The following is a 57,671-nucleotide window of genomic DNA, read 5'->3' as shown; positions in this document are numbered from 1 at the left end:
ACCGTGCTGTTCGACTTCTCCGGGACCCTCTTCCGCATCGAGTCCACCGAACGGTGGCTCCGCTCGGTGCTCGACGCCGCGGGCATCGAGCTCGCCGAACCGGAACTCGCCGCGAAGGCGCGGGAGCTGGAGGCGGCGGGCGCCCTGCCGGGCGGAGCCGCCCCGGTCCGCCTGCCCGAGGAGATGGCCGGGGTGTGGCAGGTCAGGGATCAGAGCGCCGAGCTGCACCGGGCCGCGTACACGGGCCTGTCCCGTCAGGTGACGCTGCCCGACCCGGCGCTGCACGACGCCCTGTACGACCGGCACAGGACGCCGGCGGCCTGGTCGCCGTATCCCGACGCCCACGAGGTGCTGAAGGGGTTGCGCGAGCGCGGGTCCCGGGTCGGCGTCGTCAGCAACATCGGCTGGGATCTGCGCCCGGTGTTCCGCGCGCACGGTCTGGACCGGTACGTCGACGCGTACGTGCTGTCGTACGAACACGGTGTGCAGAAACCGGACCCGCGACTGTTCACGGTCGCGTGCGAGGCGCTGGACGCCGATCCGCGCAGCACGCTGATGGTGGGCGACGACCGCCGGGCGGACGGCGGCGCCGCGGCGCTGGGCTGCGCGGTGCACTTCGTGGATCATCTGCCGGCGGCCGAGCGTCCGGACGGGCTGCGCCCGGTGCTGGACCTCCTGGGCTGACCGCCGCGCGGCGGCGTCCCGCCGGCGACCGCCGACGGGCTCGGCGGTACGGCCCGCACGGTGCCACGGTGCTGTGGCCTGCGCGGTGGTGTGCGGCTGCACGGTGGCGTGCCGCCAGCGGCAGCGGCCTCAAAGCGCCCTCACACGAAAAGCGCGCCTGCTCTGGACGATCCCCCGCGTCGCCCAGAGCAGGCGCCGACCCGGTGCGCTCCGCCGGAGCGACCGGGACGTCCTGAGTATAGTTGGCTGGCAGCCAGTCAACACAGGAGTTACAGGATGTCCCCGCGCAGCGCCTCGGTCAATGAAGAATTGCGGCGTCGTTCCCGGGAGCGACTGCTGCAGGCGGCTGTGGAGCTGGTGGGCGAGCGCGGCTACGAGGCGACCACGCTCGGCGACATCGCGGACCGGGCCGGCTCGGCGCGCGGTCTGGTCTCGTACTACTTCCCCGGCAAGCGGCAGCTGGTGCAGTCGGCGGTGCACCGGCTGATGCACCGCACGCTGGAGGAGGCGCTGGAACGCGAGCCGCGCACGGAGGACGGCCGGGAGCGGATGGCGCGGGCCATCGACGCGATCATGGGGCTGGCCCAGGACCGTACCGTGCTGATGCGCCAGCACATGGCGGGGCTGCTGCAGGCCGAGGGCTTCGTGCAGTGCCCGGAGCAGCAGCGGCTGGCCGAGCTGCTGCGGGAGACCGCGGCCCGGCACGGGGCGCAGGACCTCGACCACGACTATCCGATGCTGCGCTCCCAGTTGATGGGCGCGGTCTACGCGATGGTCCTGCCCAACGTGCCGTTGCCTCTGACGACACTGCGCGCCGAGCTCTTCGCGCGCTACCGGCTCGACTGGGAGCTGGGTGTCCCGCCGGACGCCGAGGCGCCCGGCGGGGGGTGCGGCGCCGATCTGTCGCGGTTCTTCGCGACCGGCCCGCCGTCCGGCGATCAGTCGAAGTAGTCCGGCTGCGTCTGGACGTTGAGCTCACGCAGATGGATCCGCCCGGCCGGATCCGTGCGCCGGTCGCTGAGCTTGAGCACGTCGAAGCCCTTGGCGATGTCGTTCGAGTAGATGTAGCCGTTGTAGTAGTACGCCGACCACGCACCGCCGGTCTGCAGGGTCGTGGTGCTCAGCGGACCGCGCTCGAAGTAGGCGATCTCCCTGGGCTTCGCCGAGTCGGTGAAGTCCCAGACGGAGACACCGCCTTGGTACCAGGCCTGGACCATCAGATCCTTGCCCTTGACCGGGATCAGCGAGCCGTTGTGGGCGACGCAGTTCTCGGTGGCCGCCTGGTAGCGCGGGATCTTGTAGTAGCTGCGGAAGACGAGCTTCCGTTTGTCGCCCTTGCCGGTGATGTCGTAGATGCCGTCGGCGCCGCGGGTGGGGCCGGTCGCCGCGTCGCAGGTGGCCGCGCCGCCGCCACCCAGCTCATCGGTGAAGACGACCTTGTTCGCCTTCTGGTTGAAGGTGGCCGAGTGCCAGAAGGCGAAGTTGACGTTGTCCTGCACCCGGTCGATGACCTTCGGGTGCTCCGGGTCTCTGATGGAGAACAGGATGCCGTCGCCCATGCAGGCGCCGGCCGCCAGGTCCTTCTCCGGCAGCACGGTGATGTCGTGGCAGCCGGTCGTTTTGGAGACTCCGGGGTTGGTCGGACCGCCCGGGTTGCCGCCGCCGTCCGGTCCCTCGCCGGGGAACAGCACGGGGAAGCCGACGACCGCCGCCTTCTCGGGCGCGTTGCGCGGCACCTTGATGACGGAGATGCCGTCGTGCGGGGGCTGGCAGTCGGGGTAGGCGGCGTTGGGCGAGTACGAGGAGACGTAGACGTAGACGTTCTTGCCCTCGGGCACCAGGGTGTGGGTGTGCGAACCGCATGCGGTCTCGACTGCGGCGACGTACTTCGGGTTGCTCTTGTCGCTGATGTCGAAGACCTTCATGCCCTCCCACGAGGACTTCTCGGTGACCGGCTGGGTGGTGCTGTTGCAACTGCTGTCGCTGCGCGAGGAGTCGGTCGACAGGAAGAGCAGGTTGCCGGAGACCGAGACGTCGTTCTGCGAGCCGGGGCAGAGCACCTGGGCCACGGTCTTCGGCGCCTTCGGGTTGCCGATGTCGAAGATGCGGAAGCCGTCGTAGTTGCCGGCGAAGGCGTACCGGCCCTGGAAGGCCAGGTCCGAATTGGTGCCCGGCAGGGCGTCCTTGGGGATGTTCGTCAGGTGCTGGATGTTGTCGGAGTGGACGATCTCGTCCTGCCCGGGTATCTCGCCGGCGGCGATCGCGGCGCTCGCCTGGGTCCGGGCGTCGCGGGTCACCTCCCGCTCGGCGGCGGGGCCGTCCCCCGGGTCGGGGGTCGCGGCCGCCGGGACCGCTGTCAGCAGCGCGGCAAGGAGCCCGGTGCAGGCGGCGGCATTCCACCGTCTGCGTCGTGTTCGAGGATCGTTCGACAGGGTCACTGCATCCTCCCTAGTCACCGTTCGCGCGGGAACGGTTCACGGTGCTCCGAAGTATCGTCTTCATCATGCACATATCAAGGGTCGGCAATGCACTCGTCATCAATGAATCGGTTCGGCGGTGCTGTCGGCGGTGCATGAATTCGGACGAGGGCGGGCCCGCCCTCGACTCGCCTACCCCAGGAGGTCGTTGTGCTCGTCCGCCGCGTGCCCCTCGCGTCAGCCTCGCTGCTCCTCGCCCTGGCTCTCGCCGGCTGTGACTCGGGGACGGACACCGGGTCGGGCACGGTGAGCGGCCCTTCGGTGATCGCGCCGGGCAAGCCGGGCGAGGCGAACCGCACCCTCTCGGCACAGGACGCGGCCGAGCAGCGCGCCGACGACGACACGCCCAACTCCGCCGACGTGTCTTACGCGCGGAAGATGATCGAACACCACGCCCAGGCACTGGAGATGACCGCGCTCGTACCGGACCGCGCCGCATCGGGGGACGTCAAGCGCCTCGCCCGGCGCATCTCCGCGGCACAGGGGCCGGAGATCAAGGCGATGGAGGGCTGGCTCACCACTCATGGCCAAAAGACGACGGGCGGCGGGCACACGCACATGGCGATGCCCGGCATGGCGACCCCGGACCAGCTGACCGCGTTGCGGGCGGCCCGCGGCAAGGCGTTCGACACGCTCTTCCTCACCCTGATGATCACCCACCACGAGGGGGCGCTCACGATGGCCGCGGACGTCAAGGCGCAGGGCAACAACGTCCGGGTCGAGGAGATGGCGGACGACGTGATCGCGCAGCAGACGAGCGAGATCACGCGGATGAACGGTATGCGCTGACGCCTTCCGCCACCCCTACACCCCTACGCCCCTACGCCCCGACGCCCTGACGCCCCGCGAGTGGCCATCACCGCATCGGAAGGGAGCGGAGCGCCCGGACCCGGCGCCGTGCGTGATGTTCGGCGCCGGGGCGGGACGTTCGGCTACCGGCGGGACGTTCGACGGCGGGCATGACGTTCAGCGTCGGGCGTGACGCGGCGTCAGGTATCCGGCGTCCCGTGCCCGGGCGATCAGCCGCAACGATCGGCGCCTGCTGTGGCCCGTCGCGCACATGACCGCGAGGACGGGATCCGCCCCCTCTTCCTGTGCCGCGCGGTACTCCTGGGCCGCCAGCCATCGCCCTTCGAGGCCGCGCGGCCAGACCGGGCGGCCCCGCCGGAGCCCGAAGAGCTCCTCGGCGCAGCGCCCGGCCTCCGTAGGGCGGTCCGCGCCCTCCCCGGTCCCCACGCGGTCCACGGCCTCCATGCCGTCCATGCCGTCCATGCTCGGCGCCGCGTCCGACACGGGTTCGCCGTCGTCTTCGTCGGGCCCGTCGAAGAGAGGCCCCTCGATCCAGTCCGCGAGCAGCGTCAGGTCGACGAGGGAGAGGGCGGGCCGGGCGCGGATGTCCTCGATGGAGACCCGGCCCCCGCTGACGACGGCAAGCAGATCGACTCGTGCTCCGTCGGCGAACGACAGCCGGACATGGGACCAGGAAGTGGCGCCTCCCGCCTCCTGGACCTCCCACGCCGGCCACACGGACACCGTGCCGTCCTCGGCGGAACGATCAGAAAGATTAAGAAACGATGCTTCTAGCACATACGCAACGTAACCGCATGATCACTTTCCATACGAACGGACACGCGTGCGGCGCGACCGCACGCACCCTGTCAGCGGAGCCGTGACGGTGCGATGCTGGAGGCACCAGCGAATCTCCTCCGACCTCCGGGATAAGGAGTTCCGCCGTGCTCCGTGTCGCCGTCGTCGGCTCCGGGCCGAGTGGTGTCTACACCGCCCAGAGTCTCGTCCAGCTGGACCAGGACGTGCTCGTCGACGTCCTGGACCGCCTGCCCTGCCCGTACGGGCTGGTGCGGTACGGCGTCGCCCCGGACCACGAGAAGATCAAGTCCCTGCAGCAGAACCTGCGTGCCGTGCTCGAGCACGAACGGGTCCGTTTCCTCGGCGGCGTCCCGGTGGGAGCGGACGGAGTTGCGGCGGCCCGGCTGCGCGAGCTGTACCACGCGGTCGTGTACTGCGTCGGCGCCGCGACCGACCGGCACCTCGGCATCCCCGGTGAGGAGCTGCCCGGCAGCTGGTCGGCGACGGAGTTCGTCTCCTGGTACAGCGCCCACCCGGACGCCGTGCCCGCACGGTTCCTGCACGGCGTCGACTCGGCCGTGGTGGTGGGGGTCGGGAACGTCGCGGTCGACGTCACCCGGATCCTGGCGCGGGGCGCCGCCGAACTGAGCCCCACCGACATGCCCCAGGCGGCGCTGGCAGCGCTCGCGGCGAGCGAGGTGAGCGAGATCCACATGGTCGGACGGCGCGGCCCGTCGCAGGCCCGGTTCACCACCAAGGAGCTGCGGGAGCTGGGCGCCCTGCCGGACGCCGAGGTCGTCGTCGACGAGGCGGAGCTGGCGCTCGATCCGGCGTACGGGGACCCTTCCGGGCTTCCGGCGGCGCAGCGCCGCAACGTGGAGGTGCTGCGCGGCTGGGCGTCGTCGCCGGCACGCGGCGCCCGACGGCGCATCCGGCTGCGGTTCTTCCTGCGGCCCGTGGAACTGCGCGCCGTCGGTGGCCGGTTGGGCCTGGTGCGGTTCGAGCGGACGGCGCCGGACGGACACGGCGGGGTGACCGGCACCGGCCGGTACGAGGACGTCCCCTCGCAGTTGGCCCTGCGGTCGGTGGGCTATCGGGGCACCCCGCTGGAGGGCCTGCCGTTCGACGCCGGGCACGGCACCGTGCCGCATCTGGCGGGGCGGGTGGTGCGTGACGGTGAGCCGGCGCCGGGCGAGTACGTGGCGGGCTGGATCAAGCGTGGCCCGACCGGTGTCATCGGCACCAACCGGCCGTGCGCGAAGGAGACGGCGACCTCCCTGCTGGCGGACGCCCCCGCCCTCCTGCGACGGGAGCTGCCCGGCGACCCGCTCGCGCTGCTGCGGGCCGCCGGGGCCGAGCCCGTCGAGTGGGCGGGCTGGCTGGCGATCGAAAGGGCCGAGGCCGACCTCGGGGCCTCGCTGGGCCGCGGGGTCGTCAAGCTGCCGGACTGGGCGTCGCTGCGGGCCGCGGCGGCCCCGGCCGCCGTCGGCGTCCAGGACCCGCCGCCCCTGCGGTGAGCGGCCCGCGGTGAGCGTCTCGGGTCACGTCCCCGCGGTGAGCACCTCGGGTCGCGCCCAAGGGGTGGCCGCCCCGGTCACGGCCCGCTCGTCATCGTGTGCGACGGCAGAGCGTGTCAGGAGCTCGTGAGGACGACCAGTCGCTGGGTGGCCCGGGTCATCGCGACATAACGGTCGACCGCTCCCTCGACGCCCGCTCCGAAGGTCTGCGGATCGATCAGGACGACCAGATCGAACTCGAGCCCCTTCGACAGCTCCGGCGTCAGCGACCGCACCCGCGAGGTCGGCCGGAACGTCGGGTCGCCGATGACGCAGGCGATCCCGTCGTCGTGCTCCGCGAGCCAGGTCTGAAGGACCGCTTCCAGCTCCGACACGTCCGCGTGGACGACGGGGACGCCGCTGCTGCGGATGGAGGTCGGGACGTTGGCGTCCGGAAGCGCGGCCCGGATGACCGGTTCGGCCTCCGCCATCACTTCCTCCGGCGTCCGGTAGTTGACGGTCAGGGACGCCACGGTGATCCGGTCGAGCCCGATGCGCTCGAGCCGTTCCTGCCAGGACTCCGTGAACCCGTGCCGGGCCTGGGCACGGTCCCCGACGATGGTGAAACTCCGGGACGGGCAGCGCAGCAGCAGCATCTGCCACTCCGCGTCGGTCAGCTCCTGCGCCTCGTCCACCACGATGTGGGCGAACGGGCCGGCCAGCAGGTCCGGGTCGGCGGTGGCCAGTTCGCTCTCGTCGACCAGGCTGACCTGGGCGTCCTCGCCGCGCAGCATGGTCACCAGGCCTTCGCCGTCGTCACCGTCCGCCCCGGAGTCGGCCACGGCCGCGATCAGGTTGTCGACGACCTGTGTCATGCGCTCGCGCTGGGCGGCGAGGACGGCCTTGTGCCGGACCTTGCGCCGGGCCTCCTTCGGGTCGCCGAGCCGCTGGCGTGCCGCGTCCAGGAGCGGCAGGTCGGACACCGTCCAGGCCTGCGGGTCCGCCCGCTGCAGGCCGCGCACCTCTTCGGGGGTGAGCCAGGGGGCACACATCCGCAGGTAGGCCGGCACCGACCACAGGTCACCGACCAGGTCGGCCGCTTCCAGCAGCGGCCACGCCCGGTTGAGGGCGCCGACCAGTTCGCGGTCGTGCCGCAGCGCCTTGCGGAACAGCTCCGGCGCGACGTCGCCGCCGTGCTTGTCCAGCAGGATCGTGACCAGTTCCTCCCAGATCAGGTCGCGCGCCTCGTTGTGCGGGGTGCCCGGCGACGGCGCGTCGAACGCCTCGGCCCAGTCGTCGGCGCTGAGCCATACGTCGGCATCGGAGACGGTGACCGTCATCCCCTCCGTCGGCGGCGACTCGTAGAAACGGACGGCCGTCTCGATCGCCTTCACCATGTCCGCGGACGACTTCAGCCGGGCCGCCGTGGGGTCGGCCTCGACCGCGGCATCGGCCCCCTCGGTGACGAGGTCGCGCAGGACGCAGGTCTGCACGCCCTCCTCGCCGAGGCTCGGCAGGACGTCGGCCACATAGGCCAGGTAGGGACGGTGCGGGCCGACGAACAGCACTCCGCCCCGACGGTGCCCGAGGCGGGGGTCGGAGTAGAGGAGGTAGGCCGAGCGGTGCAGGGCCACGACGGTCTTCCCGGTGCCCGGACCTCCGTCGACGACGAGCGCCCCCCGCGACCCGGCGCGGATGACGGCGTCCTGGTCGGCCTGGATGGTGGCGAGCACGTCGCGCATCCGGCCCGACCGCCGGCCGCCCAGACTGGCGATGAAGGCGGACTGATCGTCGAGCGCAGCGTGCCCTTCGAGCCCGTCGGCGGTGAACACCTCGTCCCAGTAGTCACTGATCCGACCGCGGGTCCAGCGGTAGCGGCGGCGGCTCACCAGACCCATGGGATCGGCGTGCGTGGCCGCGAAGAACGGCGCGGCCGCCGGGGAACGCCAGTCGATCAGCAGCCGGCGGCCCGTGCTGTCGGTGAGGCCGATGCGTCCGACGTACAGGGGCTCGGGGTCGTCGGCACCGACCATGTGTCCAAGACACAGGTCCAGGCCGAAGCGGTTCAGGGAGCGCAGCCGGCCCGTCAGCCGGTGGATCTCCTGGTCGCGGTCCATCGCCTCCCGGCCGAGGCCGCCGGGGTTGCGGCGCTCGGCGTCGAGACGGGCGGAGAGTTCGGCGATCGTCTGCTCGAGGCTCTCCGCGATCGCCGCGAAGTGCTGCTCGTCGCGGGCGATCAGCTTCGGGTCGGCTTTGGCGGACAGCCGGTCGGGAAGGTCGAACGCGCCGGCGGTCGAGGGGGTCATGTGGTCGACATGCACTTCGTAGATCACTCATTTCCGCAGGTTCGGGCCTCGGCCTGCGATTCTGCGGGACGACGGGGGCCTTGCCGCAAGCCCCCGGGTGCGCTATACGTTGAGAGTGGCAAGGAGTGCCGTTCCTCCGTTGCCCTTCTTTTTTCGCCCATCGTGGTCGGGCGGTTTCTCCGGACTTCTGAGATCGTACGCGTGCCCCGGAGGCGGCCGGACGCACCGGCCGCCCTGGAGACGTCAACTCCGCGCGCAGGAAGCCCCGTTGAGCGTGAAGGAACCCGGTGCGGCACTGTTTCCGGTGTGGTCCGCCTGGTAACCGATCGTGACGCTCGCACCGGCGGCGAGGGTGCCGTTGTAAGCCGCGTTCGTGGCGGTGACCGCTCCGGAGACCGGCGCGTACGTGGCGCCCCAGCCGTTGGTGATGGTCTGGCCGGAGGGCAGCGTGAAGCCGAGCCGCCAGCCGTCGATCGCGCTCGACCCGGTGTTGGTGAGGGTCACGGAGGCGGTCAGACCGGTGCTCCAGGCGCTGGTCGTCGCGGTCACCGCGCAGCCCGTTGGCTGCGGTTGCGGGGTGGGTCCGGCGGTGTCCAGGCCGAAGAAGGTCAGCACGCGGGCGGCCATGCCCCAGGCGTACAGGTTGTGCCCGACCCCCTGCAGACTGACGGCCTCGACCGGGGCCTGGTCACCGGTGCCGCCGTAGCGGGTACGGGTCCAGCCGGAGGCGGGCGAGTCCGTGGCGGCCGGGGTCTGGCTCACGCCCCGGACGTTGGTCCACTGCTTGATCTCCTCGCCGAAGTCGGGGTAGCGCAGCACGTCGTCCGCGGTGCCGTGCCACACCTGCATGCGCGGCCGCGTTCCGGTGTAGCCGGGATAGGCCCCCCGGACGAGGTCGCCCCACTCCTGCGCGGTGTGCACGACGGTGCCGCCGGAGCAGGCGCTGTTCCACTCGGAGCCGTCGGTCGTGGCGAAGCAGCCGAAGGGGACGCCGGAGAAGGCGGACCCGGCGGCGAACACGTCGGGATAGTCGCCGAGCAGGACGTTGGTCATCATCGCCCCGGAGGAGATGCCGGTGGCGTAGACGCGGGCGGTGTCGGCCGCGTACGCGGCGGTCACCCAGTCGATCATCGACTTGATGCCGACGGGGTCGCTGCCGCCGCCGCGCCTGAGCGCCTGCGGCGACGAGACGTCGAAACACTTGCTGCTGCGGGTGACGGACGGGTACACGATCACGAACCCGTACCGGTCCGCCAGTTGGGCGTACTCGGTGCCGGAGTGCATCGCGGGTCCGGATCCTCCGCACCAGTGGACCGCGACGAGTACGGCCGGGTGCGCGGTGACGCCGGCCGGCGCGTAGACGTACATCTGGAGGTTGCTGGGGTTGGCGCCGAACCCGGTGACCTCGGTCAGCGTGGCGGCGGGCACCGGCGCGGCGAGCGGAGGCGCGGCGGAGGCGGCGGGAGCGGTGAGTACGGTGGCCGTGAGCAGGAGCAGGAGGGCGCCTAACAGGGGGCTCAGCGCCCTGCCGAGGGAGTTGACCCGATCGCTCATGTGGCTGTCCCTTTCTGGTAGCGGCTCGGGGACGTCGTGCGGGGTGCTCGACAGGCGAACGGCGAACGGCGAAGGGCGGACAGCGGCAGAAGGCAACGGCAGGCCCGCCGGGACAGGTCGGCCCGGGTCGACAAATCCGGCTGCCGTCCGGAGCGTCGAAGGCCGCGTTCGCCTCGCATAGTGGCACGCGCATGGTCGTCATGGAAGCGCTCCCACCCCACGACCCGCGCACCCTCCGGAGTTGACCGGGGAGCACCCCGACGGCCGGAACGCGTTCTGCGCAAGACATTGACTAGAAAGCGCTTGCCCCCTACGTTCCGTTCAGCAGTGTGACCGAGCCGCTCAGCTGGACCCCACAACGGGCGCACTGTTCGATCAAGTCGTTCAGATGAACGTAAGTCATTCACATACTTGATCCCTCACCGCTTGGAAGAAGGCATCGGGACATGACTTCACCGACAACTTCCGCACCACTTCGCGCCCGAGGGCGCGCACTCACCGGAGGGCTGGCCGCCATCGGCCTCACGGTTGGCATGATCATGACTAGCGGGGCGCTCACCCCCGCGAGCGCAGCCACCTGGCCCACCCCCACCAGCAGCAAGGCGGTGACCGCCACCATTTCGGTCTCCGGCACCAAGGACTACGGGATGCAGCGCCTCTACGGCAGCGGCGACCTCGGCAGCGGCGGGCAGAACGAGGACCAGGACCCGATCCTCGAGCTCAAGCCCGGCGCCGTCCTGAAGAACGTCATCATCGGCGCGCCCGCCGCCGACGGCATCCACTGCCTCGGCAGCTGCACCCTGCAGAACGTCTGGTGGGAGGACGTCGGCGAGGACGCGGCGACCTTCCTCGGCTCCTCGTCGTCCAACGTCTACACCGTCTCCGGCGGCGGGGCGAAGGAGGCCAGCGACAAGGTGTTCCAGTTCAACGGCGCCGGAACGCTGAACGTCTCCAACTTCGCCGTGAAGAACTTCGGGACCTTCGTGCGCAGCTGCGGCAACTGCAAGAGCGGCCAGTACAAGCGCACGATCAATCTGAACACCATCGAGGCGACGTACAAGGGCAACAAGCTCGTCGGCATCAACACCAACTACGGCGACAGCGCCACGCTCAGGAAGATCACCATCGTCGGGGACAGCAGCAAGAAGATCACTCCCTGCCAGAAGTACATCGGCAACAACACCGGCAAGGAGCCGACCACCAACGGCAGCGACGCGGACGGCACGTACTGCAAGTACTCGTCGTCCGACATCACCTACCGGTAGGCCCGTCAGGCCCACGGTTCCCCCACGACCCCCCACGGTGAGACGGCGGCCGTACGGAGCATCCCCGCACGACGCTCCGCACGGCCGCCCCACCTATCGGCCCGGCCCGGACGCCGTGGCGACGATCTCGCGCCGGTACCGCTCGTACGCGGTGCGCAGAACCGGACCCGGCCAGTCGGCGGGCAGCAGATCGGCGGGCAGCACCGGGTCGGCCAGCAGATGCCGCACCACCGCCGCGAGCGCCGTGAACCGGTCGGCGGGCCTTCGCGACCGCTCGACGTGGGCCAGCAGCCCCCGGGCCGTCCGCGCCCACGCACCGAGCGGCCACAGGCTCACGACCAGGTCACGGGCCGGCGTCGAAGGCCGCGTGACGAAGTGCTGCAGAACGGCGTCGGGCTCCGCCGGCCAGGACCGGCTCAGATTCGCCGGCCGCAGCCAGACGCCCTCGCGGAGCTCGGCGAGACGCAGAGCGCTCAGCCGGTTGCGCAGTTCGGCGCGCTCGGCCGGGCCGCGACCGGTCGCGGTGATCACGGCCATCTCCCAGTCGCCGTCCCACGCACGCGTGTGCGGGTGCAGGGCGTCGTCCTGGCGTCGTTGACGCTCCAGCAGCCGCTCGCTCAGACGGTAGACCCCGTCCGTCCGGCGCAGATCGCCGGCCGCGACCATCCGGCTCAGCGCCGCCCGCACCGTCGAGCCGCCGACGCCGAACGGCTCCACCCCGCGCACCAGGTCCTTCGCGGCCAGTTCGGGCGGGTGTGAACCCAGCAGCAGGCTCAGGACCACCGACCGCGCGGACAACGGGGGCAGGTCGACCTCGACCTCACCGGACTGCGCCGACACGTTGCTCCGCATAGGGCCGTACTGTACGTGCGCTCCGGATATTGCACTATTGCTGCGACTGTCGAGGAAGTGCAACATGGTCCGCATGTCCCAGACACTCGCCCAGAGCCAGAGCCAGAGCCAGAGCCACAGAGACGATCGGACGCAGGCGGAGTCGCAGTCGCAGTCGCAGTCGGCGCCTCCGTCGCCCGTCTTGTCCCAGGTGACGCACGAGGTGACGAATCAGCCGCCGCCGCTCGCCCCGTACGACGCCTCCGAGGACGCCGCCCTGCTGGAGGGGCTGCGCCGGGAGGGCGCGGGGTGGGCGGAGGCGGACGTGCGCCGGATCGGTCTGCTGGCCGGCGGCGTCGAGGCGCAGGAGTGGGGCGAGCTGGCCAACCGGCACGAACCCGTGCTGCGCACGCACGACCGGTACGGCCATCGCGTCGACGAGGTCGACTTCCATCCCAGCTGGCACGAGCTGATGCGGGTCGCGGTCGCCGAAGGGCTGGCCGGGGCTCCGTGGGCCGACGACCGGCCCGGCGCCCACGTGGCGCGCACGGCGGGAGGTCTGGCGTGGGGGCACACGGACGCCGGGCACGGCTGCCCCACGTCGATGACGTACGCGGCCGTCCCCGCCCTGCGACGTCGGCCGGATCTCGCCGCCGTGTACGAGCCGCTGCTCACCGGCCGGACGTACGACCCGGGGCTGCGACCGCCTGCCGAGAAGCGCGGGCTGCTCGCCGGCATGGGGATGACCGAGAAGCAGGGCGGCTCCGACGTCCGCACGAACACGACCGCTGCCACCCCGACTGCGGAGCCCGGGCTGTACACCCTGCGCGGGCACAAGTGGTTCACGTCGGCCCCGATGTGCGATCTGTTCCTGGTCCTGGCCCAGGCGCCCGGCGGCCTGTCCTGCTTCCTCGTGCCGCGCGTGCTGCCCGACGGCACGCGCAACGCGTTCCGCGTCCAGCGCCTCAAGGAGAAACTCGGCAACCGCTCCAACGCCTCCTCCGAGCCGGAGTTCGACGGGACCGTGGCCTGGCTGGTCGGGCCGGAGGGACAGGGCGTCAAGACCATCATCGAGATGGTCAACTGCACACGGCTGGACTGCGTGATGATGTCGGCGACGCTGATGCGCAAGACGCTCGTCGAGGCGGGACACCATGTGCGCCACCGCAGCGCGTTCGGGGCACGGCTGCTCGACCAGCCGCTGATGCGCAACGTCCTGGCCGATCTGGCGCTGGAGTCGGAGGCCGCCACCACGCTCACGCTGCGGCTCGCGGGCGCGGCCGACCGCGCGGTGCGCGGAGACGCCGGTGAGCAGGCCTTCCGGCGGATCGCGACCGCCGTCGGCAAGTACTGGGTGACCAAGCGGGGGCCGGCCTTCACCGCGGAGGCCCTGGAATGTCTCGGCGGCAACGGCTACGTGGAGGACTCGGGCATGCCCCGGCACTACCGCGAAGCGCCCCTGCTGTCGATCTGGGAGGGTTCGGGCAATGTCAACGCCCTCGATGTGCTGCGGGCGTTGACCCGTGAGCCGGCGACCGCGGAGGCCCTGTTCGGCGAACTCGCCCTGGCACACGGGGCGGACGCCCGTCTCGACGCGGCCGTGGCACGGCTGCGCACGCGGCTGGGCGAGGCGACGCCGGTCGGCGCCCGCCGGCTGGTCGAGTACATGGCACTCGCCCTGCAGGGCTCCCTCCTCGTCCGGTACGCCCCGCCGGCCGTCGCCGACGCCTTCTGCGCGACCCGGCTGGACGGCGACTGGGGGCACGCCTTCGGCACCCTGCCGGACGGCGCCGATCTCGACGGAATCCTCGAGCGGAGCCTTCCGGCCGGTTCCTGCCGCCTGTGAGTCATCGCTCGATTCCGCTTCGTTGTCGGTGAAGTGGTGCAGACTCGTGATCAGTTGGCACTTATGGCACTTCGTCCGGGGGAGGACAACGTGTTCACGGGGATCGACGAGGTCGACTGGGCCTCACTGCGTCACGCGCACGGCAGTGCCCGGGACGTGCCGGGACTGCTCCGCGGCCTCACCTCCGCGGAGCCGGTCGCGAGGGCGGCCGCCCTGGACCGCATGTACGGCGCGGTGCACCGGGAGGGGCGGGTGTACGACTCGACGCTCGCCTGCGTTCCGTTTCTACTCGCGCTGGCCGCGGACGAGCAGGTACCGGAACGGGGCCTTCTGCTCGACCTGTTGGTGAGCATCGGGGAGGGCACGCCCGCCGAGCCGGCGGTCGCGGCGGCCGATCCGGCCGCCCGGGCGGCCGCGCGCGCGGAAGCGGCCGTCCGGGCTGGGGCGGAGTCGGCGGGCGAGCCGACCCTGAGCGCGGAAGCGGCAGGCGAGGCAGACGCCGGCGCGGAAGCAACCGCCCAAGCGGACGCGGGCGCAGAGGCGGCCGTCCGGGCGGGCACGGGTGCGGAAGCCGTCCAGGCGGGCGCGGGCGCGGAGGCGGCCGTTCGGGCGGGGGCGGAGGTCTTCGTCCGGCTGGCCGCGGACGTCGACCCGAGGGTCCGTCGGGCGGCTGCCACGGCCGTGGTGCGGTTCCTCGACGATCCCCCGCGCGTCCTGGGGCTGTTACGCGAGCGCCTCGCGCTCGAGCGGGACGAGCGGCTGGTCGTCGCCCTGGTCGAGTGCCTGGGTCACTTCGCGCGACGGCATCCGGACAGGGCGGCAGAGGCCCTGGACCTCCTCGTCGCGCGGAGCGGCCCCGACCACGGGCCGGGACCGCGGCTCGCCGCGCTGGGCCAACTCGCCGTCTGCGCGCCCGAACGGCTCCCGGCGGATCTGGTGCCCATGGTTCTGCGCCTGCTCGACGAACGCTCCGCCGACCGACCGTGCCGCCCGGGAGCGGCGGGCGCGGCCGCCGTGCACTCCCTCGTCGACCGGATACGGCGGCTGCGTCCCTCCGACGAGGAGGGGAACCGCCTGCTGCGCACCCTGCACACGGCGCTCGACGACCGGCCGGCCGACCGGATCGCGCTGCTGCACGGCCAGTTGACGGGTGCGGGCCCCGTCGACCGGTGCAACGCCGTGCTGCTGGCCGCCGCGCTGGTGCGTGAGTGGCGCGGCGACCACAGCCGCACGGTGGCCCTGCTCGGCGAGCAGCTGTCGACCCGGGAAGCCGAGGAGGAGCAGGGGCGGCTGCGCGACACGACCGTGGCCGTCCTCGCCGAGCTCTTCGCGCTGGCCGCGCCGGCCGCCGACCGACTCCACGCGCTGGCCGTCGCGCGCCCCGACCGCTGGGTACAGCGATGGCCCCGCGAGGCTCCCCTGCTCGGCCGAGCGCTCCACGCCCTGACCCTGACCGGAGACCCGCGGGCCGTGCCCCTGCTCGCCAAGGTGGTGGCGGGTCCGGTCGTCCCCCGGGACCTCGGAGCGGCGGTCGCCGCGCTCGGCGCCCGGGCGGCTCCTCTCGCGCCGGCCGTGCGGCAGGCGCTCGCCGCCGTGCCCCTGGAGGCGCCCGGCCCGGCGACGCCCCTGCTGTCCACGCTGCGGGCACTGCGCGACACGGAGTCCCTGCCTTCGGTGCTGCGCCTGTTGAACGGCGCCCGTACCGCCGCCGGGGAACGCCTCGTACCGGCCGCGCTCGCCGCCGTGGCCGCGTTCGGCGCGGCCGCCCGCGAGGCCGCCCCCGCGCTGCGCGCCCTGCTGGACGGTGAGCACGCACTCGCGGCGGCGGACGCCCTGTGGGCCGTCGAGGGCGACCCGGCCGCCGTCCTGCCGGTGTTCCTGCGGGAGTTGGCGAGAGGGGACGCCCCGCACCGGGCACACGCCGCACACTCGCTGTCCCTGCTCGGCCCCGGCGCCCGCACGGCGCTGCGTGCACTGCGCCGCACGGTCGAGACGGACGACGGCAGGGCGGGCACGGCCGCCGCGTGCGCCGTCTGCGAGATCACCGGAGAGGCGGACGCCACGGTCGTCACCGCGCTGCGACTCGCCTGGACGGAGCATCCCCGTTCCCGCCCGGCCGTCGCCGCCTGCCTCACGTCCCTCGGCTCCCGAGCCGCCCCCCTGCGGGACCTGGCCGCGACGGAACTCGCCGCTCCCCGCCGTCACACCGTCCGCCCCGGCGGGCACGGCAGCCACGACATCCCCACGGACGAGGAACTGCTGCGACTGTGCCGCGGGGTGGTGGAGAGAACGTAGGAGGGACGGCGGAGCGGCCCGTGCCGCTTCCCTGCGAGGGCGGGGGCGGCGGGCGGGGGGGGCGGGGGAACCGCACGCGCCTTCCCGCCCGCCTCCCCGCCGCGTCGGGCGGTCAGCTCGCCGGACGCCCCCGCAGCGCGTCGAAGCGGGCCCAGTCGACGTCCCACTGGGCGACTCTGCGGCGTTCCATGCGACCGCGCAGGACACGGCCGCCCGCGAAGGGCAGCGTCGCCACGCCGAGGCCGGCCACACCGCCGACGAGGGACGCGCGCAGCCGGGCCTGGGCGGCGCCGACGGGTTCGGTCACCATGCGGCCCCGGGTATCCGTCCAGACCGTCACGGGCGTACCGGCGGCACTGCCCGGGCCGACCCGCACCTGGCCGGTGTGCGCGGAGCCGTCCGGGCCCGTCCAGCCCGCCTTCGCCCACACCCGGTCGCCGCTCGCGGACCCGCTCGCGGCGGGCTTGCCGGGGGCCCGGTCGGTCAGACGGCCCATCAGAGGCCGCCACTCGACGCGCTCGCGCGCGAGGCCGTCCTCGACGGACCCCGCCGTCGCCCACCCCGCAAGGACGCCGGCGAGCACGGTCAGCGCCCACACGCCGAGCACGACCCAGGACTCCACCATGTCGGCGCGGCGCTTGAGCGGGTTGCGCCGCCAGCGCCACAGCCACACCTTCGGACCACGGAACGCCATCGAAGGCATCCTCCTCATGAGCACATGTACATCCCAGCCGCCCTCCCATACGGGGCGGGCGGGCCCGATGCTCAGGGCGAATCCGCATGCCGGCCGTCCCACGGCTTCCGCTCTGCCCGCGGGTGTCCGGGCGGAGGTGGCCGAAAGTCAGCGGCACAGGACCGTCAGGGCCGCAGTGACCTGCGACGACGAGGTTTCCGGAGGTGACTGTCAGTGGCGGGGTGCAGACTGGCCGGTGTCTGGGACGAAGGCGTCGAAGACGCAGCGGAGGTGATCGGCATGACCGAGGTACTGCTCGCCGTGGGCACACGCAAAGGCCTGTTCGTCGGGCGTCGGCGCGGTGGCGCGTGGGAGTTCGACGAAGCCCCCTACTTCAACGCACAGGCGATCTACTCGGTCGCCCTCGACACCCGCGGCGACCGCCCGCGGCTGCTCGCCGGCGGCGACAGTGCGCACTGGGGCCCGTCGGTGTTCCACTCCGACGACCTCGGCCGGACGTGGACGGAACCGGCCGCGCCGGCCGTCAAGTTCCCCCAGGACACCGGGGCCTCGCTGGAACGGGTGTGGCAGCTGCACCCGGCCGCGGCCGAACCGGACGTGGTCTACGCGGGCACCGAGCCGGCGGCGCTCTACCGCTCGGAGGACCGCGGCGAGAGCTTCGAACTGGTCCGCCCGCTGTGGGAACACCCGACGCGCTCCCGGTGGGTGCCGGGCGGTGGCGGGGAAGGCCTGCACACGATCCTCACCGACCGGCGCGACGCGCGATCGGTGACCGTGGCCGTGTCGACGGCCGGCGTGTTCCGCACAGCCGACGCCGGGGCGAACTGGGCCCCCGCCAACTCGGGTGTCTCCGCGGTGTTCCTGCCCGATCCGAACCCGGAGTTCGGCCAGTGCGTGCACAAGGTGGCGAGGGACGCGGCGGACCCGGACCGTCTCTACCTCCAGAACCACTGGGGCGTGTACCGGAGCGACGACGCGGGCGGGCAGTGGACCGACATCGGCCCGGGCCTGCCCTCGACGTTCGGCTTCGCCGTCGCCGCGCACCCCACCCTCGGGGACACGGCGTACGTGTTCCCGATCAACGCCGACGCGGACCGGGTCCCGGCCGACCGCCGCTGCCGGGTCTTCCGCACCGCGGACGCGGGCAGGAGCTGGGAGCCGCTCTCCGCGGGCCTGCCTCAGGGGGACCACTACGGAACCGTCCTGCGGGACGCGCTGTGCACCGACGACGTCGCGGAACGGGCCGGCGTGTACTTCGGCAACCGCAACGGCGAGGTGTTCGCGTCGGCGGACGACGGGGACAGCTGGCAGCAGGTGGCCTCCCACCTGCCTGACGTGCTGTGCGTACGCGCCGCGGTGATCGGATGAGAAGGAGACGATCGCGCCGGTCGTAGACCCCCGTCGTGCAGGGAGTGACGTCCGCGTGGACGGCGACCCGGGCGGCCTCGCAGGCGCCGGGGACGGCGCGGACGGCCATCTCGGCGCCGTAGCCGGTGCCGGCGCCGGTGCAGGCACCCCTGACCAGTGCGGTCCGGCCTTCGCGGTATCACCGTGCCCGCGCCGGACGCTGAGCCGGTTGGGCAAACCCGGGCCCGGTCAGCCCCGGAGGTCGGTGAGGAAGTTCAGGAGCGCCGCGTTCACCTCCGCCGGCCGCTCCTGCTGCGTCCAGTGTCCGCATCCCTCCAGCCTCACCGGCTCGCGCCGCAGATTCGGCATCAAGTCCGGCAGCGCCGCGATGAGTTCGGGCGTCCCCGGGAACGCGGGCACCAGATCCCGGTCCCCGTACACATACAGCGCGGGCACGTTCACGACCGCCCCGTGCCAGGCAGCCGTCAGCTCCCAGTTCCGGTCGAGGTTGCGGTACCAGTTCAGCGCGCCGGTGAAGCCCTTGGAGAAGCTGTCGGTGAGCACGTCCAGGTCGGTTTCGGTGAACCACTCCGGCAGGATCTCGGGATCGGGCATCGTCTCCAGCCATCCCCGCCCAGGCTCGATCAGCGGCTGCTTCCCCTCGCCGGCACCGGGGGCGTCGCCGGAGGCCATGAAGAAGAACTTCCGCAGCGTCGTGCGCGGGTCCTTCGCGAACTCCGCATCCGCAACGCCGGGCTGGTTGAAGTAGTTCCAGTAGAACCTGCCGTCGAACATCCTCTCCATGGCGGCGAGCGGCGGCTCCGTCCCTCGGAACGGCGGCGGCACACTGAGCCCCGCCACCCCCTGAACCACGTCCGGCCTCAGCAGCGCGGTGTGCCAGGCGACCGGTGCGCCCCAGTCGTGGCCGACGACGTACGCCTTCTCCTCACCCAGCGCACGGATCAGCCCGACCACGTCCCCGACCAGGTGGAGGATGCTGTACGCGGTCACGTCGTCGGGGTGGTCACTGCGACCGTATCCACGCTGGTCGGGGGCGACCACACGAAAGCCTGCGGCGCTCAGGGGACCGAACTGGTGATGCCAGGAGTGCCATGACTCCGGGAAGCCGTGCAGGAGGACCACCAGGGGGCCTTCTCCCTCTTCCGCGATGTGCAGCCGGATCCCGTTCACGTCGATCATTCGGTGCTCAACCATGTGCAGCAGCATACGTTCGCCGATTTCGGGGCGGCCGGCGTCCCACGGGGGGACGGGGTGCACAAGGACGACGTGCGGCCGCCCCCGGTGCGGGGGCGGCCGCCGGGCCCGGCCCTTCAACGAGGCCGGGCCCGGCAGACGTTCACCGCGTCAGAGGGTCAAGGGTCAGGGGTCAGGGGTCAGGGGTCAGGGGTCAGGGGTCAGGGATCAGGGATCAGGGGTCAGGGGTCAGGGGTCAGGGGTTACGGCAGCGGCGGGTAGGCGTTCTGCATCAGCTGCCGGAACTGGGCGGAGAACCAGTGGCCGGCCAGCGGCGAGTTCGGCAGCGCCCCCGTGGGGTTGTTGCCGTTGCGGGCGTTACCGCCGTAGGTCGGGTCGCACATGCGGTCGAAGCCCTTGCCCTCGTCGTTGGGGACGGCCGCGCTGTTGCCGTCGGACTCCCCCGGCGGCTTCACCCACACGTAGGCGTCGACGCCTGCTGCCGGAGCCGCGGTGGGCCGCTGCCCGAGTCCCGCGCCGCTCTGGTTGCACCAGTTGCCGGCGTGGAGGCGCCGGTCGATCCGGCTGCCGTTGACGAAGTCGTCCACCGAGGTCGTCGGGCCCGGGCCGGCGGGCCGGGCGGCGCCGCCCCAGCCGTTGCGGGAGGTGTCGATCAGCATGCCGAGGCCGGAGTCGAACCCGGCGGCGACCAGCTTGTCCCGCAGTCCCAGCGCAAACGACTGCTCGTCCACGTACTGGTTCCAGTCGACCCACTTCGACTGGCGCACGGTCTGACCGTTCACCGTGTCGGTGACCTTGAGGTTGGGCTCCTTGACCGGGCTGTAGTTGGCGGTGTTGACGATGAACCCGGCCACGTCGTGCACGCTCGCGCCGTTGGTCGTGGCGACCTTGGCGAACTCCTGCACCGACGGGGCGAGGTTGCTGTCCCAGCCGAGCCAGCCGTGATGGCCGGCGTCGATGTAGTTGTAGACGTTCGCGAGGGCGCCGAGCTTGTCGAGGGCGTAGGAGACGCCCTTCTCGTAGTTGCCGTTGCCCTTCATGGTCACGCAGGCGTCGGTGGTGGTGGGGGTACCGCCGGCGTTGGTGACCAGGTTGGGCAGCGAGTCGGGTTCGATGACCGTGGCGATCCGCAGGCCCGCGTACTTCGGGTCGGCCAGAATCGCGGCGATCGGGTCGATGTACTGACTCTTGTACGTGGCGAGGTCGTTCGGTCCGAGTTCGCCGTTGGAGGCGAGAGCGGCGCAGTCACGGCCCGGCAGGTCGTAGATGACCAGCTGGACGACGATTTCGCCGGAGCCCTTCTGCTTCAACGCCTCGTCCAGGTGGGCGCGCAGGCCCATGCCGCCGGCGACACCGTTGATCGCGGCCATGCGGTCGAGCCAGACGGCGGTGGGCTGGTCGGCGATGCGGCTGCCGCCCGGCTCGGCGGCGGCCTTGGCCGACCACTCGGGATTCACATAGCCCTTGGCCCCGACATAGGGGTTCGCGACGCGGCCGTCCGTGCCACCGCCGTCGTTGCCTCCGGTGCCTCCGCCGGTGTCGCCGCCTCCGGTACCGCCGCCCGTGCCTCCGCCCGTGTCGCCTCCGGTGCCCCCACCCGATCCGCTTCCGTCGTCGACGTTGCAGGTCACGCCGTCGAGACTGAAGGTGGCCGGGATGGCGTTGGTGCCGCTGTAGGCGGCCTGGAAGCCGAAGCTGACGGAACCGCCGGAGCCGAGCGCTCCGTTGTAACTCTCGTTGGCGGCGGTGACGGCGGTCCCGCTTTGGGTGACCTTCGCGTTCCAGCCGTTGCTGATCCTCTGGTTGCCGGCATACGACCACTTCACCGACCAACTCGACTTGGCGGCACCGTTGTTGGTGATTGTCACTGCGGCGGTGAAGCCGGTGTCCCACTGGTTCTGCACCTTGTAGTCCACCGTGCAGGGCACGGAGGCGGCGGCCCCGGCCGGCGCCGTGAGGAGCGCAGCCCCTGAGGCTCCGGTCAACAGCGCCAGCGCGGCGAGCAACGAGATGTTGGTGCGACTCATGAGAATGGGTTCCTTCTGCTTCGGGGATCTCTCCACTGGATGAGCGCGCGCAGGTGATCGCGCGGCTTCGTGCCCCACGACGTAGGCGCAGCGTCGTGGGCGGAGACCGGGAACGGGTCATGGAGCGTCCGGTGTCTCGGTGCCGGCCCGGACGGGGCCGGTCGCGGTCGTCGACGACACGTCGGGACCTGGTCCGCCGAGTGTTCCGCTCAGCAGAGCGGTTGGCGTTGCGCGCGTCCTCGGCAGCCGTTGGCTCCCTGACCGGCGACGATGCGCTCCACCGCACAAGGGCGTGTGGTTCCCTGCGGCGGAGTCATCGGGACGGCCGGCATGACGACGAGCGCGTCTGCGCCTGCGGCGGGTGAGTGCCGTGATGGTGGGGCGTGTCGCATGAGCGACTCCTCTCAGCTCGACGCGCCGTGATCGGCACGTGACTGTGTGGAACCGCTCCCACTGGTGCGATGGAAGTTAGCGCCGAGTGGCGCGGTTGCAACAGGGGGACGTTCAACTTTCTTTGAACGAAGCCGTTTTGTGCATTCACTTCTTCAAGCTTCTTGACCTCCACTACCCGCATCCCCATTATGGGAGCGCTCCCACTGAACAGGACTCAGCCCTTCCCCGAGCCGCACGCCGCCGCAAGCCGCAAGCCGCAAGCCGCAAGCCGCAAGCCGCAAGCCGCAAGCCGCAAGGAGGAACCAGTTCATGGATCCCGGACATAAACCGAGGACCGCCCAGCGGGGTGTGGCCCGCAGCGGTGACCGCAGCACAACGAGAACGTCGGCGCGACCGCCGCGTACCCCGCTCGCACGGAGCCCCTGACGTACGCGCTGCGCAGCACGTCACCTGGACCGCTCGGTGACCTTCGCCCCCACATCGCCCGAGACACCCCCACCCCACCACTTGTCAGGGGCATGATCCTCTCCTACAGTCCCAGCGGAGAACGGATGGGAGCGCTCCCAATCGGTGGGGCACTCCTGGCGCCTGGCCCCCACACCCGTCGCGGAGGACCCTCATGCAACCGTCACCTCTCCAAGCCCGCAGGGTGCGCGCCCTGTTCGGTGCGCTGCTCACCTCACTCGCCGCGCTGGCCGCACTCCTCACCGGCGCTTCGGCGTCCCACGCCGACACGACGATCTGCGAGACGTTCGGCTCCACCACGATCAAGGGCCGTTACGTCGTACAGAACAACCGCTGGGGCACGAGTGCGCCGCAGTGCATCACCGTCACGGACTCGGGCTTCAGGATCGCCCAGGCCGACGGCTCCGTCCCCACGAACGGCGCTCCGAAGTCCTACCCGTCCGTGTACAACGGCTGCCACTACACCAACTGTTCGCCCGGCACGAACCTCCCCGCCCGGCTCAACACCGTCTCCGACGCCCCCACGAGCATCTCCTACAGCTACGTGAGCGGTGCGGCCTATGACGCCGCCTACGACATCTGGCTGGACCCGACACCCCGCACCGACGGCGTGAACCGTACCGAGATCATGATCTGGTTCAACCGCGTGGGGGCGGTGCAGCCGGTGGGATCTCCGGTGGGGTCCGCCACGGTCGCCGGACGCCAGTGGCAGGTGTGGTCCGGCAACAACGGCACCAACGACGTCCTGTCCTTCGTGGCTCCGTCGGCGATCGACAGCTGGAGCTTCGACGTGATGGACTTCGCCCGGAACGCCGTCTCCCGCGGACTCGCCCAGAACGACTGGTATCTGACGAGCATTCAGGCCGGCTTCGAGCCTTGGCAGAACGGCGCGGGTCTGGCGGTGACGTCGTTCTCCTCGGCCGTGAACCTCGGCGGCAGCACCCCCGGCGGCCCGGGCGGCCCCAGCGGTCCCGCGGCGTGCAGGGTGGCCTACAACACGAGTGTGTGGCAGGGCGGCTTCACCGCCGACGTCACGGTGGCCAACACGGGTTCCTCCCCGGTGAACGGCTGGAATCTCGCCTTCACGCTGCCCTCCGGACAACAGGTCACCAACGCGTGGAACGCCGGCATCTCGCCGTCCTCGGGAGCGGTGACGGCCACCAACGCGGCGCACAATGCGAGCATCGCACCGGGCGGCCAGGTGTCGTTCGGGTTCCAGGCCTCCTACGGCGGCGGCTTCGTCAAGCCGGCCGCATTCAGCCTCAACGGCACTGCCTGCACCACCGCCTGACGCCTGCGGAACGCCTAACCCGACCTCAGACACCGTCCGGCCCATCGCCCATCGCCCATCGCCCGCCGCCCACCGACCGCCGACCGCCGACCACGCACCGGACCCGAGGCATGACGTCTCTGTCCGCCCACCCGGGACCCGCCCGTCAGGCCTCCGTGCCGACGGTGCGGGTCCCGCTCGCTCTCCCCCGGACGTCGGACGCCGGACGTCGGACGCTGGCCGCCGGACGCCGGACGCTGGCCGCCGGACCTCCGGCCGGTACGCAAGGCCCGAGCCGGCGACAAGCCCGCAACGCAATCACTGATGAACCACACGAACCAGACGCCGTCATGGCCGACAATGCACGGGGCATACGCGGAAGCCGTGTGCCCGGTTCCGTCGGCCCGTAAGATCGGTGATCTCTTGGGGGAGGTGGTCATGGGCAGGCGACGGCCCGACACGCCGACGCTGGAAGAGGTGGCCGCTCACGCCGGAGTGGGGCGGGGCACGGTCTCCCGCGTCATCAACAACGCGGCCGGCGTCAAGGACTCGACGCGCCGATCCGTACAGCAGGCCATCGCGGAACTGGGGTACGTCCCCAATCTCGCGGCCCGCTCCCTGGCCGGGCGGCGAACCGACGCCGTCGCTCTCGTGCTGACGGAGCCCGACTGGCGGGTGTTCGCGGAGCCCTTCTTCTCGGAGATCGTCCGTTCGCTCGGCGACGCGCTGACGGACACTGGCATGCAGCTGATGCTGACCCTGGTCCGATCGGACGACGAGCGGCAGCGGTTCCTGGAGTACGCGCGCGGCGGCCGGGTCGACGGAGTCCTGCTGATGTCCGTGCACGCGGGGGACCGGCTGCCCGACATGCTCGCCGAGGCGCGGCTGCCGACCGTGATGCTGGGGCGCCGCTCGGGCGACGAGTACGTCAGCTACGTGGACGCGGACAATGTGGGCGGTGCCCGCAGTGCCGTCTCCCACCTGCTGTCACAGGGCCGCACGGCGATCGCCACCGTGACGGGGCCGCTGGACATGTACGTCGCCCGGTGCCGACTGCGCGGTTACCAGGATGCTCTGGCACTGGCCGGCCTGGACAGCGACCCTTCCCTGGTCGCCGAGAGCGACTTCACGGAGGACAGCGGGCGTCGCGCCATGGCCCGCCTGATCGAGCAGCACCCGGAGATCGACGGCGTCCTTGCCGCGTCGGACACCACGGCCGCCGGCGCGCTGAGAGCGCTCCGAGACGCGGGGCGGCGTGTACCGGAGGACGTCGCGGTGATCGGTTTCGACGACTTTCCGCTGGCTGAGCGCACCACGCCACGCCTGACCACGGTGCGTCAGCCGCTGGAGGAGATGGGCCGGGCCATGATCCGGCTCCTGCTGGAGGACTTGGAGGAGCCGTCGGTGGCCTACCGCCATGTCATCCTGCGGACGGACCTGGTGGTCCGTGAATCAGCCTGACGAGACCCCAAGCCACCGCCCGCCGACGGCGTGCGGCCTGCAAGCCCGGGTCCCTGCGCATGCCTTCGCGCCCTGGCGCCCTGGCGCGGGGTGACCGACGGCCACACCGGGGCGGCGGCGATTCGGGAGCGCTCCCAATCGGTGCTCGCCCCGGTGTCCGGCGGCCTACGGCAGTCGCCAGTCCACGGGCTCGGCGCCCTGCCGCAGCAGCAGTTCGTTGGCCCTGCTGAACGGTCGCGAGCCGAAGAAGCCGCGGTCCGCGGACATCGGGGAGGGGTGCGCGGACTCGATCGCCGGAAGATCGCCCAGCAGTGGTCGCAGATTGCGGGCGTCACGCCCCCACAGGATGGACACCAGCGGCTTGCCGCGCCCGGCCAACGCCCTGATCGCCTGCTCGGTGACCTCTTCCCAGCCCTTGCCGCGGTGCGCGGCCGGTTTGCGAGGAGCTGTCGTCAACGCCCGGTTGAGCAGCAGCACGCCCTGCTCGGTCCAGGGCGTCAGATCGCCGTTCGACGGCCTGGGCAGTTCGAGGTCGGTGTGCAGTTCCCGGAAGATGTTCTCCAGACTCCCCGGCAACGACCGCACTTCCGGCGAGACCGCGAAGCTGAGCCCGATCGCCATGCCCGGCGTCGGGTAGGGATCCTGGCCGACGATCAGAACGCGGACGTCGTCGAAAGGCTGCTGGAAGGCCCGCAGAACGTTCGCCCCGGACGGCAGATAGGTACGCCCGGCCGCTATCTCGGCCCGCAGGAAGTCCCCCATGGCCGCGATGCGTTCGGCCGCGGGTTCCAGAGCCTTCGCCCAGCCCGCTTCAACAAGTTCATGCAGAGGTCGTGGTGCCACGATGCGTCACCCTACTGGCACACAACCCGCCCCCGCACAGACACAGAACCCCTCGCCCGCGGACGCCGCCCCCGGCGCTGGTCATCCTCCTCGCCGAGGCCGTCCGGCCACTGAGGCGGATCGCGCGGCCGCTCTCCGGGAAGGAGCACCGACATCGAACGGGAGCATGCCGACCAGCGCGCCGGTCCGGCCGGGGGGTCAGCCCTCGGTCCGGCGTCCGCCGTGACCTACGGCGCCGGGCCGAGCGCGGACTTCCACGCCGACGCCGGTACGGGCATCCTCGCCGACGCCGGTACGGGCATCCTCGCCGTGGATTCCGGCGGTTCTGGACTGCGGGTCGCTCTGGGGTCCGCGGGCCGGGGTGCGCTGGGCCGGCGTTCGTCCCCGGTGCCCGTGCGCACCGGGGCCCGGGGCATCGACCCGGCGCATCTGATGGATCAACTGGTGCCGCTGGTCAGGGTGTTGGCGGCCGAGACCGGCGCCCCGCCGCCGACCACCGCGGTCGTCGGCGCGGCGGGCCTCGCCGGCCTGGGCGACGCGTTGCGCGCCGAACTCCCCTCCGCCCTGGCGCGGGAGTTCGGCGTCCGTACGACCGCGCTGGCCGCCGACGCCGTCACCGCCTACGCCGGGGCGCTCGGGGCACACCCGGGAGCGGTGGTGGCCGCGGGCACCGGTCTGATCGCGGTCGGCATGGATCTGACGGCCTGGCGGCGGGCGGACGGCTGGGGACATCTGCTGGGCGACTGCGGGGGCGGCGCCTGGATCGGCCGGGCCGGGCTGGAGGCCGCGCTGCGGGCCCACGACGGACGCCCCGGTGGATCCGCGGCGCTGTTGGCGCGCGCCGAGGAGCGGTTCGGCCCGATGGCCGGGCTGCCCGGACAGCTGTACCCGCGCACCGACCGGCCCGCCGTCCTCGCCTCGTTCGCGCCGTCGGTGGCCGGGTGCGCGCAGGACGACCCGGTGGCGGGGGGCATCCTGCACACGGCGGCCGGGCACATCGCGGAATCGGCCGCCGCCGTCTGCCCGTCGGGGGGCGAGCCCCGGATCGCGCTCACCGGGGGCCTGTTCGCCCTGGGCGACCCCCTCCTCGTCCCCCTGGAGGACGAACTGGCGAGACGGCTGCCGCATGCCCTGCGGACGCCGGCCGAGGGCGACCCGCTGGACGGCGCCGTGCGCATCGCCGTCGACCTGGCGACGGGTGCCGCGGGGTTGCCGCATGAAGAGACACTGCTGTCGGTGCTGTCGTCCGTGTAATGCATTGCGCGTAGGGAACGTACGTCATGCCCCAAAAGGGGGATTACCCCCTTCGAGGGCAAGTCGCCTGGAAAACACGCTGATCACTTCTGATCCGTACGTAACTCATCAGACAAAACCGGACGGATACCGCTCACGTGCACCCTCCCCGAACAGGGGAGCCCAGGAAGCCAGTAACATGCGTCGCCATGAGCTCCCCCACTGGGCCCGCGTCCGGCCTGCCAGTACGAATGCCGCGACCTCGCCAGCCCGGGCGGCACCGCCGACCCGAGCCGCTGGCGGCTCCCGAGGGCGCGCCCGCGCTCGTCCTCGCGGTGCCGGGCACGCCGAGCGTCGCCACCCGCGGTCTCGCCGAGGAGGTCGTGAGCATCGCCCGCTCCGAGCTCCCCGGCCTCGACGCGCGCATCGGCTACCTCGACGGGGACGACGCCGAGTTCCCCACCCTGCAGTCCGTGCTGACGTACGCGGCCGAGGAGCGCACCGCGCGCTTCGAGCAGGCCCGCGCCGCCGGTCTGGACGTCAAGGAGCCCGACGGCCCGGTCGCGGTGGTCGTGCCGCTGCTGGCCGGTCCGGACAGCGCCCTGCTGCGCCAGGTCCGCCAGGCAGTCATGGAGAGCCGGATCGCGGCCGAGCTGACCGATGTGCTCGGCCCGCACCCGCTGCTCGCCGAGGCGCTGCACGTGCGGCTGTCCGAGGCCGGTCTGGCCCGCGCCGACCGCGCCCGGCTGTTCACCGTGGCGACGGCCGCGGACGGCATCATCCTCGCCTCTGTGGGGGGCGAGGAGGCCGTGCAGGCCGCCGGCATCACCGGCATGCTGCTCGCCGCGCGTCTCGCCGTTCCGGTGATGGCCGCCGCGCTCGACCAGGAGGGTTCCATCGCCTCCGTCGCCGAGCAGCTGCGCTCCTCCGGCTCCCAGCAGCTGGCGCTGGCGCCGTACCTGATCGGCCCGGAGATCGACGGCACGCTGATCGAGGAGGCGGCCAAGGAGGCGGGCTGCCCCGCCGCCGACGCGCTCGGCCCCTACCCGGCCATCGGCAAGCTCGCGCTCGCCAAGTACACGACGGCTCTCGGCATCGCACAGCCGCAGCAGCAGGGTGCGCCCGTCCGCTGAACCGACCGGCACCACCGCAGGACGCCGACGAGAGGCTCTCTCCCATCCGGGAGGGGGCCTTTCTCGCGTCACGCTCCGCGGGCGGACCGGACGACCGGCCCCGGGCGGTGGGTGCATACCCGCCGCTCGCGCAGGAACCCCGAGGCAGCTCACCGACTCCCCTGCCGAAACGGCCCCGTCGGCATGCGGGCCGAGGCGGAGACGGGTGAGCCGAGGACCGGGGCGGCGCACGACGAGGCAGCGCGCCGAACGAGACAGCGCGGGGCCGGTGCGGCGCGGGACCGGGGCGGCCGAGGACCGGTCAGCCGAGGACGACGCAGGACGCGGCGGGGACCGCGACGGAGCCCGCGCGGCGAGGCAGGCCGGTCGTCGGGTCCAGGGTGAACCAGGTGACGTCGCCGGAGCGCTCGTTGGCGACGTACAGGAAGTCTCCGGCGTCGGCGAGGGCGACGGCCCGCGGCCACCGCCCGTGACAGGGCACCGTCCCGACCAGGCGCAGCACCTCGCCCTCGGCTTCGACGGCGAACACCGAGAGCACGTCCTCGCCACGGGTGGCGACCCACACGAAGCGGCCGTCGGGCGAGACGACGAGGCCCGAGGGGTAGGCGTCCCCGGTCGGCGCGCCGGGCAGCACGGCGGCCTCGGCCAGCGGCTTGAGGGAGCCCTCCGCCGCGTCCCAGCGGCAGACGGTGACGGTCGGCGTGAGTTCGTTGACGACGTAGGCGTGCCGGCCCGCCGGGTGGAAGGCCAGGTGGCGCGGCCCCGACCCGGGGCGCAGGGCGTGCTCCCGGTGCAGGACGGGTGCGCCGTCACGCAGCGCGCAGACCCGCACCGAGTCGGTGCCGAGGTCCACGCTGACCGCCCACCGGCCGCTCGGGTCGGGCTGCACATGATGGGCGTGCGGGGCCTGCTGGCGCCGCGTGTGCGGGCCCGAGCCGGTGTGGCGCAGGATGCCGGAGGCGACGCGGGCGAGAGTGCCGTCGGCCCTGACCGGGACGGCGGTGACGCTCCCGGAGCCGTAGTTGGCGGTCAGGACGTGGCCGTCGAACACGCTGAGGTGGGTGGGTCCGCTGCCGCCGACCGGCACCGGTGGCCCGGCCTGTTCGGGCACGTCGCCCGTCACCCGGTACGCGGCCACCGCGCCGTCCGTCGTCTCGCTCACCGCGTACAGCGTCCCGCCGGTGGGCGACAGGGCCAGGTAGGAGGGGTCCGGGACGCCGTTCACGCTGCTCACGAGGGTCAGGGCGCCACTGGCCCGGTCCACGTCGGCGACCACGATGCCGGGCCCTCCCGCCGCCGTGAACGAGCCGATGAACGCCCGCCGTCGTCTTCCGCCGAGGTCTGCCACCGCTGTCGCCTCCCGGGTCGCCGCTGTCGCTGCTGACGCTGCCGCTCGGGGGTGACGGTAGCAGTCGATCACCAGCGGTCTAGACCAGGCGTGCTGAGCGCAGCCCGCGATGCCGCCCTCGCGGGGCCCGTCGCAGCCTCCGGCGCCGCGCCGGCCCGCACCCGCCGCCGGCCGTGAGCTCGCGCGTGTCAGGCGCCGGCCGGAACGTGGCCGGTGCGGCGCAGGGGGACGGCGAGTTCGAGGAGCGCGCGTTCCAGGGCGTGCAGGTGGGCCAGGACCGGCTCGGCCGGCGCGGCGGACGGGGCGACGCCGTTCGCCGTGGGGCGACTCCCGGCAGCCGCCGGGACGGTGAGCGCCTCGACCGCGGCCTCCACCCGCCGGCACGCGGCGACGAGCCGGGCGTCGTGCGAGGCCTGCGGGTCCGCGGCGACCGCGGCGAGGCCGCGCACCTCGCGGGCGCAGTCGTCGAGGAGCGCGAGCACGTTCCGGGCCCGGTCCTTGCGGGCGCGCAGGGGGCTGAGCGGATGCACGAGCGGGGCCAGCGACATCCGGACGCGGGCCAGGATCTGTTCGAGTTCGGCCACGCGCCGGGACGGGTCCGCGGTCGCCGCGCCCGCGAGCCGCGCGGCCGCCTCGGCCGTGCAGGCGTGCACGCAGCGCAGCGCGCGTTCGACCCACGCGTCGGTGACGGAGTGCGTCGTCACCGGGAGCACCAGCAGCACCGCCAGGACGGCGCCCAGCGCGCCCACCGCCGTCTCGGCCGCCCGCAGGGCGAGCAGCGCCGGGTCGAGCAGGCCCAGCAGCCCGTACAGGGCACTGGCCATGACCGTGACGGAGAGCATCATCCACGTGTAGGAGACGGCGGCCGTGTAGAAGATCCCGAAGACGCCGACGCCGACGACCGCGGCGGACGCCACGGGCTCTCCGTGCAGCGGTACGGCGACCACGAGTCCCAGCGCGATCCCGAGGACGGTCCCGAGGAACCGCCGGAACCCGCGCACCAGCGTCTCCCCGCGCGAGGCGGTGTTCACGAACACCCACCAGGTCGCGCCCACGGCCCAGTACCACCGCTGGTCGGAGAGCGACTGCCCGACGAACAGGGCGAGCGCGGCGCCCACGGTCGCCTGGACGGCCTGCCGGGTCGTGACGCGCGCGAGCCCGCGGCCGCCGGCCGGCGGAGCGACGGCCGGCGGAGCGGGCGAGCGCCGCTCGTAGCACCACGCCCCGAACCGCACCGCGGACGAGGCGGCCAGCGACAGCAGCACGGCCGCGCAGAGCTCCGGCAGCCGGGCGGGGACCGTGTGGAGGAACTGCGCGGCGAAGTAGGTCATGAAGGCGAACACCCCGAGCGCGTGTCCGCGCGGGCCCCACCGACGCGCGTAGGCCCCGGCGCCCACGACGGCGAGGAAGGCCAGGTCACGGGCGAGGGGGAGGTCGTGCAGGACAGCCGCGAGGGTGAGCACCGGCAGCCCGACGACGGGCAGCAGCGCCGTCGTCACGGCCTGACCGCGCACGGTCGGGTCGGTCACCGTGAACAGGGCCAGCAGCGCGGCCAGCCCTCCCGTGACGGCAGCCGTCAGGGTGTGCCCGGCCGCTCCGCACAGGGCGACGGCGAGCCCGACGCCGAGCACGGCCCGGGAGGCGAACCGCAGCCGTACCCGCCCCGGATCCGGCGCCACGAAAGCCCTCTTCAGCAAGCTGCCCCGCCCTTTCCCCACCCGAATGCGCCGACGCCGACGACACGGAAAAGGCGCCGCGGAGTCCGCAGCGCCATCGACGGGGTCATCTCAACATCAGAGGGGCGAATGGTTCAACCGGCGTCCGGAACACTGCGCCAATGGCACAGTCGTGCCGGGTCCGCCGAGGCCGCGGGCCGGCCAACGGTCCACTCGTTCGGCCACGCGGTCCCGCCTCCCGTCCCGGCCGCCGGGTGCGGCAGGGTCGTCGCGAGCCGCCGGGTCGCGGTCCGCCGGGCCGTTGGTACTGTCGTCGCTGATCCGTGTGTGCACGAAGGGACCGGGCGACCACATGGCCGTGGACGAGCTGGACACCCGCATCCTGCGGCTGCTCATCGAACAGCCGCGGACCAGCGTGCGCGAGTACGCCCGCCTGCTCGGCGTCGCCCGCGGCACGCTGCAGGCGCGCCTCGACCGGCTGGAGCGGGACGGCGTGATCACCGGCACGGGACCCACTCTCTCCGCCGCCGCGCTGGGGCACCCGGTCCTCGCCTTCGTGCACATCGAGGTCACCCAGGGCCACCTCGACGACGTGGGCGACGCGCTGGCCGCCGTGCCCGAGATCGTCGAGGCCTTCTCGATCACCGGCGGCGGCGACCTGATCACCCGGGTCGTCGCCCGGGACAACGCGCACCTCGAGGACGTGATCCAGAAGTTGATCAGCCTGCCCGGGGTGGTCCGCACCCGCACCGAGGTGGCTCTGCGCGAACGCGTGCCGCACCGGCTCCTGCCGCTGGTGCAGTCGATCGGGCGGACGGCCGCGAGGTAGCCGTCTGCGCCGTGCCCGTGCGGTCACCGTCGCGTCCCGCACGCGTCCCTGCTCGGCCGCGCCGACGGGACACGGCGATCCGCACGGGGCGTTACGCGACCCCGGTGTGCGGCCGGGCCCGGGCGCTCTAGGAGCGGCGGCGGGGCTTGCCGCCGCCGGTGCCGCGCCGGCCGGCGCCGCCCTTCGTGCCGCCGCCGCTCCTGCCGCCGCCTGCGCCCTTCGCGCCGCCGCTGCGGCCACGGGCACCGCCGGCTCCCCCGCCGGACTTGCGGGGTGCGCCCCCCGGCTGCGGCTTGCGCGGCTGACGCTCCTTCGCCGGGGTCGGCTGGGCTCGCCCGCGCGTGCTGTTGACCGTGCGGCCACGGACGATCCCGATGAAGTCCTCGACCAGGTCGGTGGTCGCGTCCTCGGGCCAGGCGAGCGCGACCTCCGACCCGGGGGCGTCGACGACCGTGCGGTAGGTCAGGTCGCGGCGGTGATGCAGGCGGGCCAGGGACTGCGGCACGACCAGGACGCCGATGTCCGCCGCGACCAGCTCGATCGCGTCCTCGGTGGTCGCGGGGCGTTCGAACGCAGCCTCGCCGGGCGGCCGGTCCCAGCCGAGGACGTCGTCGAGGGGATGCACGACCACCTCGTCGGCGAGGTCGTCCAGGGTGATCTCCTCGGCGGCGGTGATCACGTGGTCCTTGGGGACCACGACGACGGTCGTCTCCGTGTAGAGAGGGATCGCGCTGAGCACCGTCCGGTCGACGGGAAGGCGCACCAGGGCCGCGTCGGCGACACCCTCGCGCAGGGCGTCGCCGGCCTCGGCGGCGGTGACCTGGAGAAGGGTGAGGGGGACGTCGGGCAGGCGCTCCTGCCAGATCCGCACCCACTTGGCGGGCGTCACTCCGGGGACGTACGCGAGCCGGAACGAGGGGGAGTCCGCCGAGTCGGTCATCCCGCCAGGTTACCGGCTGTGGTCACCGCCCGTGGTCGGCGTCCTCGTCGGCGGCCGATACCCTGGACCGCATGAAGTCGCAAGCGAGCACCCAGACGATGAAGGCCGCCACCGCGGCGAAGAAACTGGGTGTGTACCTCCCCGCCACGCCCGCCGAGTTCCAGGAGGGCGACGTCTCGCGCACCGAGCTGAACGAGCTGCAGGCGAACCCGCCCGAGTGGCTGGTGAAGCTGCGCGAGAACGGTCCGCACCCGCGTCCGGTGGTCGCGGCCAAGCTGGGCGTGTCCATCGCGGGCCTGGCCCGGGGCGGGGTGACGGAAGCGCTGACCTCCGAGCAGATCGACGCGCTGAAGGAAGCGAAGCCGCAGTGGCTGGAGAAGGAGCGCGCCACGCAGGCCGACGTCCGCAAGGAGACCGCGCGCCTCAAGAAGCGGGACGCCGAGCGGGCCGAGGACTGACGCCCCACTTCTCGTCACCGAGCCTCGCCCCCGCGCCGTCGCTGTGACTACCATCTGGGCAGGTTCACCGACGTGGGTGTTTCGATGTTGCTGGGGGTTGGGATGGTTGCTGGTCGTGTGGTGCGCTTCGACAGTCAGCGGGGTTACGGGTTCATCGCTCCCGACGACGGCGGGGAGGATGTCTTCCTGCACGTCAACGACATGTTGATGCCCGAGTCCCAGGTGCGCCGGGGCATCGTGGTGGAGTTCGAGATCGAGGACGGCGACCGCGGCCCCAAGGCGTCCGGGGTGCGGCTCGCGCGGGGCGAGGACGGCAAGCCGCTCGCCGCCGACGACGACGTCCTGTGCGACGTCCTCAGCACGGACGAGTTCGTGCGGGACGTGACCGAGGCCCTGCTGACGGCGGCGCCCTCGCTCACCGGCGAGCAGATCGTGCAGGTCCGCACCGGGCTGGCGCAGTTCGCCAAGAACCACGGCTGGGTCGAGGGCTGACCCGACTGCCCGCAAGCCCCCTCTCGGGCTCTTTCCCCAGGTTGCCGCCCGTACGGGCCCGTTGTCAGTGGCCTCCTCTACAGTTCCCGTCACTTGATCACTGCGGGTGCGGGAGGCACGCATGGGGTGGGTGTCGGCCGGCGACTACGAAGTCGCCCTCGAGGACGGCAAGGTGGTGTGCCGCAACGCGGCCGGACGCCGCTTGAAGTCCGTGCCGCCGAAGATCGCCGACGATTCGGCGGTGGTGGGGCTGCGCCAGCTCACCGAGTGGCTGGAACGGCACGAACGCCGGTGCCTGGCCGACGTCGAGCGCTGGATGGTGCGTTCGCTTCCGGTTCCGTTCGCGGTCGTCGCGCGGGTGTGGCCCGACCCGGCGTGGCGGTCCGCCCTGCGTGACCTGGTCGTCACCGGGGCCGACGGCGAGGTCGCCGGGTTCCTGCGGGACGCCGACCTGGAGCGCGGCCTCGGTCTGGTCGACCTCGACGGCGACACCGTGCGCCTCCTCCCCGACCTGGTCCGGCTCCCGCACCCCGTGCTCCTCGACGACCTCGAGGAGCTGCGGGAGTTCGCCGTCGAACTCGGCGTCGAGCAGCGCGCCCAGCAGCTCTTCCGCGAGGTGTGGAAGCGGCCCGCCGCGCTCGACGCGCAGGACACGGCCGTCGAGGAGTACGCGGGCGGCGCCTTCAAGGAGCAGCGGTTCCTGCACGGCCGGGTCACCCAGCTCGGCTACCGCGTGCGCGGCGGTCACGCCGTCTGTTCCGTGCTGGAGGACGGCCGGACCGTCGAAGCCCGGGTGTGGGTCGGCGACTACGAGGGCTACGAGGAGGCGGAGACCGGCCCCCTCGTGTTCACCGACTCCGCAGGCCGGGTGCTCAAACTCGGTCAGGTCGGGCCGGTGGCCTGGTCGGAGGGCATGCGGATGGCGGCCGCGCTGTACGCGGGCCGCGACGTCGAGGACGAGGAGCGGGCGGCATGACGACCTACGACGAGGCCACCGCGGCCGCACTCCTCGACGCCGGCGCCGTCCTGCCCCCGGGCACCACGAGCCGGGAGGACGCCGACACCCTCACGGTCCGCTCGTACACCCATCCCGCCCTGGGTGACCGGCCGGTCGTACGGCTCGTGCCGGACACCCTCGGCGACGCCGAGGACCTGGCTCTGGACTTCCTCGGGCTGACCCGCCGGGCGGAGACGCCCGGGGTCGGTCAGGTGCGCCGGGAGACGCTCGGCTTCCCCGCCTGGGCGCTGGTCAACGACCCGGCGAACGGGCACCACGCACTGGCGCTGGTCAAGGACGTCGAGCGGCTCGCCCGGCAGGCCAAGTCCCGTCCCGGCACCGCCAAGGACGGCTTCGAGGAGCTCGGCGCCCGGCTCGGCCGGGCCGTGCCGCACTTCCTGCCCACTTTCTACGAGCAGGCGGCCCGCGTCTTCCTGCAGTACGAGAACACGACGTACGCCTCCGCGTTCTTCGGCAAGGCCCGCGAGGCGGAGCGGGTGCACGCGCTGGCGGTCGACGAGGAGCGGCAGCGGGCCGTGTTCCTGGAGTTCGCCTTCGCGGGGGCGCTGACCGTCAAGGCGCTGAAGGAGCACGTCAAGGCGCTCGCCGCACGGCTCGATCCGGCCGCGGCCTGGGCGCAGTTCCGGCAGTTGACCGTGGAGCGCTGCGCGGCCGGCATGCCGCCCTACGCCTCACTGCCGCAGGACGCGCGCCAACTGATCAAGGCCGCCGGTCTCGACCGGGTGGGCGAGGAATGCGCCCTGGTCGCCGACCTGCTCGCGTCGCCCGCGGCGGTCCGTGCCCCCGCGTCCTTCTGGAACGCCTACCGGCCGACGCTCGCCGCCCTCGCCGGGCAGCGGCCCGAGGTACGCGGGCGCCTGCTGGAGATCATGCCGGCCGGCCTGGGCCGCTCGGTCGAGGACGACGAGTTCTGGCTGGCGCTGCTCGTGGAGTGCGGGGCCGACCGGCTCCTCACCGGCGAGGAGGCGGCCGGGGTCGACGCAGCGGACTGGCTCGGCCGGTGGGCGCTGCACCGCAAGCACGGCGGGAACGTCGGCGACCGCTCCCCGGCGACCCTCGCCCTCGTCGAGCGGATGGCGCCGCACCTGCGTGAGCAGGGCCGTCCCGTGGACCTGTGCACGGGTCGCTGGCGGTCCGGCGCCGACGTGGACCTGCTGGACCTGTGCGCGGCGCAGGGCGTGCCGCTGACGCTGCCCGGCCCGGACGAGGTCGTCTTCCTCTCCCTGGACGGCTGGATCGGCAGGCCCGGTCCCGGGCGGCGCGACCTGACGGCGATGGCGGCCGACCCGCGCCTGCGGCGGCTGCTGTACGCCGACATCGGCACCGTCAAGGACCACCGGCTCGCCGACGGGGTGCTGGACGGTCTGGCCGCGCACCCCGTCCTCGGTGACGTCCTGCGCGAGTGGCTGGAGGACGCGGCCGGGGAACTGACGGCGGCGGTCGGCCTGCCCGCCGCGCGGGCCGCCCTGGAACGCCTGCGCCCCTTCCGGGCGGTGGCCGCCCGGGTGAGCCCGGCGGCGGTGGCCGCGGTCGCCGCCCACGAGGTCGCCCCCCTGCTCGGCCACACGCTGCGCGCCGGCATCCTCGACGAACTGGGCTGGCCCGCGCTCGACGAGGCGCTGCGCCGGCTCGACGCCGAGACCAGGTCCGGCCGCGACCACGACAACCCGATGACCGTCCACGAGGCGTGGCCCGCGCTGATCGTCTCCCGCGAGCACAAGGTGTTCGTCGTCGGCCCGCAGGAGATCCTGCTCGAGCACGACCTGCGGCTGCCCGTCGAGCCGGACCGCTGGCAGCGCCCGGCGTTCCGCTACACGGACGGCGAACTGCTGGTGATGTGGCGGCAGGACGGCAAGCAGTTCGGGTACTGGTCCGCCCGCCCGGCCGACGTGTTCCCGCTCGGCGGCGAGCAGATCCCCCACTACTGGTACGGCGGCTCCGACGCGGGCGCCCCCTCGATCCCGCTGCCGGGCGGCGGCCGGGCCACCGGCGGGCGCACCCTGCACGCCGGCGACACCGTCCTGCCGGCGGGCCGGCGTGTCCTCTGCGACGGCGTCTCCCTGTGGCGCCAGGGCAGGGAGGGCCGCCGGCAGGTGTGGCTCGAGTACGACCCGGCGAGCGGCACGCACGGGCGTGCCTCGCTGCCCGCGTTCCTGCAGTCCGGCATCCGGGAGGACGCGACGCTGCGCCAGGAGCAGTGCCAGGTGCTGCCGCTCCGACCGGGCCTGGAGCAGAGCCCGTTCGGCACGGACGGCACGGTGCTCGGGCGCTGGGTGCGCACCGAGGGCGAGGGCACCGAGGCACGCACGGTCGCCGGCACGCCGGACGGCCGGACGGTGGCCCTTGCCCGGGCCGACGGCCGGGCGCCCGGCGAACTGCTCGGCGCGCTGCGCCTGCCGGGCGGCGCCGAGCCGGTGGCCGTCGGCCTGCACCGGCAGATCGCCCTGTACGCGGGTGACGATCCGTCGGCGGCGGGCGAACTCGGCCGGGTGACGCCGATGGAGCGCGGCGGCGAGTTCGCCGCCGGCACCCGGTTCGTCCCGCCGGTCGACTTCTGGCACGCGCTGCGTCCACGCGACGAGGCCGCGTCGGCCGTGCTGCGCGCGCTGACCGACGAGCAGGCGGCCGGCCTGGTACGGGCCGCGACCGAGGCGCTGGCGCGACGGCGGGAGACGCTGGCGGCGGCCGGGGCGGTCGACGGAACCACGGACGCCCGGGCCGTCGTCCCGTCCGCCGACGAGGTCCTCCGGCAGGTCGTGTCCGCCGGCCTGCCCTCGCTCGACGACCCCGGGATCGTCACGGGCGTCGCCGCGCTGGTACGCGCGGTGCTGCGACTCGCGGAGTCGACCGCCTCCTTCGTGACGCCGCCGGCCGACCGGCCGAAGGCGCAGAGCCGACGCGTCCTCGGCATGTACGCCGACCTCGCGCCCGAGCACGGGGACGACCACACACTGCGCGAGGCCACGGCCGGGCTCGCCCACACGCACGGCTGGTGGGGCGGCGAGGTGCGCTGGAGCGCACTGCGACAGATCCGCTCCCTCAACCACGTGCTGTCCGGGAACCCCGCCGACGGCACACCGCTGGGCGAGTCCTGCCGGTCCACCGGCGCCGCCGACGGGTGGCGCAGCGACGAGTTCACCGTTCCCGGCATCGGCCTGATGTGGACGCCGTTGCTGGACGTGCTGCGACCGCTCGCCTACCGCGCCGCCTCGCCGACGGTGACCGAGCCGCACCGCGAGGCGCTGCTCCTGCTGTGCGAGGCGGTGGCGGACGGGCCGCTCGCCGCCACCGGCGGCGCCCTGCGCGAGGTCGTGCTGAGCGAACCGCACGAGAAACAGGAGCGGGTGGGGCAGGTGCTGCGCCGCGACGGCCGCACCGTCGTCGTGCTCGGCTGTCAGAGCGTCGACCGGCAGGCCGGACGGGTGTACTGGCTCGCCCTGGACCACGACCCGGCCGGCGTCTTCGGCGCGATCGCCCACTTCACCCTGACGCAGGAGACCGCGCACCCGGCGGTGTTCCCCGCCGGGGCGTTGAGCGCGGTCACCGCACTCGTCCGGGACAAGGGCCCGGCGCCCTGGCAGCCCGGGGCGCCCGACGCGCTCGCCGACGCGACGGGCGGGGGGCTCGGAGCGATGCAGGCGGCTCTGCTGATCGCAGGCCGGCCTGCGCAGCTCACGGCGGAGGTGATCGCCGCTACCTGCCTGAAGCCACGTCAGAAGGAGCTCGGGGATGCCCTGTTGTCCTCGATCGGGGCGGCCGACCGGCTGGCTCTGGTCGGCGCGCTGCTGCCGGTGAACCCCGGCGACCTGTGGACGGCCGGACCGGACACGGAGGCGGCCGGCCGGGAGTGGGCCGAGCGGCTCGGCGGAGTCGTCCGGCTGCCGGAGGACCTCGCCGGGGAGCTCTCGCTCGCCGGGCTGCCCACCGCCTCCGTGGAGGAGGTCCTCAACCCGGGGCGCACCCCCTGGATCAGCCGCACCACCGTCCAGCGGCCGGACAAGGACGGCAACCTCGTGGCGGAGGACCCGGCGGCGCTGCCAGGCCGCAGCGAGCTGACCCGCGCCGTGGCCGCGCTGGCCGGCCTCGCCTACTCCCTGCCGTACGGGCACCCGCTGCGGATGCTCCTGCCGGAGGCGCTCGCCGCGCTGCGCCGCCGCTTCGCCGATCCGGAGCTGCTGCTCGACCTGGACGTCGCATGGACGGACACCGGCGCCTCGGCCGCGGCCGAACTGCGCAAGGCGTACGGGCTGCCCGCCGTGGGGGGCGCCGACGCGCACGGTCTCACGCACGCGGGCGAAGCGCTGGTGCTGCGCCCGTGGTACGGCGAACGGGAGACCGTGCTGGTCAGGTCGGGCGCGCTGCGCACCCCCGACGACCCGGTGTTCGGCCTGATGGAAGGACTCGTCGGCGAGGGCCGCGGGCATGGCATGCGGGCGCTGCGGACGCTCCTCGACGAGGAGCTCACCCGCGCGGTCACGGCCGGCGCCGACCCCGCGGGGGCTGCCGGGTACGCCCAGGATCCGCTCCTCGTCGTGCCCGAGCTGGTCGCCGAGGTCACGGCACACCACGGGCTGGGCGAGGACGCGGCGGCGCTCTACCTCCAACTGCTGGCACTGCCGGACCCCACGGACCGCAACTGCGTCCGCTGGACCGGATGGAAACCGGCCCGGACGAAGCGGGCCCGCGCCGAACTCGCGGCGAGCGGTCTGGTCGTCGAGGCCAAGCGGGCGCGCGCCGGGCGCACGTTGTTCCTGCCCTGCGGCTGGCTGGACCTCAAGTCCCCGGCACTGCCGGTGGAGTCGTGGAAGAAGGGGCTCTTCCCGATTCCCGCCTACGGGCGCGCCGTGCCGCTGGTGCCGGTGCCCGAGCTGTTCGCACGCGCGTGGGAACGCGTCCGCTCCGGTGACGCCCCGGCCTACGAGGAGCTCACCACCCGCGCCACCCGCAAGGGCCGCCGCCGATGACCACCGTCCCGTCCCCCCTGGAAGAGCGCGAGCCGATGACCGTCACCGCCCCGTCCTCCCCCGCCCCGTCCGCCGACCCGGTCCGCCAGATCGTCCCGCCCGAGGACCGGTACGCCGCCGAGCTGGCCTTCCTCGCCGCGTACGACGACGGGCCGCGGCCGCCCGCCTGGCGGCTCACCCCGCGTGCGGTGGTCACGTTCGTCATGGGCAGCGCGGGGCGTGCCCTGAAGCTCCCGGACGACGCGGAGACCCCCGAAGGGGTGCCGCGCCGGATGACGGTGGAGGGCAAGTTCGTCGGCGACCGCGCGCTGGTCGAACGGTGCGTGGTGACGCTCGCCGGCGAGCGCGGGCTGCTGCTCGTCGGTGAGCCGGGCACCGCCAAGTCGATGCTGTCCGAGCTGCTGTCCACCGCCGTGTGCGGCACCAGCGGCCTGGTCGTGCAGGGCACCGCGGGCACCACGGAGGACCAGCTCAAGTACGGCTGGAATTACGCCCTGTTGCTGGCGCAGGGACCGAGCAGGCAGGCGCTGGTGCCGTCGCCGGTGCTGACCGCCATGTCCCGGGGAGCCATCGCGCGCGTCGAGGAGGTCACGCGGTGTCTGCCCGAGGTGCAGGACTCGCTGGTCTCCCTGTTGTCCGAGCGGCGCATGGCCGTTCCCGAACTGGCGGGCACCGACGGCGCGTTGGCGCACGCCGCGCCCGGCTTCAACCTCATCGCCACGGCCAACCTGCGGGACAAGGGCGTGTCGGAGATGTCGGCGGCCCTCAAGCGCCGCTTCAACTTCGAGACGGTCGGCCCGATCCCGGACCTCGACGCGGAGACCGCGCTGGTGCGCAGCCAGGCGCGAGCCTCGGTGGAGCGGGCGGGCGCGCCCTTCCAGGTCGACGACGCGGTGCTGGAGGCGCTGGTCACCGCCTTCCGCGACCTGCGGGAGGGGCGGTCGGCGGAGGGCTGGGAGGTGGAGCGGCCGTCCACCGTGATGAGCACCGCCGAGGCGGTGTCCGTCGCGGGCGCGCTGGCCCTCGCCGCGGCCTACTTCCCCGGGGACCGCGACGTGCTGGGCCTGCTGCCGGGCCATCTGCTGGGCGTGGTGCGCAAGGACGACCCGGCCGACGCGGCCCGGCTGCGGGGCTACTGGGACGGGCCCGTCCGACGCCGGGCCGAGCAGGGGTCCGCCACCTGGCGCACCCTGTGGGACCTGCGCACGGTCCTGGAGGGCTGACGACCGTGTCCCTCCACCCCACCACGGACCTCCCGGAGCCCTCAGACCTGCCGGACTCCCCCGGCTCCCTCAGTCACCTCACTCCCACCAGTCCTCTCAGCCCCACCAGTCCTCTCAGTCCTCTCGGCGGTCTCGCCACCCCCGACGAGGCTCTCGCCGTCCTCACCGACTCCGCCGGGCCCTGTCTCATCGGCGTCCGGCACCACGCGCCCTCGCTGGCCGCCGCCGTGCCCGCACTGCTGGACGAGGCCCGGCCGGACGTGGTGCTCGTCGAACTGCCCGCGGAGATGCAGGAGTGGCTGGGCTGGCTGGGGCACGAGGAGACGCGGGCCCCCGTCGCGCTCGCCGCCGCACCCGGCGACGGACGGGGCGGCGCGGGCCCGGCGTTCTACCCGTTCGCCGACTTCTCGCCGGAGCTGGCCGCCGTGCGCTGGGCCGCCCGGCACGGCGTCCCCCTGATCGCCTGCGATCTGCCGCTCGCGGACCGGGCGTGGGGCGCGGGGCGCGGCGGCGCGGCGCAGGGCGAGGCCCTCGGGCTGACCGGCGCGCTGCGGGCCGGACTCACCGGCCGCCCCGGGGACGATCTGTGGGACCGGCTCGTCGAGGCGGCCGCGCCGGGCTCGCCGCCGGAGGCGCTGCGCCGGGCGGCCCTGCTGACGGGGTGGGCGCTGCGCGAGGAGGCCGCCGCCGGCGGCGGGGTTCCGGAGCTGGACCTGCGGCGGGAGCGGTGGATGCGCTCGCGGATCTCCGAGGCCACCGTGCACGGCGAGCGGGCCGCAGTGGTCGTCGGCGCCTTCCACGCGCCGGCGTTGACCGGAGTAGCCCTCGCCGACGCGGGCGGGGACACGGACGGGCCGACGCAGCAGCGGGGGGCCGGGGCCGGGCGGGGCGACGCGTCCCCTTCCACGGACGGCGGCCGCGGCGGCGACACGGCCGGGCGGGCGGGCGCCTGGATCACCTCGCTCATCCCGTACGCCTACGCCCTCCTCGACGAACGGTCCGGGTACCCGGCGGGAATCCGGGATCCGCAGTGGCAGGAGACGGTGCTGCGGGCTGCGGGCGATCCGGCGGCGCTGGAGGAGGCGCTGGTCCGGGTCGCGGTGAGGATCTGCGCGGAGCTGCGCGGTCTCGGACATCCGTCGGGGCCGGCGGACGCGCGCGAGATCAGCCGGCTGGCCTCGGACCTCGCCCGGCTGCGCGGGCTGCCCGCGCCGGGCCGGGGCGAGCTGGTCGAGGCGGTGCAGACGGTCCTCGCGCAGGGCGAGCCCTATGGACGCGGGCGGGCCGTCGCACGGGCGATGGAACGCGTGCTCGTCGGGTCGCGCACCGGCCGGCCCGCACCGGACGCGCCGCGCTGCGGACTGGCCCCGGCGGTCGAGGCCGAGACGGCAGCGCTGGGCCTGCCGGGCCCGCAGGACAGCGCCGACCCGGCCAGGGATCTGCGGCTCGACCCGCTGCGGTCCGACCTCGACCGGCGCCGGGAACTGCTGTTGCGCCGGCTCACGGTGTGCGGGGTGCCGTACGGGGAGGCGAAGGAGGTGGTCGGCGCGGGCGGCGCGCAGGCCCTCACCTCGCGCTGGGACGTGCGCTGGACGCCGGCGACGGCGGCCATGCTGACGGCGGCCGGCGTACGGGGCGTCACCGCGGCCCAGGCCGCCGAGGGCGTGCTCCGGGAGCGCCTGCGCACGGAACGGGAGGAGGGCGGGTCGACGGCCGCCCAGGTCCTTCGGGGGCTCGAGGAGGCCGCGGAGTGCGGGTTGCCGGTGCTCGCGGACGAGCGGCTGGACGCCATCGCCGAGGTGCTGCCGCAGGCCGGCACCCTTCCCGAGCTCCTCGCCGGTCTCGCCCTGTCGGACCGCCTGCACGCCGGTCACGTGCCGGGGCTCGGCGCCGACGAGGGGCGGACGGCGCGGGCGGCCGCCGTGGCCGGGCTGCTCACCTCGGCGGCGGTCCGTCAGGTGGACGGGCTGACCGGGTCCGAGGATCCGGCCGACGCCCACGCGCTGCTGGAACTCGCGCACCGGGCCGACCTGTCGGGCGGGGTCCGGCTCACCGACGCGCTGGCCCGGTTGGCCGCCGACGGCTCGCCCCTGATGCGCGGCGCCGCGGGAGCCGTCCGGGTGCTGCTCGGACAGGAGGACCCGCGCGCCTTCGGCGACCGGGTCGCGTCCTGGGTGGACGGAGCCGTCGATCCCGGCTCCCGGGCGGCCCTGACCGCCCGGCTGAGCGGGCTGCTGACCGCCGCGGGCCCCCTGCTGGAGGCCGCGGAACCGGCTCTGACGCCGTTGCTCGACCGGGTCGCCGCGTTGCCCGACCGGGAGTTCCTGGACCGGCTTCCGGCGTTGCGGGGCGGTTTCGAGACCCTGAGCCCCGCGGCCCGCGACCGGCTCCTCGCCGCCGTCGAGGAGCGCCTCGGCACCCGGCACATCGGGGACACACGGGGCGTCGACCCGGCCGCGCTCGCCGTCTGGGCCGAGGCGGACCTGGTCGCGCGCGACGCCCTGCGCACGCTGGGCCTGCTGCCGGCGCGGGACGCCGACGTCCGGACGTCGCCCGCCGCGGAGCCCGCCGCAGCGCCGGCCGCGGCTGTCGTCCCTGACGCCGTCTCCGCCGGAAACGGACTCCGGTCGGCCGGGGGCGACGAGGACACGGCCCCCGACGAGAACATGTCCCCCGACCAGAACGCGTCCCCCGAGGAGGACCGTCGCCTCGCCGCCGACGACCGGTGGCGGCTCGTACTGGGGCGGCGCGCCGACCGACTGCCCGCGTCCGCCCGCTCGTTGGCGACGGCCCTGGACGAGCTGTACGGCAGCGGACGCGGCGAGGGCAGCAGAGGGGATCTGACGGGCCCGGGGACCGGCGGCGGGCGGGAGGCGCCGTATCCCGGTGCACGGGAGTGGTCGCAGGAGCTGGCCGCGCTGTTCGGACCGGGCATCCGGGAGGAGGTGCTGGCGGCGGCCGCGGCGTCGGGCCGCAAGGACGTCCTCGCGGAGCTGGACGCGGACAGCGTGCGCCCGTCCGTGGAACTGCTGCACACGGTGCTGCGGCACGCCGGCGGGCTTCCCGAGGCCCGGCTGGCCGCGCTGCGCCCGCTCGTGCGACGGCTCGTCGAGGAGCTGACGCGGGAACTGGCGACCCGGCTGCGTCCCGCCCTGCACGGCACGACGCTGCCGCGCCCGAGCCGGCGGCCCGGCGGCGGCCTCGACCTGCCGCGCACCCTGCGCGCCAACCTGACGACCGCGCGGCGCGGCCCGGACGGCGTCGTACGGGTCGTCCCCGAGCGCCCGGTGTTCCGCAGCCGGGCGCGGCGGGCCGCGGACTGGCGGCTGATCCTGGTGACGGACGTCTCCGGGTCCATGGAGGCGTCCACGGTGTGGGCCGCGCTGACGGCCTCGGTGCTGGCCGGCGTGCCGACCCTGTCGACGCACTTCCTGGCGTTCTCCACGGAGGTCATCGACCTCACGGGCCACGTCGAGGACCCGCTGTCGCTGCTGCTGGAGGTCAGTGTGGGCGGCGGCACGCACATCGCGGCGGGTCTGCGGCAGGCCCGCGAGCTCGTCACGGTGCCGTCCCGGACCCTCGTCGTGGTCGTCAGCGACTTCGAGGAGGGCTGTCCTCTCGGCGGGCTGCTCGCCGAGGTGCGGGCGCTCGTCGGGTCGGGCTGCCATGTGCTGGGCTGCGCGAGTCTCGACGACACGGGCCGGCCGCGCTACTCGACGGGCGTCGCCGGGCAGCTCGTCGCCGCGGGCATGCCCGTCGCCGCCCTCAGTCCGCTCGAACTCGCCCGCTGGGTAGGGGAGAAGATCGCATGAGCCCGGACCTGTTGCCTCCGGTCGCCCCGTCTGTCACCGCCGACCTGGTCGAGGCGCTGTCGCCGAGGCTGCGCAAGCGTCTGGACGCGGGCATCGCCAAGCTGACGGCTCGTCCGCTGGTCCGCGACGGGGACACCGTGCGGATCGCCGTCGACGACGACACCGACCTCGAACTGCACGCCCCGAACGGCATGGTGACCACCTCCGACGCCATCCGCTGCGGTTGCCTGCTGGCGCCGGACTGTCTGCACCGCGCGGCGGCGGCCTGCGCCGCGCCGGTGGCGCAGGACGCCCCGGCCGCCGTGGCGACGGCCCCGGCCGGGCAGGAGCCCCGGCCGGCACAGGAGGGCGCTCCCGGAGAAGGGCGGTCACCGCGGCCGGACGCGACGGCCGGGGCCGCCGCCCCCGACGCGCCCCGCACCGACGACCCGCCCGCGCCCGCCGCCGGGCCGCCCGACGCCGATCTGCCGTCGCCCGCTCAACTCATGGCCGCACAAGGTGTGTTCGACGCGGCGGCCGCCGTGCTCGACGCCGGGACGGACGGGTCCGGGGCGGTGCTCCAGGCGGCGTTGCTGCGTGCCGCGCACACCGCTCGACTCGCGGGACTGCCCCGAGCCGCGGCGGCAGCGGTCTCCGTGGTCACCGGGGTGCGCGCGGCCCGTTCCGCCGACCCGGCCTACCGGCTGCCCGAACTGGCGGACGCGCTGCGGGACGTCCTCGCCGTGGCACACCGTCTGCCGTCCGCGAGCGGCCCGGCGCTGGCCGAACTGCGGGGAACGGTACGACAGCCGTACACGCCGGACGGTTCGCTGCGCCTGTACGGCGTCTTCTCCGAGCCCGTCCTGACGGCGACCGGACACGCGGGCGCGGTCACCTGGACCGCCGACGCCGGGGGCCGCCTGTACACGGTCTCCGACGTGGCCCCCGGCGGGCCCGGCCGGGCGATCGGGGCCGCCGACCGGACCGTGCGGATCGGTGACACCGCTCTGACCCACCGTGAGCTGGCGCGCGCCGGCCTCGCGGTGTCCGGGGCGACCGTCTCCCCGACCGGCCGGCTCGGCGCGGGGGCCCGGGTGCGGGCGGTGCGTGCCTCGGGCGCCGACTGGAGTGCGCAACCGCTCGACCGGCTGTGGCGGGTCCCGGTCGCCGAGCAGGTCGCGGGCGCCCTGGCCGGTGGCCGTGACCTGCTGTTCCTCACGGTGACCCTCGCGGGCGCGGTCCGGGAGGCGACGGGCGACTGTCTGCTGGCCGACTGCGAGGGGCGTGCACTGCGGCTCGTCGCGGCGCACGACCACCCGGCCCTGCCATGTCGCGACAACCTCCGTCTGCTGGCCGCCGCCCGCGGCAGCCGCCTGCGGGTCGTCGTCCGGCTCACCCCGGGACCTCTCCCCCGCGCGCTGCTGCTCGCCGCCGAACACCCGAGCCGGTCCGACGCCCGGGTGGACCTGGGCCTGGACCGTCTCCGCCACGCCGACCTGCCCGCCGTGACGGTCTTCCCCGCACCCGCCTCGGCGCCTGCGGTGGACGAGGCTCCGCTGCACCTGCTGCGCCGGCGCGTGCAGCAGACCGTGTCCGGGGGCCGCCGAGTGCTGGCCTTCCCGGGCGGCGGGACCGGTGACGGCTCCCGGCTGCGCGGTGCGGGTCTCGGCACCGCGGGCGATCTGCTGGACGAACTGGGGGCCGCCGCCGCGGACCGCTCCCGCGACGCCTTCGGCCGACTGCTCCACGCCGACACGGGCCGTTTCGCCCGCGCGTGGCTGGCCTCGGCCCTCTACACCGGCGAGGTCGAACGAGCACTGTGCGCGGCTGCGTGGGGTACCGGCAGGGAGGTGGACGCCCCGGCGTTTTAGGTCAGGATCTGACCTCAATCGCTCCTACTGTGGTCCTCGACCGCGGAACACGATCGACCGAGGACAGAACTATGAGCGACTCCCCCACCCTCACCCCGTCCCTCACCGGTGAGCGCGCCGACCTGCTGGCGGCGCTGACCAAGAGCCGGCACTTCCTGCGCTTCACCACACGTGACCTCACCGACGAGCAGGTCGGACAGCGGACCACGGTGAGCGAGCTGTGTCTCGGGGGCCTGATCAAGCACCTCGCCGCCGTCGAGCGGAACTGGGTCGGCTTCATCCTCGAAGGCCCGTCGGCGATGCCGGACTTCACCAAGATGACGCAGGACGACTGGGCCGCGCGGGCCGCCGAGTTCCGGATGCTGCCCGGCGAGACGCTGACCGGCGTGCTGAAGGAGTACGCGGAGGCGGCCTACCGCACGGACGAACTGGTCGCCACGTTGCCCGACCTCGACGCGGAGCAGCCGCTGCCGCCGGCTCCCTGGTTCGAGCCGGGCGCGCGACAGACCGCTCGCCGCGTCCTGCTGCACATCGTCGCCGAGACCGCCCAGCACGCCGGGCACGCGGACATCATCCGCGAGGCCATCGACGGGGCGAAGAGCATGGGCTGAGGCCGGCCGTCCTCAGCGGAGTAGGCCCGCCGGACCGCCGGGGGAGGGCGGGGTGGCTCTCCGCGCCGGCGGGACGGCTGAAGGGCCGCTCCGCCGGGCGGCCACCCGCCCCCCGCTCCACCCGCCGCCCTCGCCGCCGGTGGCCCGCCGTCGGCTCAGCGGCCCACGCCGATGAGGCCCGTCAAGTAGCGCCAGAGCGACGAGCGTTGCCGGATCGCCGGGTCCACCAGCGTCGGGTCCGGCAGCGTCGGGTCCACCGCGGTCGGCTCGGACGGCTCCGGGTCCGCGACCGGGCTCACTTGCGTCCCCGGCGTCGCGGCGAGTTCGTACCGTACCGGCAGCGAGCGCAGGCCCCGCATGAACGGCGAGGAACGCCAAGGCAGTTGGTCGACGGGCAAGGCGAGCTCCAGGTGGGAGAACCGCTCGAAGAGCCGGCCCACGCCGACCGCCGCGACCGTCGAGGCGAGTTCGCGCGCCGGGCACTGACGGCGGCCCGCGCCCCACGCGAGATGCGCCCGCGTGCTGACCGTGGTGCCGGGCTCCACATGACCGGCGAACAGCGGGTCGGCGTGGGCCGCCGCGGACGAGACCCACACCGGGTCGCCCGCCCGGATGACCTGGTTGCCCAGCGGAGTGTCCTCGGCCGCGAAGCGCGGCACGAAGTTGACCAGTGGCGGCTTGCGCATGACCACCCGGTTCATGCTCTCCCGGACCATTCCCGCCGACAGGCTGGCCCGCGCACCGCCGCCCTCGCCGGAGATGACCTCGACCACGGTGTTGGAGATGAGGATGCCGACGTGGTCGGAGGTCATCCCCAGCAGCATGAACAGCTCACGGGCCAGCTCGTCCAGCGACAGGTCGGGGTGCGCCGCCAGCAGGTACGAGGGGAAGTCCTCCCCCGGCGTCTTCAACTTCACCGCCGCCAGTTCCGCGAGCGCCGCCAACAGGCGGTCCAGCGCCGGTTCGGCGTCCGGGCCCGCGTCCAGCACCCGCCACATGTCCATCAGCGCGTCGTCGCCCTGGGACCCGGGGAACCCGAGCAGACGGCTCGCGACCATCAGCGGCAGCGGGCGGGCGAACTGGGCGGACAGATCCGCCAGGCCCGTGCCGCCGGCCTGTCCCACCAGACCGATCAGCTCGTCGGCGTAGGCGGTGACGGCCGTCTTCAGGCGCTTGGCCTGGGGGTGCCGCGGGTCCTGGAACGGCTTGAGCGCCGCGTCCCACGCCGTGCGCAACGCCGGGTAGCCGGGGCCGCCCTGGATCAGCACGTGGTTGACCTCGAGGGACGGTCCGAGCGGCCAGTCGGTCGGCACCCTGCCCTCCGAGCGGGCCCGCCAGTTCTCCAGCCCCTTCGGCCACGCGGCGTCGTCCTGGAGCACCTCGAGCGACTCGCGGTAGCCGAGGACCAGCCAGGCGGGCACGCCCAGCAGGTCGACCGGCGCGACCGGGCCGTGGCGTTGGCGCAGCCGCTCGTACACGAGGGAGGGACGCGTCTCGTAGTCCCGGGTCAGAAGCGGTTCGAGAGACATCGTCTCCAACCGCGCGCCGTCGAGGTCCACGGATCCGCCGTCGTCCACCTGCGATTCCACTGATCTGCCGCCCCCTTGACACTCCCCATGCCGGCGCGTCGTCGATCGGCAGCCGGAACCGGAGGGACCCTATCCCAGGCCCCGGCCGCGGGGAACGGCCGGGGCGCGGCCGGACGCATGCCGGGGAGCGCCCGGCCCACGGGCGCCGGGAGCGCCCCGGTCGGCGATTGCTAGTCACGGCAGGACGAATCCGCGTCCGCCGGGACTCATCTCACGCAAACGGAACGGCGATCGCTGGGGACCGCCGCGGGGTCGCTGCCATATTCGGGATCCACTTTCGGAGGTGGCTGTGACGCGAGAGGCGACAACGCCCCAGGCGACCATGACCGGTTCGGCGGACGGCACCACAGCACGCATCGCGGACCTGGCGCACCGTCAGGAGCGCGCGACGGTGGCGGTCCCGCCGCGCAGACGCGGGGCGCTCGGCGCGCGGGAGCGGATCGAACGGCTCGTGGACCAGGGCTCCTTCACCGAGACCGGGCTGTTCGTCCGGGCCCGGTCGACGGGGGACGGCGCCCGCCGGCCGGCCGGCGACGGCGTGGTCACCGGGTACGGCACGGTCGACGGCCGCCCCGTCTGTGTGTTCGCGCAGGACTCGACGGTCTTCGGCGGCAGCATGGGCGAGGCCTTCGGCGAGAAGACGGTGGCCCTGATGGATCTCGCGCTGAAGACCGGTTGTCCGGTCGTCGGGCTCAACGACTCCGGCGGCGCCCGCATCCAGGAGGGGGTCGCCTCGCTCGCCCTCTACGCCGAACTGGTGCGCCGCAACGTGAAGGCGTCGGGGGTCGTCCCGCAGATCTCGGTCGTCCTCGGGCCCTGCGCCGGCGGGGCCGCGTACTCTCCGGCGATCACCGACTTCACCGTGATGGTGGACGGCGTCTCGCACATGTTCGTCACCGGCCCCGACGTCATCGAGGCGGTCACCGGCGAGCGCACCACCGCGGAGGAGCTGGGCGGCGCCCGGGCCAGCAACTCCGTCAACGGCAACGCCCACTTCCTCGCCGAGGACGACGAGGACGCCCTCGACATCGTCCGCGACCTGCTGTCGTACCTGCCGTCCAACAACCTGGCGCGGCCCCCGGAGTACGCCCCGGGGGCCGCTCCCGGCGGCGCGGCGCTGGACGAGGCGGTGCCCGACCGGACCGGGCAGGCCTACGACATGCGCGACATCCTGCGGGCCGTCGTGGACGACGGCGAACTGCTCGAGGTGCACGAGCTGTTCGCGCCGAACATCGTCTGCGCGCTGGCGCGGCTCGAGGGCGCCAGCGTCGGCGTCGTCGCCAACCAGCCGCTGCACGCCGCCGGCGTCCTCGACATCGACGCCTCCGAGAAGGCGGCCCGGTTCGTACGGTTCTGCGACGCGTTCGGCATCCCGCTGGTGACCTTCGCCGACGTCCCCGGCTATCTCTCCGGCGTCCACCAGGAGCGGGCAGGCATCATCCGGCGCGGCGCCAAGCTGCTGTACGCGTACGCCGAGGCGACGGTGCCGAAGGTCACGGTCGTCGTGCGCAAGGCGTACGGCGGCGGGTACGCGGTGATGGGCTCCAAGCACCTGGGCGCCGATCTCAACCTGGCCTGGCCCACGGCGCGGATCGCCGTCATGGGCGCGGAAGGCGCCGTCGGCGTGCTGCACCGGCGTGAACTGGCCGCCGCCGACGACCCCGAGGCGCTGCGGGCCCGTCTCGTCGCCGCGTACGAGTCCGTCCACGGCACCCCGTACCCCGCCGCCGAGCGCGGATACGTCGACGCCGTCATCGCCCCCCGGGACACGCGTGCGCAACTGTGCCGCGCGCTGCGTGCGCTGCGCGGCAAACGCGCCCCCATGCCGGAGCGCCGGCACGGGAACATCCCGCTCTGATCCGCCCGATCCGCCCGACCCGCCCGACCCGCCCGAACCGCCGGCCGAACCGTGTCGTGAGGAGCCACGCCCCATGGACAGCCGCCGCCCCCCGCTCGTACCCGCGTACCGGACCCTGCCCGAGTACGTGCGGCACTGGGCCGAAACCACCCCCGACCGCCGGGCGTTCACCTTCGTCGACCACCCCGACGCCCGCTCGCGCGGCGTGCACCGCACCCTGACCTGGCAGGGCCTGGACCGGCGGGTGCGCGCGCTCGCGGCCCGGCTCGCCGACCGGGCCGAGCCGGGGTCCCGGGTGGCGCTGCTGTGCCCGCAGGGAACGGACTACGTCACCGCGTTCCTCGCGGCGCTGAGCGCGGAGATGGTCGCCGTTCCGCTGTATCCGCCCGGCCTGGCCGGGCACGCGGACCGGCTCATCGGCGTCCTGGCCGACGCGCACCCCGAGGTCGTGGTGACCTCGGGCCGCGTCCTGGCGGAGGTGGAGGCCTTCTGCGGGCCGTCGCGGGCGCAGGTGATCGCCGCGGACCCGGTGACCGGTGGCTCCACGACGACTGCGCCGCCCCTGGCGCGGGACACCGGGGCGACCGCCTATCTGCAGTACACCTCCGGCTCCACCCGCGCGCCGGCGGGGGTGGAGATCACCCACGCCAACGTGGTCGCCAACGCCCGTCAGGCGCTCACCGCCTACGGCGCCGACGCACACCCGGTGACGTGCGTGGGCTGGCTGCCGCTCTACCACGACATGGGGCTCGTGCTGAGCGTCGCGGCGCCGGTCGTCGGAGGTCATCTGTCGGTGCTCATGGACCCGGCCGCGTTCCTGCACGAACCGGCCCGCTGGCTGCGGCTGCTCGCCGCGCATCCGCGCACGGTGAGCGCCGCGCCGAACTTCGCCTACGAGTACTGCTCGACCGCCGTCACCGACGCGCAGAAGGCGGACCTCCGGCTGGACGGCGTCGCCGCGCTGGTCAACGGCAGCGAACCGGTGCGGCCCGGCACCGTCGACCGCTTCCACGCCGCGTTCGCCGCCCAGGGGCTCGCCGCCGACGTCCACTGTCCGTCGTACGGGCTCGCCGAGGCCACCGTCTTCGTCAGCGCGTCCGCCCCCGGCGAGCCGTTGCGCCGGTTCGCCCTCGACCGGGACGCCCTCGCCGCCGGGAAGGCCCTGCCCGCCCGGCCGGACGACGCCGACGCCGTGCTGCTGACCGGCTGCGGCGCTCCGGTGGACCAGCAGGTCCGCATCGTCGATCCCGTCTCCCGCACGGCCCTGCCCGACGGGGAGGTCGGGGAGATCTGGGTGCAGGGCCCCAACGTGGGGCGCGGCTACTGGAACAACGAGCCGCAGAGCCGGCGGGTCTTCGGCGCCGGGCTCGCCGGCGTCCCGGGCCGCTGGCTGCGCACCGGCGACCTGGGGACCCTGCTGGAGGGGCAGTTGACGGTCACCGGACGGCTGAAGGACCTCATCGTCGTCGACGGGCGCAACCACTACCCGCAGGACGTGGAGGGAACCGCCCAGGACGCGCACCCGGCCGTGCGGCGCGACCGGCTCGCCGCCTTCGGCGTCCCGGGCGTCCGGCGCGGCGAGGGCGAGCGGGTGGTGGTCGTCGCCGAGCACGCGCGGACCTCGCGTCTCGACGAGATCGACGTGCCGGCTCTGGCGCGGGCCGTGCGCGCGGCCGTCTCCGCCCGGCACGGGCTGCGCCTCGCCGACGTCGTCCTCGTCGCCCCGGGCGCAGTGCCCCGCACGTCCAGCGGCAAGGTGTCGCGGGCGCTGACCCGGACCCGCTACCTGGAGGGCGCCTACGCGCCGCGGAGCGCGGGATGAGGGCCGCCGACGAGGAGGCGCTGCGCCGGCTGATCACGGACCGGGTGACCGCCTGGCAGGGCGGCTCCGCGGACACCGTGCCGACCGTGCCGACGCCGACGGACGCGCCGGCGAAGGTGACGACGGACGTGCCGCTGGACGTGCCGCTGGCGGACCTCGGGATGTCGTCGCGGGACGCGGTCGTGCTGGCCGGGGAGCTGTCCCGGCTGACGGGCCGTGAGCTGCCGGCGACACTGCTCTGGGAGGCGCCCACCGCCCAGGCGCTGGTGACGCACCTGTGCGCCACGGCCGCGCAGGACACCACGGGGCAGACCACCGCAGGACAGGACACCGCGGGGCATACCACCGCAGGGCAGGACATCGCGGGGCAGGCCGCCTCAGGGCGAGACACCGCCGCAGAGCATGCTCCCGTGGCGCCCGCGTCCCTTGCCCCGACGGGGCTCGGCGAGCCCGTCGCGGTCATCGGGGTGGGGTGCCGGCTGCCGGGCGGGGTGCGCGGGCCGGCCGACTACTGGCGGCTGCTGTGCGACGGCGTCGACGCGATCGGGCGGGTCCCGGCGGACCGCTGGCGCGACTTCACGGCGTTCCCGCCGAAGGACGCACCGACGCACGGCGGCTACCTCGACGACGTCGCCGGGTTCGACGCCGACTTCTTCCGCATCACCCCGCGCGAGGCCGCGGTGATGGACCCGCAGCAGCGGATCCTTCTGGAGGTCGTCCGCGAGACGCTCGACCACGCCGCGGTGCCGGCCGCCGCCCTGGCGGGCACGGCCACCGGCGTCTTCGTCGGCGTCAGCGCCGCCGAGTACGGACAACTGACCGGCGCCGACGCGACGGCCGTCGATCCCTGGGCGCCCGCCGGGGCGGCGCTCAGTGTGACGGCGGGACGGCTGGCCTACACGCTCGACACCCGCGGGCCGAGCATGGCGGTCGACACGGCCTGCTCGTCCTCCCTGGTCGCGCTGCACCACGCCTGCGTCAGTCTGCGCTCCGGCGAGAGCGACACGGCGATCGCCGCCGGGGTCAACCTGCTCCTGTCCCCCGCCGTCGGCGTCGCGTTCGGGCAGGCCGGCGCCCTCGCAGCGGACGGACGCTGCAAGCCGTTCTCCGCGGCGGCCGACGGCATCGGCCGCGGCGAGGGCTGCGCCGCCGTGCTCCTGAAGCGGCTCTCCGACGCCGAGCGGGACGGCGACCGCGTCCTCGCCGTCGTGCGGGCCACCGCCGTCAACTCCGACGGCCGCTCCAACGGGCTGCTGGCCCCCAACCCCGCCGCACAGCAAGCCCTGTTGGCGACCGCGTACAGGCGGGCCGGGCTGGTCGCGGGGCAGGTCGACTACGTCGAGGCGCACGGCACGGGCACCCCGCTCGGCGACCCGATCGAGGCGGGCGCGCTGGACGCGGTGCTGGGTCCGGGGCGCGACCTCGAACAGCCGCTGCTGCTCGGCTCGGTCAAGGGCAACCTCGGCCATCTGGAGGCCGCGGCGGGGCTCGCCGGGCTGGTGAAGACGGTCCTCGCCCTCCACCACGACCTCATCCCGCCGTCCCTGCACTGCGCGCACGGAAGCGCCGTGGGCGAGGCGCGGCTGCGGGTGGTGACCGAGTCCGAGCCGTGGCCCCGTTACGGCGGCACGGCCGTCGCCGGCGTCTCGGGTTTCGGCTTCAGCGGCGCCAACGCCCATGCGGTGCTGGAGGAATGGCGGACCGACGCCCTCCCGCGGCCGGTCGAGGAGCCGGCCGCCCGGCTGCATCTGCTGTCCGACGTCGACTCCGAGCGGGTCCGGGACACCGCGGGCCGGCTGGCCGCCTGGCTCCGCACGCCCGAGGGGAGGGCGGTCCACCCGGCTGACGTGGCGCGTACGCTCGCCGGACGCACCGGTCGCGGACCCGTGCGCGCCGCGGTGGTCGCCCATGACACGGACGAACTGGCCGATGCCATGGACGCGTTGGCACACCACCGCCCGCACACGCACACGCACACGCACACGGTGACCGGTGACCGTGATCTCGTGGGGCGGGGCCCGGTGTGGGTGTTCTCCGGCTACGGCAGCCAGTGGCCCGGCATGGGACGCCGGCTCCTGGCCGAGGAACCGGCGTTCGCCGCGGCCGTGGAGAAACTCGACGCGCAGCTCGTCGGCGCCTGCGGATTCTCGCTGCACGACCGGCTGACGTCCGAAGACCCCCTGGACCGCCTGGAGATCGCCCAGCCCGTGCTGTTCGGGGTGCAGGTGGCGCTCGCCGAGTCGTGGCGCTCGTACGGGGTGGAACCGGCCGCGGTGATCGGCCACTCGATGGGCGAGGTGGCCGCCGCCGTCTGCGCGGGCGCGCTGGAAGTGCCGGAGGCCGCCCTGGTCATCGCCGTGCGGGCCCGGCTGCTGAGCGGGCTGCGGGGCGGCGCGATGGCCGTGGTCGAGGTGGACGACACCGAACTCGTCGTCCTGCAGAGGGACTTCCCCGGCGTTCAGATCGCCGTCCACTCCTCGCCCCGGCAGAAGGTGGTCACCGGGGACGAGCCGGCGGTCGCCGGGCTGGTGCGCCGACTGGAGGAGGAGGGACGCGTCGCACGGTTCATGCAGGTGACCGGCGCCGGGCACTCGTCCCGGGTCGATCCGCTGCTGCCGGAGCTGACCGACGCCCTGGCCGAGGTCCGGGGGCGGCGCCCGCGGGTGCCGGTCTACTCCACCGTCCTCGACGACCCGCGCGGCGACTGCGCGTTCGACGCCGTCCACTGGGCCGCCAACCTGCGCCGGCCGGTGCGTCTGGACCGGGCCCTCGCGGCGGCTGCGGCCGACGGCCACACCGCGTTCGTCGAGATCTCACCGCATCCGGTCCTGACGGGGCCCATCGCCGACACCGTGCCCGGCGCCCTCGCCGTGGGCTCCCTGCGTCGCGGTGCGGACGGCGGCGCCGCGTTCCTCACCCAGGTGGGCTCGCTGTACGCCGCCGGGCTGCCCCTGCCGCCGCCGACGGACGGTCGCGTCGTCGACGTGCCCGCGCCGCGCTGGCGGCACACCCGGCACTGGTGGACGGACGGCCGGCCCCGGGCCTCGGGGCAGGCGGCGAGCCGCCCGGCGTGGCACACCGGACCGGCCCATGGGCCCACGGGCGCCGGGTGGGCCGCTCCCGTCGAGCGGACCGACCCTCCGGCGCGGGCCGCAGCCGCCCCTGCCGCTGCGGCTCCTGCATCCGCTGCCCCTGCCTCTGCCTCTGCCGCTACCGCGGCCGCTCCCGGGGAGGCTGAACCGGCCGGGCACGCGGATGCGATCGGGGAGACGGCAGAGGTCACGGGGACAGGCGACGCCGCCTCCGTCGCCGCGCGTCTCGGGCGTCACATCGCGGACGTCACGGGGCATCCGACGGCCCGGATCACGCCCGCCACCGTACTGGCCGACCTGGGTCTGGACTCGCTGATGGCGGTCCGCATCCGCACCGCCGTGGAGCGCGAGTTCGGGATCACGCTGCCGCTGCGCGACCTGCTCGGCGCCGCCACCGTCGCCGAGGCGGCCGAACGCGTCCGGCAAGGCGGCGCCGCGTCAAAGGACGGGCGAACCCTGCCCGCGTCAGAGGACAGCTCCTCGCCGCAGCGGCTCCCGCACCTCCCGCACCCTTTACAGCCCTTGCAGCTCTTCCAGCTCTTCCAGCTCTTCCAGCCCTTGCAGCCCTTGCGCCCCGGCGGCCCACGCCCGCCGCTTTTCCTGTTCCACGCGGCCGGGGGTTCCTCCGACGTCTACCGCACCCTCGCCCAACGGCTGGGGGACGTCCGCCCCGTGCTGGGCGTGAACCGGCTGGAGGAGGCCGGCACCGTGCCGGAGAAAGCCCGCCGCTACGCCGAGGCGATCACCGCCGCCCACCCCACGGGGCCCGTGCTGCTGGGCGGCTGGTCCTTCGGCGGCTTCCTCGCCCAGGAGACGGCACGGCTGCTCACGGACGCCGGACGGGCCGTGCCCCTGGTCGTGCTCATCGACTCGGTGCGCCCGCTTCTCCCCCCTCCCGGTCCCGCTCGGGCCGACCGCGTCCGCGCGCACTTCGCGGGGTTCGCCCGACATGTCGCAGACGTCTACGGGGTCCGTCTGCGGCTGCCCCACGACGAGCTGGCGGCGACGGACGACGACCGCGAGCGCATCGACCTCGTCCTGCGGACCCTGCGCGCCGCAGCCGACGTGCCGTCCGCCGCGCTGGAGCACCAGCGGGCCTCCTACCTGGACCTGAGGATCGGCGAGGCCCACCGCCCGAGCCGTTATGCCGGTCGCGTGGTGCTGTACCGGGCCACCGAGCCGGCTCCGCACACCGTGCGCGACCCGGCCTACGAACGCGACGACGAGGCCCTCGGCTGGGACGCCGTGTGCCCCGATCTGACAGTGGTGCCGGTCCCGGGGCACCACCTGTCGCTGCTCGACCCCCCGCACGTCGACGAGATCGCCGCCCACCTGGGGCAGCTGCTCGCCGCGCCGGGCGGAACCGCCGAACCTCACTGAGGAGCCGCCATGCCGCACCGCACCGCCGGAACGTCCCGACGCGCCGTCACCAAAGCCGCGGCGGCCACAGGACTGGCCGCCCTGTTCGGCGCCCACGCCACGGCGACGGCCCACGCCACCACCACGGCCCACGCCACCGACACGGTCACCGCGGCGGGCCGGGCCGCGACCCTGCCGGGGCCACGGACCGTCGACGTCTCCGTCTCCTCCCCGGCGCTGGGCCGCCGGGCTCCGCTGCGGCTGATCCTGCCCACCGGCTTCGACAACCGGCCCGAGCGGACCTACCC

Annotated in this window: 38 protein-coding genes (2 of these 38 cut by a window edge); 25 read left to right on the top strand and 13 right to left on the bottom strand. The window is 73.9% G+C overall.

Annotated elements, in window-relative coordinates; genetic code table 11:
- Nucleotides 1–684: the 3' portion of an HAD family hydrolase gene (locus OHS82_RS37435; RefSeq protein WP_057582564.1), read on the top strand. 6 nt of this gene lie to the left of the window's left edge; 684 of the gene's 690 nt are visible here — the last part of the coding sequence; its start codon lies beyond the left edge, outside the window; the stop codon is at nt 682–684.
- A 276-nt stretch (nt 685–960) separates the two neighbouring features.
- Nucleotides 961–1,635, top strand: coding sequence for a TetR/AcrR family transcriptional regulator (locus tag OHS82_RS37430; protein WP_057582565.1), 675 nt, complete (start codon nt 961–963; stop codon nt 1,633–1,635).
- Here the strand turns inward: OHS82_RS37430 and OHS82_RS37425 are convergent.
- Entirely contained in the window at nt 1,623–3,122 is a 1,500-nt protein-coding gene (locus tag OHS82_RS37425) for an LVIVD repeat-containing protein (RefSeq protein ID WP_057582566.1), read from the bottom strand. The two genes, OHS82_RS37430 and OHS82_RS37425, sit on opposite strands and share 13 nt — an antisense overlap.
- A 189-nt stretch (nt 3,123–3,311) precedes the next feature.
- On the opposite strand from OHS82_RS37425, the gene OHS82_RS37420 reads away from it, so the two are divergent.
- Nucleotides 3,312–3,950, top strand: coding sequence for a DUF305 domain-containing protein (locus OHS82_RS37420; protein WP_057582567.1), 639 nt, complete (start codon nt 3,312–3,314; stop codon nt 3,948–3,950).
- A 177-nt stretch (nt 3,951–4,127) separates the two neighbouring features.
- Here the strand turns inward: OHS82_RS37420 and OHS82_RS37415 are convergent, their stop codons facing one another.
- Nucleotides 4,128–4,694 carry a DUF6214 family protein gene (locus OHS82_RS37415; RefSeq protein ID WP_079041531.1) on the bottom strand — a complete coding sequence of 189 codons (567 nt, stop codon included), beginning with the start codon at nt 4,692–4,694 and terminating at the stop codon, nt 4,128–4,130.
- 200 nt (nt 4,695–4,894) lie between these two features.
- Here OHS82_RS37415 and OHS82_RS37410 point away from each other — a divergent pair, with 200 nt between their 5' ends.
- Nucleotides 4,895–6,265, top strand: coding sequence for an FAD-dependent oxidoreductase (locus OHS82_RS37410; protein WP_057582568.1), 1,371 nt, complete (start codon nt 4,895–4,897; stop codon nt 6,263–6,265).
- A 116-nt stretch (nt 6,266–6,381) separates the two neighbouring features.
- On the opposite strand, the gene helR is transcribed toward OHS82_RS37410, so the two are convergent.
- Together helR and OHS82_RS37400 are read right to left on the bottom strand one after the other, a co-directional pair.
- The gene (gene helR, locus OHS82_RS37405; protein ID WP_057582676.1) at nt 6,382–8,550 is read right to left on the bottom strand and encodes an RNA polymerase recycling motor ATPase HelR; all 2,169 of its coding nucleotides are present in this window, start codon (nt 8,548–8,550) and stop codon (nt 6,382–6,384) included.
- 243 nt (nt 8,551–8,793) lie between these two features.
- On the bottom strand, nt 8,794–10,104 hold the full coding sequence (locus OHS82_RS37400; protein ID WP_328435454.1) for an extracellular catalytic domain type 1 short-chain-length polyhydroxyalkanoate depolymerase: 1,311 nt from the start codon (nt 10,102–10,104) through the stop codon (nt 8,794–8,796).
- A 446-nt stretch (nt 10,105–10,550) separates the two neighbouring features.
- Between OHS82_RS37400 and OHS82_RS37395 the strand changes: the two genes are divergently transcribed.
- Nucleotides 10,551–11,369 carry a pectate lyase gene (locus OHS82_RS37395; RefSeq protein ID WP_328435453.1) on the top strand — a complete coding sequence of 273 codons (819 nt, stop codon included), beginning with the start codon at nt 10,551–10,553 and terminating at the stop codon, nt 11,367–11,369.
- 93 nt (nt 11,370–11,462) lie between these two features.
- On the opposite strand, the gene OHS82_RS37390 is transcribed toward OHS82_RS37395, so the two are convergent.
- Entirely contained in the window at nt 11,463–12,221 is a 759-nt protein-coding gene (locus OHS82_RS37390) for a PaaX family transcriptional regulator C-terminal domain-containing protein (protein WP_057582571.1), read from the bottom strand.
- A 181-nt stretch (nt 12,222–12,402) separates the two neighbouring features.
- Between OHS82_RS37390 and OHS82_RS37385 the strand changes: the two genes are divergently transcribed.
- Nucleotides 12,403–14,046 carry an acyl-CoA dehydrogenase family protein gene (locus OHS82_RS37385; RefSeq protein ID WP_328436152.1) on the top strand — a complete coding sequence of 548 codons (1,644 nt, stop codon included), beginning with the start codon at nt 12,403–12,405 and terminating at the stop codon, nt 14,044–14,046.
- 63 nt (nt 14,047–14,109) lie between these two features.
- Complete coding sequence (locus OHS82_RS37380) at nt 14,110–16,341, top strand: HEAT repeat domain-containing protein (protein ID WP_328435452.1); 2,232 nt, start codon at nt 14,110–14,112, stop codon at nt 16,339–16,341.
- A gap of 112 nt (nt 16,342–16,453) precedes the next feature.
- On the opposite strand, the gene OHS82_RS37375 is transcribed toward OHS82_RS37380, so the two are convergent.
- A complete protein-coding gene (locus OHS82_RS37375; RefSeq protein ID WP_328435451.1) occupies nt 16,454–17,035 on the bottom strand; it encodes an Rv1733c family protein in 582 nt (193 codons plus the stop codon).
- 213 nt (nt 17,036–17,248) lie between these two features.
- Between OHS82_RS37375 and OHS82_RS37370 the strand changes: the two genes are divergently transcribed.
- On the top strand, nt 17,249–18,403 hold the full coding sequence (locus tag OHS82_RS37370; protein WP_057582573.1) for a WD40/YVTN/BNR-like repeat-containing protein: 1,155 nt from the start codon (nt 17,249–17,251) through the stop codon (nt 18,401–18,403).
- Between the two features lie 228 nt (nt 18,404–18,631).
- Here OHS82_RS37370 and OHS82_RS37365 read toward each other — a convergent pair whose 3' ends face one another.
- Together OHS82_RS37365 and OHS82_RS37360 are read right to left on the bottom strand one after the other, a co-directional pair.
- The gene (locus OHS82_RS37365; protein ID WP_057582678.1) at nt 18,632–19,597 is read right to left on the bottom strand and encodes an alpha/beta fold hydrolase; all 966 of its coding nucleotides are present in this window, start codon (nt 19,595–19,597) and stop codon (nt 18,632–18,634) included.
- A 242-nt stretch (nt 19,598–19,839) separates the two neighbouring features.
- A complete protein-coding gene (locus OHS82_RS37360; RefSeq protein ID WP_328435450.1) occupies nt 19,840–21,624 on the bottom strand; it encodes a glycoside hydrolase family 6 protein in 1,785 nt (594 codons plus the stop codon).
- A gap of 1,012 nt (nt 21,625–22,636) precedes the next feature.
- Here OHS82_RS37360 and OHS82_RS37355 point away from each other — a divergent pair.
- The gene (locus OHS82_RS37355) at nt 22,637–23,773 is read left to right on the top strand and encodes a GH12 family glycosyl hydrolase domain-containing protein (RefSeq protein ID WP_057582575.1); all 1,137 of its coding nucleotides are present in this window, start codon (nt 22,637–22,639) and stop codon (nt 23,771–23,773) included.
- Between the two features lie 417 nt (nt 23,774–24,190).
- Nucleotides 24,191–25,213, top strand: a complete 1,023-nt coding sequence (locus OHS82_RS37350; protein WP_057582576.1) for a LacI family DNA-binding transcriptional regulator — start codon at nt 24,191–24,193, stop codon at nt 25,211–25,213.
- A gap of 165 nt (nt 25,214–25,378) precedes the next feature.
- Here the strand turns inward: OHS82_RS37350 and OHS82_RS37345 are convergent, their stop codons facing one another.
- Complete coding sequence (locus tag OHS82_RS37345; protein WP_057582577.1) at nt 25,379–26,056, bottom strand: uracil-DNA glycosylase; 678 nt, start codon at nt 26,054–26,056, stop codon at nt 25,379–25,381.
- A gap of 222 nt (nt 26,057–26,278) precedes the next feature.
- On the opposite strand from OHS82_RS37345, the gene OHS82_RS37340 reads away from it, so the two are divergent.
- Nucleotides 26,279–27,310 carry an N-acetylglucosamine kinase gene (locus tag OHS82_RS37340; RefSeq protein ID WP_443061818.1) on the top strand — a complete coding sequence of 344 codons (1,032 nt, stop codon included), beginning with the start codon at nt 26,279–26,281 and terminating at the stop codon, nt 27,308–27,310.
- A gap of 188 nt (nt 27,311–27,498) precedes the next feature.
- Entirely contained in the window at nt 27,499–28,422 is a 924-nt protein-coding gene (locus OHS82_RS37335) for a sirohydrochlorin chelatase (protein ID WP_107105332.1), read from the top strand.
- Nucleotides 28,423–28,723: 301 nt separating this feature from the next.
- Here OHS82_RS37335 and OHS82_RS37330 read toward each other — a convergent pair whose 3' ends face one another.
- Both OHS82_RS37330 and OHS82_RS37325 read right to left on the bottom strand, forming a co-directional pair.
- A complete protein-coding gene (locus tag OHS82_RS37330; protein WP_057582580.1) occupies nt 28,724–29,770 on the bottom strand; it encodes a lactonase family protein in 1,047 nt (348 codons plus the stop codon).
- 188 nt (nt 29,771–29,958) lie between these two features.
- Entirely contained in the window at nt 29,959–31,467 is a 1,509-nt protein-coding gene (locus OHS82_RS37325; RefSeq protein ID WP_328435449.1) for an FUSC family protein, read from the bottom strand.
- A 331-nt stretch (nt 31,468–31,798) separates the two neighbouring features.
- Here OHS82_RS37325 and OHS82_RS37320 point away from each other — a divergent pair, with 331 nt between their 5' ends.
- On the top strand, nt 31,799–32,275 hold the full coding sequence (locus tag OHS82_RS37320; protein WP_057582582.1) for an Lrp/AsnC family transcriptional regulator: 477 nt from the start codon (nt 31,799–31,801) through the stop codon (nt 32,273–32,275).
- Between the two features lie 127 nt (nt 32,276–32,402).
- Here the strand turns inward: OHS82_RS37320 and OHS82_RS37315 are convergent, their stop codons facing one another.
- Entirely contained in the window at nt 32,403–33,215 is an 813-nt protein-coding gene (locus OHS82_RS37315; RefSeq protein ID WP_328435448.1) for a LysR family substrate-binding domain-containing protein, read from the bottom strand.
- Between the two features lie 71 nt (nt 33,216–33,286).
- Between OHS82_RS37315 and OHS82_RS37310 the strand changes: the two genes are divergently transcribed.
- The 8 genes from OHS82_RS37310 to OHS82_RS37275 all read left to right on the top strand — a co-directional run bounded on the left by OHS82_RS37310 (nt 33,287) and on the right by OHS82_RS37275 (nt 47,643).
- Complete coding sequence (locus OHS82_RS37310; RefSeq protein ID WP_328435447.1) at nt 33,287–33,673, top strand: DUF5997 family protein; 387 nt, start codon at nt 33,287–33,289, stop codon at nt 33,671–33,673.
- 102 nt (nt 33,674–33,775) lie between these two features.
- The gene (locus tag OHS82_RS37305; RefSeq protein ID WP_057582585.1) at nt 33,776–34,165 is read left to right on the top strand and encodes a cold-shock protein; all 390 of its coding nucleotides are present in this window, start codon (nt 33,776–33,778) and stop codon (nt 34,163–34,165) included.
- A 121-nt stretch (nt 34,166–34,286) separates the two neighbouring features.
- Complete coding sequence (locus OHS82_RS37300; protein ID WP_328435446.1) at nt 34,287–35,141, top strand: DUF4132 domain-containing protein; 855 nt, start codon at nt 34,287–34,289, stop codon at nt 35,139–35,141.
- Nucleotides 35,138–40,147: a hypothetical protein gene (locus tag OHS82_RS37295; protein ID WP_328435445.1), complete on the top strand. Its 5,010-nt coding sequence runs from the start codon at nt 35,138–35,140 to the stop codon at nt 40,145–40,147. The genes OHS82_RS37300 and OHS82_RS37295 overlap by 4 nt, the downstream gene beginning before the upstream one ends.
- A gap of 35 nt (nt 40,148–40,182) precedes the next feature.
- The gene (locus tag OHS82_RS37290; RefSeq protein WP_328436150.1) at nt 40,183–41,370 is read left to right on the top strand and encodes an ATP-binding protein; all 1,188 of its coding nucleotides are present in this window, start codon (nt 40,183–40,185) and stop codon (nt 41,368–41,370) included.
- 5 nt (nt 41,371–41,375) lie between these two features.
- A complete protein-coding gene (locus tag OHS82_RS37285) occupies nt 41,376–45,182 on the top strand; it encodes a DUF5682 family protein (RefSeq protein WP_443061817.1) in 3,807 nt (1,268 codons plus the stop codon).
- Nucleotides 45,179–47,032 carry a hypothetical protein gene (locus OHS82_RS37280; RefSeq protein ID WP_328435444.1) on the top strand — a complete coding sequence of 618 codons (1,854 nt, stop codon included), beginning with the start codon at nt 45,179–45,181 and terminating at the stop codon, nt 47,030–47,032. Before OHS82_RS37285 ends, OHS82_RS37280 begins: the two co-directional genes overlap by 4 nt.
- 71 nt (nt 47,033–47,103) lie before the next feature.
- The gene (locus OHS82_RS37275; RefSeq protein WP_057582590.1) at nt 47,104–47,643 is read left to right on the top strand and encodes a DinB family protein; all 540 of its coding nucleotides are present in this window, start codon (nt 47,104–47,106) and stop codon (nt 47,641–47,643) included.
- Nucleotides 47,644–47,798: 155 nt separating this feature from the next.
- Here the strand turns inward: OHS82_RS37275 and OHS82_RS37270 are convergent, their stop codons facing one another.
- Nucleotides 47,799–49,232 (bottom strand): cytochrome P450, encoded by a 1,434-nt coding sequence (locus OHS82_RS37270; RefSeq protein WP_328435443.1) that lies wholly within the window; start codon nt 49,230–49,232, stop codon nt 47,799–47,801.
- 322 nt (nt 49,233–49,554) lie between these two features.
- On the opposite strand from OHS82_RS37270, the gene OHS82_RS37265 reads away from it, so the two are divergent.
- From OHS82_RS37265 to OHS82_RS37250, 4 genes are all read left to right on the top strand, one after another.
- Complete coding sequence (locus OHS82_RS37265) at nt 49,555–51,090, top strand: acyl-CoA carboxylase subunit beta (protein WP_057582592.1); 1,536 nt, start codon at nt 49,555–49,557, stop codon at nt 51,088–51,090.
- A 73-nt stretch (nt 51,091–51,163) separates the two neighbouring features.
- Nucleotides 51,164–52,912 (top strand): fatty acyl-AMP ligase, encoded by a 1,749-nt coding sequence (locus tag OHS82_RS37260; protein WP_328435442.1) that lies wholly within the window; start codon nt 51,164–51,166, stop codon nt 52,910–52,912.
- Nucleotides 52,909–57,384, top strand: coding sequence for a type I polyketide synthase (locus OHS82_RS37255; RefSeq protein ID WP_328435441.1), 4,476 nt, complete (start codon nt 52,909–52,911; stop codon nt 57,382–57,384). The genes OHS82_RS37260 and OHS82_RS37255 overlap by 4 nt, the downstream gene beginning before the upstream one ends.
- A 9-nt stretch (nt 57,385–57,393) precedes the next feature.
- Nucleotides 57,394–57,671, top strand: partial view of an alpha/beta hydrolase gene (locus tag OHS82_RS37250; RefSeq protein WP_057582595.1) — the start only. The gene runs 712 nt beyond the window's last position; only the first 278 of its 990 coding nucleotides appear in the window; it begins with the start codon at nt 57,394–57,396; its stop codon lies off the right edge, out of view.

It is taken from the genome of Streptomyces sp. NBC_00425 (genome assembly GCF_036030735.1).
In the GTDB taxonomy this organism is placed as follows: Bacteria; Actinomycetota; Actinomycetes; order Streptomycetales; family Streptomycetaceae; genus Streptomyces.
Note: the sequence above shows the minus strand (reverse complement) of the source record. Positions and strands in the feature narration are given on the sequence as shown.

Coding starts and splice junctions, on each gene's coding strand:
- OHS82_RS37430 (WP_057582565.1), top strand. CDS start 961: ATGTCCCCGCGCAGCGCCTCGGTCAATGAAGAATTGCGGCGTCGTTCC.
- helR (WP_057582676.1), bottom strand. CDS start 8,550: ATGACCCCCTCGACCGCCGGCGCGTTCGACCTTCCCGACCGGCTGTCC.
- OHS82_RS37400 (WP_328435454.1), bottom strand. CDS start 10,104: ATGAGCGATCGGGTCAACTCCCTCGGCAGGGCGCTGAGCCCCCTGTTA.
- OHS82_RS37395 (WP_328435453.1), top strand. CDS start 10,551: ATGACTTCACCGACAACTTCCGCACCACTTCGCGCCCGAGGGCGCGCA.
- OHS82_RS37390 (WP_057582571.1), bottom strand. CDS start 12,221: ATGCGGAGCAACGTGTCGGCGCAGTCCGGTGAGGTCGAGGTCGACCTG.
- OHS82_RS37380 (WP_328435452.1), top strand. CDS start 14,110: ATGGCACTTCGTCCGGGGGAGGACAACGTGTTCACGGGGATCGACGAG.
- OHS82_RS37375 (WP_328435451.1), bottom strand. CDS start 17,035: ATGGCGTTCCGTGGTCCGAAGGTGTGGCTGTGGCGCTGGCGGCGCAAC.
- OHS82_RS37365 (WP_057582678.1), bottom strand. CDS start 19,597: ATGGTTGAGCACCGAATGATCGACGTGAACGGGATCCGGCTGCACATC.
- OHS82_RS37360 (WP_328435450.1), bottom strand. CDS start 21,624: ATGAGTCGCACCAACATCTCGTTGCTCGCCGCGCTGGCGCTGTTGACC.
- OHS82_RS37355 (WP_057582575.1), top strand. CDS start 22,637: ATGCAACCGTCACCTCTCCAAGCCCGCAGGGTGCGCGCCCTGTTCGGT.
- OHS82_RS37350 (WP_057582576.1), top strand. CDS start 24,191: ATGGGCAGGCGACGGCCCGACACGCCGACGCTGGAAGAGGTGGCCGCT.
- OHS82_RS37335 (WP_107105332.1), top strand. CDS start 27,499: ATGAGCTCCCCCACTGGGCCCGCGTCCGGCCTGCCAGTACGAATGCCG.
- OHS82_RS37320 (WP_057582582.1), top strand. CDS start 31,799: ATGGCCGTGGACGAGCTGGACACCCGCATCCTGCGGCTGCTCATCGAA.
- OHS82_RS37315 (WP_328435448.1), bottom strand. CDS start 33,215: ATGACCGACTCGGCGGACTCCCCCTCGTTCCGGCTCGCGTACGTCCCC.
- OHS82_RS37310 (WP_328435447.1), top strand. CDS start 33,287: ATGAAGTCGCAAGCGAGCACCCAGACGATGAAGGCCGCCACCGCGGCG.
- OHS82_RS37305 (WP_057582585.1), top strand. CDS start 33,776: ATGGTTGCTGGTCGTGTGGTGCGCTTCGACAGTCAGCGGGGTTACGGG.
- OHS82_RS37300 (WP_328435446.1), top strand. CDS start 34,287: ATGGGGTGGGTGTCGGCCGGCGACTACGAAGTCGCCCTCGAGGACGGC.
- OHS82_RS37295 (WP_328435445.1), top strand. CDS start 35,138: ATGACGACCTACGACGAGGCCACCGCGGCCGCACTCCTCGACGCCGGC.
- OHS82_RS37290 (WP_328436150.1), top strand. CDS start 40,183: ATGACCGTCACCGCCCCGTCCTCCCCCGCCCCGTCCGCCGACCCGGTC.
- OHS82_RS37280 (WP_328435444.1), top strand. CDS start 45,179: ATGAGCCCGGACCTGTTGCCTCCGGTCGCCCCGTCTGTCACCGCCGAC.
- OHS82_RS37275 (WP_057582590.1), top strand. CDS start 47,104: ATGAGCGACTCCCCCACCCTCACCCCGTCCCTCACCGGTGAGCGCGCC.
- OHS82_RS37265 (WP_057582592.1), top strand. CDS start 49,555: ATGACCGGTTCGGCGGACGGCACCACAGCACGCATCGCGGACCTGGCG.
- OHS82_RS37260 (WP_328435442.1), top strand. CDS start 51,164: ATGGACAGCCGCCGCCCCCCGCTCGTACCCGCGTACCGGACCCTGCCC.
- OHS82_RS37255 (WP_328435441.1), top strand. CDS start 52,909: ATGAGGGCCGCCGACGAGGAGGCGCTGCGCCGGCTGATCACGGACCGG.